This is a genomic window from Holdemanella hominis (assembly GCF_014306155.1).
In the GTDB taxonomy this organism is placed as follows: domain Bacteria; phylum Bacillota_I; class Bacilli_A; order Erysipelotrichales; family Erysipelotrichaceae; genus Holdemanella; species Holdemanella hominis.
This window is the reverse complement of record NZ_JACRWH010000014.1, coordinates 1-42,409: the sequence shown is the minus strand read 5'-3', so window position 1 is coordinate 42,409 and position 42,409 is coordinate 1. Positions and strand designations below refer to the sequence as shown.

40 protein-coding genes, 2 tRNA genes, 3 pseudogenes, 1 riboswitch and 1 other annotated feature are annotated in these 42,409 nt (G+C 35.4%); of the genes and pseudogenes, 38 read left to right on the top strand and 7 right to left on the bottom strand.

Annotation, left to right across the window (positions count from 1 at the left end):
• From H8911_RS05270 to H8911_RS05210, 13 genes and pseudogenes are all read left to right on the top strand, one after another.
• Positions 1-456, top strand: a pseudogene (locus H8911_RS05270) (hypothetical protein); the annotation flags it as partial.
• 51 nt (positions 457-507) lie between these two features.
• Positions 508-1,708: pseudogene (locus H8911_RS12920) on the top strand (iron-containing alcohol dehydrogenase).
• A 43-nt stretch (positions 1,709-1,751) separates the two neighbouring features.
• The gene (locus H8911_RS05260; protein ID WP_186998915.1) at positions 1,752-3,098 is read left to right on the top strand and encodes an aldehyde dehydrogenase; all 1,347 of its coding nucleotides are present in this window, start codon (positions 1,752-1,754) and stop codon (positions 3,096-3,098) included.
• 16 nt (positions 3,099-3,114) lie between these two features.
• Positions 3,115-3,600 (top strand): hypothetical protein, encoded by a 486-nt coding sequence (locus H8911_RS05255; protein WP_117925530.1) that lies wholly within the window; start codon positions 3,115-3,117, stop codon positions 3,598-3,600.
• Positions 3,601-3,611: 11 nt separating this feature from the next.
• Positions 3,612-3,881 carry an ACT domain-containing protein gene (locus tag H8911_RS05250; RefSeq protein ID WP_117925531.1) on the top strand — a complete coding sequence of 90 codons (270 nt, stop codon included), beginning with the start codon at positions 3,612-3,614 and terminating at the stop codon, positions 3,879-3,881.
• A 12-nt stretch (positions 3,882-3,893) separates the two neighbouring features.
• Positions 3,894-5,249, top strand: coding sequence for a PFL family protein (locus tag H8911_RS05245; protein ID WP_117925532.1), 1,356 nt, complete (start codon positions 3,894-3,896; stop codon positions 5,247-5,249).
• Between the two features lie 165 nt (positions 5,250-5,414).
• A pseudogene (locus H8911_RS05240) lies at positions 5,415-6,086 on the top strand (amino acid ABC transporter ATP-binding protein); the annotation flags it as partial.
• The gene (locus H8911_RS05235; protein ID WP_186998914.1) at positions 6,083-7,174 is read left to right on the top strand and encodes an aminotransferase class I/II-fold pyridoxal phosphate-dependent enzyme; all 1,092 of its coding nucleotides are present in this window, start codon (positions 6,083-6,085) and stop codon (positions 7,172-7,174) included. The pseudogene H8911_RS05240 and the gene H8911_RS05235, both read left to right, overlap by 4 nt.
• Before the next feature lie 29 nt (positions 7,175-7,203).
• On the top strand, positions 7,204-7,716 hold the full coding sequence (locus H8911_RS05230; protein WP_186998913.1) for a DUF1307 domain-containing protein: 513 nt from the start codon (positions 7,204-7,206) through the stop codon (positions 7,714-7,716).
• A gap of 42 nt (positions 7,717-7,758) precedes the next feature.
• Complete coding sequence (locus tag H8911_RS05225) at positions 7,759-8,379, top strand: metallophosphoesterase (RefSeq protein WP_186998912.1); 621 nt, start codon at positions 7,759-7,761, stop codon at positions 8,377-8,379.
• A gap of 32 nt (positions 8,380-8,411) precedes the next feature.
• Complete coding sequence (locus tag H8911_RS05220) at positions 8,412-9,134, top strand: GntR family transcriptional regulator (protein WP_186998911.1); 723 nt, start codon at positions 8,412-8,414, stop codon at positions 9,132-9,134.
• A complete protein-coding gene (locus H8911_RS05215; RefSeq protein ID WP_186998910.1) occupies positions 9,131-9,970 on the top strand; it encodes an ROK family protein in 840 nt (279 codons plus the stop codon). Before H8911_RS05220 ends, H8911_RS05215 begins: the two co-directional genes overlap by 4 nt.
• Before the next feature lie 36 nt (positions 9,971-10,006).
• A complete protein-coding gene (locus H8911_RS05210; protein ID WP_186998909.1) occupies positions 10,007-11,371 on the top strand; it encodes an MATE family efflux transporter in 1,365 nt (454 codons plus the stop codon).
• Positions 11,372-11,441: 70 nt separating this feature from the next.
• Here H8911_RS05210 and H8911_RS05205 read toward each other — a convergent pair.
• A tRNA-Glu gene (locus H8911_RS05205) sits at positions 11,442-11,517 on the bottom strand.
• A gap of 541 nt (positions 11,518-12,058) precedes the next feature.
• Here H8911_RS05205 and H8911_RS05200 point away from each other — a divergent pair.
• From H8911_RS05200 to H8911_RS05190, 3 genes are all read left to right on the top strand, one after another.
• Entirely contained in the window at positions 12,059-13,321 is a 1,263-nt protein-coding gene (locus H8911_RS05200) for a substrate-binding domain-containing protein (protein WP_186998908.1), read from the top strand.
• Positions 13,322-13,417: 96 nt separating this feature from the next.
• The gene (locus H8911_RS05195) at positions 13,418-14,926 is read left to right on the top strand and encodes a sugar ABC transporter ATP-binding protein (RefSeq protein ID WP_186998907.1); all 1,509 of its coding nucleotides are present in this window, start codon (positions 13,418-13,420) and stop codon (positions 14,924-14,926) included.
• An 11-nt stretch (positions 14,927-14,937) separates the two neighbouring features.
• Entirely contained in the window at positions 14,938-16,596 is a 1,659-nt protein-coding gene (locus H8911_RS05190) for an ABC transporter permease subunit (protein ID WP_117925541.1), read from the top strand.
• A 15-nt stretch (positions 16,597-16,611) separates the two neighbouring features.
• Here H8911_RS05190 and pfkB read toward each other — a convergent pair whose 3' ends face one another.
• Positions 16,612-17,523 (bottom strand): 1-phosphofructokinase, encoded by a 912-nt coding sequence (gene pfkB / locus H8911_RS05185; protein WP_186998906.1) that lies wholly within the window; start codon positions 17,521-17,523, stop codon positions 16,612-16,614.
• 158 nt (positions 17,524-17,681) lie between these two features.
• Here pfkB and H8911_RS05180 point away from each other — a divergent pair, with 158 nt between their 5' ends.
• From H8911_RS05180 to H8911_RS05170, 3 genes are read left to right on the top strand one after another with little or no spacing between them, the layout of a single operon-like run.
• A complete protein-coding gene (locus H8911_RS05180) occupies positions 17,682-18,944 on the top strand; it encodes a zinc-binding dehydrogenase (protein ID WP_186998905.1) in 1,263 nt (420 codons plus the stop codon).
• A 58-nt stretch (positions 18,945-19,002) separates the two neighbouring features.
• Positions 19,003-19,764 carry a DeoR/GlpR family DNA-binding transcription regulator gene (locus H8911_RS05175; protein ID WP_186998904.1) on the top strand — a complete coding sequence of 254 codons (762 nt, stop codon included), beginning with the start codon at positions 19,003-19,005 and terminating at the stop codon, positions 19,762-19,764.
• Positions 19,765-19,787: 23 nt separating this feature from the next.
• Entirely contained in the window at positions 19,788-21,641 is a 1,854-nt protein-coding gene (locus H8911_RS05170; protein ID WP_186998903.1) for a PTS mannitol transporter subunit IICBA, read from the top strand.
• Between the two features lie 19 nt (positions 21,642-21,660).
• Here the strand turns inward: H8911_RS05170 and H8911_RS05165 are convergent, their stop codons facing one another.
• From H8911_RS05165 to H8911_RS05155, 3 genes are all read right to left on the bottom strand, one after another.
• Positions 21,661-22,197 (bottom strand): LOG family protein, encoded by a 537-nt coding sequence (locus tag H8911_RS05165; RefSeq protein ID WP_186998902.1) that lies wholly within the window; start codon positions 22,195-22,197, stop codon positions 21,661-21,663.
• A gap of 65 nt (positions 22,198-22,262) precedes the next feature.
• Entirely contained in the window at positions 22,263-23,627 is a 1,365-nt protein-coding gene (locus H8911_RS05160) for a sodium-dependent transporter (protein ID WP_186998901.1), read from the bottom strand.
• A 140-nt stretch (positions 23,628-23,767) separates the two neighbouring features.
• Positions 23,768-23,843, bottom strand: a tRNA-Glu gene (locus H8911_RS05155).
• A gap of 148 nt (positions 23,844-23,991) precedes the next feature.
• Between H8911_RS05155 and H8911_RS05150 the strand changes: the two genes are divergently transcribed.
• The 8 genes from H8911_RS05150 (at position 23,992) to H8911_RS05115 (ending at position 32,387) form a co-directional block, all read left to right on the top strand.
• Complete coding sequence (locus H8911_RS05150; RefSeq protein WP_186998900.1) at positions 23,992-24,816, top strand: DegV family protein; 825 nt, start codon at positions 23,992-23,994, stop codon at positions 24,814-24,816.
• 69 nt (positions 24,817-24,885) lie between these two features.
• The gene (locus tag H8911_RS05145; RefSeq protein WP_186998899.1) at positions 24,886-25,800 is read left to right on the top strand and encodes a nucleotidyltransferase family protein; all 915 of its coding nucleotides are present in this window, start codon (positions 24,886-24,888) and stop codon (positions 25,798-25,800) included.
• Complete coding sequence (locus H8911_RS05140; RefSeq protein ID WP_500784406.1) at positions 25,791-26,501, top strand: transposase; 711 nt, start codon at positions 25,791-25,793, stop codon at positions 26,499-26,501. The genes H8911_RS05145 and H8911_RS05140 overlap by 10 nt, the downstream gene beginning before the upstream one ends.
• A 340-nt stretch (positions 26,502-26,841) precedes the next feature.
• A riboswitch (purine riboswitch) is annotated at positions 26,842-26,943 on the top strand.
• Between the two features lie 57 nt (positions 26,944-27,000).
• Complete coding sequence (locus H8911_RS05135; RefSeq protein ID WP_186998897.1) at positions 27,001-28,308, top strand: uracil-xanthine permease family protein; 1,308 nt, start codon at positions 27,001-27,003, stop codon at positions 28,306-28,308.
• A 77-nt stretch (positions 28,309-28,385) separates the two neighbouring features.
• Positions 28,386-29,135, top strand: a complete 750-nt coding sequence (locus H8911_RS05130; RefSeq protein WP_186998896.1) for an FAD binding domain-containing protein — start codon at positions 28,386-28,388, stop codon at positions 29,133-29,135.
• Complete coding sequence (locus H8911_RS05125) at positions 29,125-29,586, top strand: (2Fe-2S)-binding protein (RefSeq protein ID WP_186998895.1); 462 nt, start codon at positions 29,125-29,127, stop codon at positions 29,584-29,586. The genes H8911_RS05130 and H8911_RS05125 overlap by 11 nt, the downstream gene beginning before the upstream one ends.
• Entirely contained in the window at positions 29,579-31,855 is a 2,277-nt protein-coding gene (locus H8911_RS05120) for a xanthine dehydrogenase family protein molybdopterin-binding subunit (protein WP_186998894.1), read from the top strand. The genes H8911_RS05125 and H8911_RS05120 overlap by 8 nt, the downstream gene beginning before the upstream one ends.
• The gene (locus H8911_RS05115; protein ID WP_117926317.1) at positions 31,848-32,387 is read left to right on the top strand and encodes a nucleotidyltransferase family protein; all 540 of its coding nucleotides are present in this window, start codon (positions 31,848-31,850) and stop codon (positions 32,385-32,387) included. The genes H8911_RS05120 and H8911_RS05115 overlap by 8 nt, the downstream gene beginning before the upstream one ends.
• Here the strand turns inward: H8911_RS05115 and H8911_RS05110 are convergent.
• The gene (locus tag H8911_RS05110; protein WP_117926319.1) at positions 32,384-33,196 is read right to left on the bottom strand and encodes a choline kinase family protein; all 813 of its coding nucleotides are present in this window, start codon (positions 33,194-33,196) and stop codon (positions 32,384-32,386) included. The genes H8911_RS05115 and H8911_RS05110 overlap by 4 nt on opposite strands.
• Before the next feature lie 309 nt (positions 33,197-33,505).
• Here H8911_RS05110 and H8911_RS05105 point away from each other — a divergent pair, with 309 nt between their 5' ends.
• The 7 genes from H8911_RS05105 to rplL all read left to right on the top strand — a co-directional run bounded on the left by H8911_RS05105 (position 33,506) and on the right by rplL (position 36,725).
• Complete coding sequence (locus tag H8911_RS05105) at positions 33,506-33,721, top strand: MerR family DNA-binding protein (protein WP_186998893.1); 216 nt, start codon at positions 33,506-33,508, stop codon at positions 33,719-33,721.
• 2 nt (positions 33,722-33,723) lie between these two features.
• Positions 33,724-34,122, top strand: coding sequence for a hypothetical protein (locus H8911_RS05100; RefSeq protein WP_186998892.1), 399 nt, complete (start codon positions 33,724-33,726; stop codon positions 34,120-34,122).
• A complete protein-coding gene (locus tag H8911_RS05095) occupies positions 34,109-34,402 on the top strand; it encodes a hypothetical protein (protein WP_186998891.1) in 294 nt (97 codons plus the stop codon). The genes H8911_RS05100 and H8911_RS05095 overlap by 14 nt, the downstream gene beginning before the upstream one ends.
• An 86-nt stretch (positions 34,403-34,488) precedes the next feature.
• On the top strand, positions 34,489-34,908 hold the full coding sequence (gene rplK, locus H8911_RS05090; RefSeq protein WP_003866292.1) for a 50S ribosomal protein L11: 420 nt from the start codon (positions 34,489-34,491) through the stop codon (positions 34,906-34,908).
• A gap of 14 nt (positions 34,909-34,922) precedes the next feature.
• A complete protein-coding gene (gene rplA, locus H8911_RS05085; RefSeq protein WP_117926323.1) occupies positions 34,923-35,609 on the top strand; it encodes a 50S ribosomal protein L1 in 687 nt (228 codons plus the stop codon).
• 30 nt (positions 35,610-35,639) lie between these two features.
• Positions 35,640-35,759 (top strand) — a sequence feature (ribosomal protein L10 leader region).
• A 32-nt stretch (positions 35,760-35,791) separates the two neighbouring features.
• On the top strand, positions 35,792-36,331 hold the full coding sequence (rplJ, locus tag H8911_RS05080) for a 50S ribosomal protein L10 (RefSeq protein ID WP_117573312.1): 540 nt from the start codon (positions 35,792-35,794) through the stop codon (positions 36,329-36,331).
• A 22-nt stretch (positions 36,332-36,353) separates the two neighbouring features.
• Entirely contained in the window at positions 36,354-36,725 is a 372-nt protein-coding gene (gene rplL, locus H8911_RS05075) for a 50S ribosomal protein L7/L12 (RefSeq protein WP_186998890.1), read from the top strand.
• Between the two features lie 142 nt (positions 36,726-36,867).
• Here the strand turns inward: rplL and H8911_RS05070 are convergent, their stop codons facing one another.
• Positions 36,868-37,671, bottom strand: coding sequence for an HAD family hydrolase (locus H8911_RS05070; protein WP_186998889.1), 804 nt, complete (start codon positions 37,669-37,671; stop codon positions 36,868-36,870).
• Between the two features lie 222 nt (positions 37,672-37,893).
• Here H8911_RS05070 and rpsL point away from each other — a divergent pair, with 222 nt between their 5' ends.
• The 4 genes from rpsL to tuf all read left to right on the top strand — a co-directional run bounded on the left by rpsL (position 37,894) and on the right by tuf (position 42,175).
• The gene (rpsL, locus tag H8911_RS05065) at positions 37,894-38,307 is read left to right on the top strand and encodes a 30S ribosomal protein S12 (protein ID WP_117573318.1); all 414 of its coding nucleotides are present in this window, start codon (positions 37,894-37,896) and stop codon (positions 38,305-38,307) included.
• 25 nt (positions 38,308-38,332) lie between these two features.
• The gene (rpsG, locus tag H8911_RS05060) at positions 38,333-38,803 is read left to right on the top strand and encodes a 30S ribosomal protein S7 (RefSeq protein ID WP_003866299.1); all 471 of its coding nucleotides are present in this window, start codon (positions 38,333-38,335) and stop codon (positions 38,801-38,803) included.
• 18 nt (positions 38,804-38,821) lie between these two features.
• Positions 38,822-40,918: an elongation factor G gene (gene fusA, locus H8911_RS05055; RefSeq protein ID WP_117926329.1), complete on the top strand. Its 2,097-nt coding sequence runs from the start codon at positions 38,822-38,824 to the stop codon at positions 40,916-40,918.
• A gap of 72 nt (positions 40,919-40,990) precedes the next feature.
• Complete coding sequence (tuf, locus tag H8911_RS05050; RefSeq protein WP_003866301.1) at positions 40,991-42,175, top strand: elongation factor Tu; 1,185 nt, start codon at positions 40,991-40,993, stop codon at positions 42,173-42,175.
• Positions 42,176-42,409: the final 234 nt, after the last annotated feature.

The following is a 42,409-nucleotide window of genomic DNA, read 5'->3' as shown; positions in this document are numbered from 1 at the left end:
ATTGAAATCACAGGAAATACTTCATATAATTTTAATGAAGAAGATGTGTATAATCTATTCTATATATGTCGAAGTATTTATGATCAGTCTATTTATGAAGGAACGAGTAATCATTTTGGGCTTGTGAAAAGCAGTGTGTTAAAAGTCGTCAAGACATTAACGGATGTAGAATGGTTGGATTTAGAAGAATTAGAGGAAAAGGAGGAGATTGAAATGTGTGAAGCTGAAAAGAGATGGCTGGAAGTAAAGTCAAAGGAATGGGAAGCTGAAGGGATAAGAAAAGGAATCGAACAAGGAATCGAACGAGGTATTGAACAAGGAATCGAACAAGGCAGTGAGAAAAAAGAACTTGAAATGTATCAAACAATGGTAGACAAAGGATTCAGTATTTCAAGTATCGCATCCATCTTCTCAGTAAGTGAAGAGTCGATTGAAAGGCTGTTGATGAAAGCATAAAGGTATGGACATGAACGTGTCCATATTTTTTATAGTTGAAAAAGTGAACAAATGAATATAAAGTATACAAAGTTAACTAAATGGTGGCGCTTTGCGTATACATTCAAGAAAATATATTGTCGAATTTTTCAGAGTTGTTTTAAACTAGTGATTCCTATTTTACCTTATCGAACTCCTGAAATATTAAAGAGTACATCTTTAATTTCTTATATTTGCATGGATAATCATATATCTAAAGTGATGGTTATTACTGATTTTACTGTGCATCAATTAGGGATATTAAATCGTATGTGTGAACACTTAGATCATCATTCTATTTCATATGTCATTTATGATAAGACGGTCGCAAATCCTACAAGTGATAATGTAGAGGAAGCAAAAAACTTATATTTATCTTCTAATTGTCAAGCTTTAATTGGTTTTGGTGGAGGATCCAGTATGGATTGTGCTAAGGCCGTTGGTGCTAGACTTGCTCGTCCTAAGAAACCACTATCAAAGATGGAGGGAATTTTAAAGATATGGAAGAAACTTCCATTGTTGATTTGTGTACTTGCCATAGCTAGAACAGGAAGTGAAACAACTTTTGCGGCTGTCATTGTAGATTCAAAAACACGTCATAAATATGCGATCAATGATTTTAATTTGATTCCTGATTATGCCGTTTTAGATCCAAAACCCACTTTATCCTTGCCTCCATTTATTACGGCATGTACTGGTATGGATGCTTTAACCCATGCGATTGAGGCTTATATTGGTGATTCGACTACAAAGAAGACGCGTGCATATGCGTTAAAGGCTACAAAACTAATTTTTGAGAATATATAAGGTGTATGAAGACGGAAATGATTTAGAAGCTAGAAGCAATATGCTCGATGCTGCCTACTATGCTGGGCATGCCTTTACAGTATCCTATGTAGGATATGTGCATGCGATTGCTCATCCATTAGGTGGAAAATATAATATTGCGCATGGACTAGCTAACGCAACATTACTTGATGTTGTATTGAAAGAATATGGAGAAAGTGTGTATAAGAAGCTCTATGAAATGGCTCTGTATTGTGGCATCTGTAATGCGAATGATTCCTATAAGGTTGGGGCTGAGCGTTTTATTGAACAAATCACTTTAATGAAAAAGTATTTTGGCATCTCATCTACATTTAGTGAATTAAAAAATCGGATATACACAAATTGGCTATTTACGCAGATCATGAAGCCAATCCATTATATCCAGTTCCAGTTTTATGGGGTGTAAAAGAGTTAGAAAAAGTGTATGATTTTGTAGTGGAGGATTAAGTATGGATCCAATCGTTTTAAAACAAAGAGAATTTTATAAGCAACATAAAACTCTAGATATTAATTTTAGAATAAATGCCTTAAAAACTTTAAAAAAGGCGATTTTAGCTTATGAAGACAGAATTAATGAAGCTATTAAAATGGATGTCGGAAAATCAAATTTTGAAACTTATATGTGCGAAGTTGGGTTAGCTTTAAGCGAATTGACTTATATGGTAAAACACATTCGTAAGTTTGCTAAAGAAAGGAATGTATATACACCATTGTCTCAATTTTTGTCGCGTAGTTTTGAAAAGCCGAGTCCTTATGGTGTGGTGTTAATTATTAGTCCTTGGAATTATCCTTTTTTACTTTCTATTGACCCCTTGATTGATGCACTTGCAGCTGGAAATACGGTGGTATTAAAACCTAGTGAATTTAGTCCATACACATCACAAGTAATCAAAGATATGATTGAAGAATATTTCGATCCAGAATATGTGGCTTGTGTACTTGGAGATAGTGAAGTGAGTTCTAAATTATTGGATTCAAAATTTGACTATATTTTCTATACAGGATCAAAACGTGTAGGAAAAATTGTGATGAATAAGGCGAGTCAATATTTAACGCCAGTCACTCTAGAATTGGGAGGGAAAAGTCCTTGTATCGTAGATAAAGATGCAGATATTAAATTGGCGGCACGAAGAATTGTGTTTGGAAAATATTTGAATTGTGGACAAACCTGTGTAGCTCCAGATTATATGTTGGTACACGAATCTATAAAAGACCAGTTTATCGAATGCGTGATATTTGAAATTAAGCGTCAATATGCGAGCTTAGATGATTATGGTCATATTATTAATGAAAAGCACTATAAGAGGATTTTAGGGTTGATTGATATGGATAAGGTTGTCTATGGTGGAAAACATCATAATCTACAAATTGAACCAACGGTATTGGATCGTGTGGATTTTTCAGATCCTATTATGCAGGAAGAGATATTTGGTCCTGTTATGCCAATATTGACATATTCAAATTTAGATGTTGTTATAAATAAAATCAATTCTATGCCTAGCCCACTAGCTTTATATATTTTCACAAATAATAAAGAAGTATCTAAGAAAGTAACGAGTGAAGTATCCTTTGGCGGTGGCTGTATCAACGATGTTGTGATTCATTTAGCTACTAGTAATATGGGCTTTGGTGGTGTTGGCGAAAGTGGGATGGGTTCATACCATGGAAAGCGTGGTTTTGATACGTTTAGTCATACAAAGAGTATTGTGGATAAAAAAAGAATCATTGATTTACCTATGCGTTATCAGCCTTATACAAAATTGAATGAGAAATTGATTCGCTTTTTCTTAAGATAATCTTTATAATGGTGGTATGAATAAAAAAGAAAAATTTGCGTATGACATCGATTTTGGTGCCATTATGGACTATGTAGAAAACCGTTTTATGCTAGTAATAAAAGATGAAGATTGGACACAGGAGGAAATTGATATGTTGAATAGTGGTATTGATCTTCATTTTTGTTACACAAACGATATTGCCGTATTTGTGCTTGAAGGTGGCGATATTGATTCCAGTGATTTTTATTTCAATGTTCAAGAGTGTGATTGGAAAGAGCATTTGTTTAAAAGTGATTGTCTAGATGTAGAAATTGTATTGGTTGATAAGGCAAATGACATTTGTTTCAAGAAGTCACATACTTTGACAAAAGAACAAAGCCAAAGTATTAAGGATTGTCTAAATCAACAAAATGAGGTATCCTTTATGCCAAGTGAATATGATGTGAATGTGCAAGGAATCCAGAGTGCATATGAACCATATGAGCTTATACGCTTTGAAAAATGCGAAATCAAATTTTAAGGAGAAAGATGATGAAGGCTGTTATTAGTGTAATTGGAAAAGACAAAGTAGGAATCTTGGCTATGATTGCCAATGAATGCGCAAACTACAATCTAAATGTATTGGATGTAACTCAAACAATCGTAGATTCTATGTTCACTATGACTATGATGGTTGCGATTGATGAAATGAGCATTCCATTAAATGAATTTGCGGAGAAAATGGAAAACTTAGGAAAAGAAAAGAATCTAGTCATTCGTTGTATGCATCAGGATATTTTCAATTCTATGCACAAAATTTAATGAGGTATTCCTATGCAAACAAATGAAATTTTAGAAACAATAAAGATGATTGACGAAGAATATTTGGATATTCGTACGATTACAATGGGTATTAGTTTACTGGATTGTATGGATCCAGACATTCATGTGTCATGTCAAAAAGTAGAAGAAAAGATTTGCCACTTAGCCAAAGACTTAGTAAAAGTTGGAAACGATTTTAGTAAGATTTATGGTATTCCTGTTGTAAATAAACGAATTAGTGTAACCCCAATTGCGATGTTAGTGGCTTGTTCAGGGGGAAATCCAGTTGAATACGCATTAACTTTAGAGCGTTGTGCTCAAAAATTAGGGGTTGATTTTATTGGTGGATATTCTGCACTGGTACAAAAAGGATATGCAGCAGGGGATAATGAATTGATTGAATCTATTCCTGAAGCCTTGGCAAAGACGCAGCATGTGTGTGCTAGTGTCAATGTAGGTAGTACAAAAGCAGGTATCAATATGGATGCCGTTGCGCAGATGGGGCGTATTGTGAAGCGTTGTGCTGAATATACAAAGGATGACAATTGTTTAGGAGCAGCTAAACTTGTTGTATTCTGTAATGCGCCTGAAGACAATCCATTTATGGCTGGTGCCTTCCATGGTGTAGGTGAAGCCGATTGTGTAATTAATGTTGGTGTATCTGGCCCTGGTGTTGTACGTGCTGTATTAAGTAAAGCCGATAAATCATTGCGTATGGATCAGATTGCAGATTTAATTAAGCGCACAGCCTTTAAGATTACGCGTATGGGGCAGTTGGTTGGAACTGTTGCGAGTGAAAAACTGGGTGTTCCATTTGGGATCGTGGACTTGTCTTTAGCTCCAACTCCAGCTATTGGTGATAGTGTTGCCTATATTCTAGAGGAAATGGGATTAGAAACTTGTGGTGCTTATGGAACAACGGCTTGTTTAGCCATGTTGAATGATGCTGTTAAAAAAGGCGGCGTTATGGCAACGAGTAATGTTGGTGGATTATCTGGTGCTTTTATTCCTGTAAGTGAAGATGCAGGTATGATTCATGCGGCAAGAACAGGTGCATTAAAATTAGAAAAATTAGAAGCTATGACGGCAGTATGTAGTGTTGGATTGGATATGATCGTAATTCCAGGAGAAACAAGTGCAAGTGTTATTTCAGGAATTATTGCAGATGAAGCTGCAATCGGTATGGTTAATACAAAGACGACAGCCGTACGTGTGATTCCTGCGATTGGAAAAGATGTTGGTGAAGAACTAGACTTTGGTGGTTTATTAGGAGCAGGTCCTGTCATGCCAATTTCTCAGATTTCAAATGATGTCATGATCAATCGTGGAGGAAGAATTCCTGCGCCATTACAAGCATTAAAGAACTAATCGTTTAGGGAGCTTTTTGCTTCCTTTTTATATTGCGTTTTATATGGTTAGATTATAGAGTATGTATGATTTAAAAAAGCTTTAATTAAAATGCTAATTTAATATTCAGTTATATTTTAGAGAGAAAAAATGGAATGACGTCGAAGAATGTTATGAAAAAATGGGAGCATAGAAGTCAATAAAGGGGATATTATCTCGTTGATTGGTCCGAGTGGTTCAGGGAAAAGTACGTTGTTACGTTGTATTCATGGCTTGGAACATGTGGATACAGGTAAAATTTATATGGATAACGAATGGATGAATCCGGATGATGAAAAGAAATTTCGTGCACAAAGAAATCGTATGGGATTTGTATTCTAGCATTTTAATTTGTTTCCAAATATGTCGGTTTTACAAAATTGTAAGTTAGCACAGGTAGAAGTTTTAAATAAAACGGATGAAGAAGCTGAAAAAACAGCTTTAGAGTATTTGGATAAAGTTGGATTATTAGAAAAGAAAGATGCATATCCTAATAACTTGTCTGGTGGTCAAAAACAGCGTGTAGCGATTGCCAGAGCCTTATGTATGAATCCAGATATTATGTTGTTTGATGAACCTACGAGTGCATTAGATCCAGAAATGATCAAGGAAGTGCTTGAAGTAATGAAGGATCTAGGTAAGCAAGGTATGACAATGGTTGTGGTTACACATGAAATGGGATTTGCGAGAAAGGTAGGCACTCGAGTTGTTTTCTTGGATCAAGGTGAAATTGTAGAAGAGAATACGAGTGAAAAGTTTTTTGAAAATCCTCAGTCTGAACGTGCAAAGGATTTCTTGAGTAAGGTATTCTACGAATGAGATTGCCTGATTTTAAAGTCGAACAATGGATGAATGATTATGAAAATGATGCCATCTACAATATGACGGATACATGTGTTAAATCTCTTACGTTACAGGAATTGTTGGATTTGGAAGACTTTGATTTTTCAAATCTAATATTAGATTATGGTCAAGTCACTGGGGATATTGAATTGAAAAAGGAAATCCTATCTTTATATGAGCATGGAACAATTGACAATATCACAACAGCACAAGGTTGCTTGCAGGCAAATGAATTGGTGATGAACACTTTATTAGAAAAAGGAGATGAAGTCATTAGTGTGGTTCCTGGATATCAGCAGTTTGTGGATGTTCCAAAATCACTTGGGTGTAAAGTGCATTTGGTTGAACTGGACGAATGGGATTGGCAGGTTAGTGTGGAAAAGTTTAGAGGTGTTTTAAATTCATCAACGAAAATGATTATTTTAAATAATCCCTCGAATCCAACGGGGACAGAATATTCTAATGAGTTTCTAAATACATTGATTGAATTGTGTAAACCCTATAATAAATATATTCTTTGTGATGAAGTATATCGTGGCTTAAATGAGGAAGTCTCGATTAGTGATATATATGAAAATGGAATTTCAACATCAAGTTTAAGTAAAATGTTTTCACTGGCTGGATTACGTCTTGGATGGATCAAAGCCAATGAGTATGTGATTCATCAAATCAATATAAGAAGAGATTATTCAATGATTTCTACAGGTCCTTTAGTGGACAAATTGGGATGGATTGCCCTTAAGCATAAGGATGAATTGATTTTAAGGGCTAAAAATATTATTTCAACAAATAAAAATATCGTTCATGAATGGCTTAAAGATAATCCTTCGTTTGAATGTGTATTACCAAGTGGTGGTACGGTTTGTTTTTTGAAGTATTATTTTGATTTAAAAAGTGAGACGTTTGCAAAATTATTATTGGCAGAAAAAGGCGTTTTCTTTGTGCCGGGATCGTGTTTTGATAAAGAATATTATTTTCGTTTAGGCTTGGCTCAAGATAGTAAATTATTTAAGGCTGGCTTGAATGAACTTTCGAACTTTGTGGATGAACATTTGATTTCATGATAAAATGATTTGCGTAAGGGGGAATACTTATGCGAGTTCAATATTTGTTGTGTGCATGTTTATTGCTCTGTGGCTGTACAAAAGTGAGTGATCTTACGCATCAAAAGAGTAAATCAACTGAAAAGGCGCCGGTAACAGTAAAAAAGACAAATAAAGTAAAGGTAATTGATTGTAAGAATGATTCTTCGCAACAAGTTACTTTTGAAGCTAAGGGGGATAAGATTCAAAAGATGACACAGAAGTTTGCGATGAGCTTTTCAGATTTAGGTATAACAGAAGATATGAATTCTGAACAGATTCAATCTAAGATCAATTCTTCATTGGATGATAAATATAATTCGATTGAAGGCGTTCATGTATCTACTGAATTAAAAGAACAGCAGGTTGAAGTGACGTTGGAAATGAATTTTAAAACAGCAAATATAGATACGCTGATTGAAAGTGGCTTATTAGATAAGGGTGAAGCTCAATCGGATTATGTAAGTTTGAAAAAGACGCAAAGTGCTTATAAACAAGAAGGATTTGCGTGTATGATAAAATAGCGGGTCTTCCGCTATTTTCTATTTGAAAGGATGAGTTAAAAGATGCGTTATTATATTGCGGATACACATTTTTTTCATCGTTCGTTGAATGAAAAGATGGATCAAAGAGGTTTCGAAGACATCGAGCAAATGAATGAATATATGATTGATCAATGGAACAGTAAAGTTCGAAAGAATGATGAAGTTGTTGTTTTGGGAGATTTTTCATGGGGAAACGCAAGTCAAACAACAGAGATTTTGGATGAATTAAAGGGAAAAATTTATTTGATTCGTGGAAATCATGATCGTTTCTTGGATGATAAAAACTTTGATGCTTCGCAATTTGTTTGGATCAAAGATTATGCGGAATTAAATGAGAATAAACGAAAAGTAGTTTTATCTCATTATCCAATTGCGTGCTATAACGGACAATATCGAAGAGATGAGGATGGAAACCCAAAAACATTTATGTTGCATGGGCATATTCATGCGACGCAAGATCAGCAATTTTTAGATGCTTATCAAGAGTATATTCATCAACAAAAACACCCAAGAATTAGTGATGGCCAATTAGAGGGTGTGCCTTGCCAACTTATTAATTGTTTTTGCATGTATAGCGATTATGTGCCAATGACATTAGATGAATGGATTGAAATTGACAAGCAAAGAAGAAATATCCTATAATTGTTATAACAAATATATAAGGAGATCAAATTATGCATAAGTTGGATACAACGTCGGGTCATCTTCCTTACTATAAACAAATAAAGGAGTTCTACAAAAAAGATATCCAAGATGGAGTCTTGGCTATAGGAGATCGCGTTGACAGTGAAATGGAAATTCAAGAGATGTACGATGTTTCAAGAATTACAGCAAGACAAGCTATTCTTGAATTAGAACAGGAAGGTATGGTAAAGCGTGGACGTGGCAAGGGTACGTTTGTGACATATAGACCTAAAATCAAAGAGGAGTTGTCGCATATCCGTAGTTTTACAGATGAAATGACAGCTTTAGGAAGAACGCCGGGAACTAAGTCTTTTCACATCACAAAAGAAATTCCGGATGAAGCTACAAGAGAATTGTTTGGCTTGGACGAAGAAATGATGTATTGCGTTCGAAGAGTTCGTACCGCAGATGATGTGTTATTGGTGTATTTTGTGTCTTATTTTCCTTTAAGTTTGAATATACCTTTGAATATGGAAGAACAAACACAGTCTATTTATGAAGTGATTGGTGCACCGACAAGAATAGATGAAGAGTTTTCTGCGATTAATCCGAGTGAAGAAATCTGTTTAGCTCTGAAGATACGTAAGGAACAGCCTGTTTTAGCTCGTAAGCGTGTTTCTTATGATAAAAAGAAGAAAAAGATAGAGTATACAATGTGTTACTATCGTGGCGATTTATATAGTTACACAATTTCAACATCGCAAAAATTATGATTTTAACGATCGACATTGGTGGTACCAATATTAAATATGGATTATGCGATGCGTCAGGGAATATCCAACAAAAAGGGGGATATCCTACTTTAGATACGGCAGATAAAATCGTTCAATCCATTTGTGAATTACCATTTGAATATACTGGAATTGCGATCAGTATGCCTGGAATCTTGAATGAAGATCATTCAAAGGCGTTTATTACGGGTAAACTGACTTTTCTATCGAACTACCCTTTAAAGGAGCGGTTGGAAGAAATTAAAGGTTGTAAAGTGACAATTGAAAATGATGGTCGTTGTGCAACGTGGGCTGAACTTGGATTTGGAAATTTGATACATTCAAAGAATGCTTTGGTTGTGGTTCTAGGTACATATATTGGGATGGGTATAGTGATTGATCATAAGGTATATGAAGGTTCACATTTATTGGCAGGTGAATATTCAGATGCGCATATGGATACAGAAAAAACTTTTAAGAATACCATGGCTACATGCTTTGGAAAAGATGGTCTTGAAAGAGCGACGGGTTTAACGGGTAAAGAACTTTTTGAACATTTAGATGATGAAAGAGTATATGCAGGTTTTAACAAATATTGCCAAAATTTGGCTTGGATGTTAAACAATCTTCAGTTGCTGTTAGATGTGGATACAATTTTGATTGGTGGAGGTATATCGGCACAGCCTAAACTGATTGCGTGTATCAAAGAAAATATGATGGGTTTGACACAATGGTTTCCAACTTTAGAGGAACCTGTTATCAAAGCTTGTAAATTTAACAATGATGCTAATTTATTAGGTGCATTGTGTTACTACAAAAATAATACCGAGAATCATTAAGCGTTCTCGGTATTTCTTACTTAGAGGGGGAAGGGCATGAAATCGTTAATTGGTGATATGAAGTTTTATCGAATGGTTTTGATTGTATGTATTCCGATTGTTATACAGAATGGTTTTACCAATCTTGCCAGTTTATTAGACAACGTTATGATTGGACAATTAGGAACGCTATCTATGAGTGGTGTATCTATTTCAAATCAGTTATTTCAAGTGTTTAATGTGAGTGTTTTTGGTGCAATGTCAGGTGCTGGAATATTCTTGGCACAATTTTATGGACGTGGAAACAGGGATGGTGTACACAATTGTTTCCGAATTAAAATGTTGCTTGGCATTTTGATTTCAATATTGGCCATATGCATTTTTAAAGTGTTGGGTCCTTCATTGATTTCATTATATCTAAATGATGATCCGACAGATAGTTTGACAACTTTGAACTTTGGTAAGCAGTATATGGATGTTATGCTGATTGGACTCATTCCTTTTGCGATTACACAAGTATATTCTTCTTCATTAAGAGAAACGGGAAATACAGTTTTACCAATGAAGGCTAGTGTTATAGCGGTTATTGTGAACTTTTGCATTAACTATATCTTGATTTTTGGTCACTTTGGGTTTCCTAAACTAGGAGTTATTGGTGCGGCCATTGGTACGGTTATTTCAAGAGTTGTAGAGATGGGGATAAATGTAGCGGCAGGCTATAATAACAAATATTTAAGGGATGCGATGCGTTTAGATAAGATATCGGGTGATATATTTAAGAATGTTGTTAAAAGAGGAATTCCACTATTGTGTAATGAAATATTGTGGTCGATATCCATAGCGCTTATTTCTCAATGTTATTCAACAAGAGGACTTGAGGCTGTGGCGGCCATCAATATTACAACAACAGTAACCAATTTTTTTATGATTATTTGTTATGCAATGGGAAATTCGATTTCAATCATTGTAGGTCAAAGACTGGGTGCTGGTGAAATTGAATATGCCAAAGACTATGATTTGAAGATGGTATTTATGAATTTTATGATGTGTTTATGTATTGGTGTGGCATTGTTTGGATGTTCATCCTTTATTCCTCAAATCTATAATACGTCTATAGAAGTAAAGTTATTAGCAACATCTTTATTAAGAGTTTCAGCTTGTATGCTTCCAATTATTTCTTTATATTACAGTAGCTACTTTACAATGCGTGCAGGAGGAAAAACATTGCTTACCTTCTTCTTCGATAGTGGATATACATTCATGTTTACGTTTATGGTTGCACTATGTTTAACTCGTTTTACGAATTTACCTATATTCAATGTGTACTTATTGGTGCAATGTGTGGATATTCCTAAGGCAGTATTAGGAATCACATTAGTCAAAAAGGGGATTTGGATACATAATATTGTCAATGAACTTTAGCCTTCTTGTTGGAAGGCTTTTTCATTTAAAAAGCAAAAAAAAGAAGTCCTTTCGGACTTTATTTTAACAATGGTGACGCGTACGGGATTCGAACCCGTGAATGCATGCGTGAAAGGCATGTGAGTTAACCGTTTCTCCAACGCGCCATGTATATTAAACTTGTCTTTCCTGACAAGTGCTAGTTAATAATACTATAAGATTTTATATATTGCAAGCAAAAAAATTAATTTTTTTGTTTATTTTTTTGACGGTTTATATTTATTTGTCGTAGGTAAAGAAAATAATGCATTTAATGTATCATATTGTATATGATAAAGTCTAGGGATTTAGTAGGAATATAGGTTATGTTTAATGTTAAATATATGTAAAAAATAGTGTGGTTAAATTAAATTTGGTTATAAATAAATTTTAAAAAAAAACGATTGAAAGCGCTTGCAGATATGTGTTATGATACAGAAGTAAAAAGACGCATCCCATTGATTAGGATATAAAGCGGACATTAAAAGTGTATAACAGATAATATAAATTGATTTCACGACAAATGGCTTTGTTTCGAGTATAATTTATAAATTCATTTTGAAACACCCAGCTGCAAATCATATTATATGTATGTCTCTATATAGAAATTATGTGAAGTATCCTTTTGGGAATTGTGTCTTAGAGTAAAAATCTATACAGGAGGATAATATGAACAAAAGATTTTTAACAATTGCTGCAGCTTTATCTATGGGTGTTGCATTAACTGCTTGTAGCAGTGGAGGAGGAGATGAAGGAAAAACTGGTGGTTCTAGTGTTGCGAATGCTGACAAACCTTTAGTATGGTATAACCGTCAACCTTCCAACAGTTCAACTGGTGAATTAGACATGGATGCATTAAACTTCAACAAAGATACTTATTATGTTGGTTTCGATGCAAATCAAGGTGCTGAACTTCAAGGACAAATGATTAAAGAATATATCGAAAAGAATATCGATACATTAGATCGTAACGGAGATGGCGTTATCGGTTACGTATTAGCTATTGGTGATGTTGGTCACAATGACTCTATTGCTCGTACAAGAGGTGTTCGTAAGGCATTAGGAACTGGTGTTGAAAAAGATGGTGAAATCGTAAGTGATCCAGCTGGTATTAATAATGATGGTAAATCTAAGAGTGTTCAAGATGGCTCGTTAGAAATTAATGGAAAAACTTATACAGTAAGAGAACTTGCTTCTCAAGAAATGAAAAACTCTTCAGGTGCTACTTGGGATGCGGCTACTGCTGGTAACACAATCGGTACATGGACTGCTTCATTCGGTGATGAAGTTGACGTTGTAGCTTCTAACAATGATGGTATGGGTATGTCAATGTTCAATGCTTGGTCAAAAGAAAACAAAGTTCCTACATTCGGATACGATGCTAACTCAGATGCAGTTGCTGCAATCGCTGAAGGATATGGTGGAACAATTTCTCAACATGCTGACGTTCAAGCTTATTTAACATTAAGAGTATTACGTAATGCATTAGATGGTGTTGATATCGATACAGGTATCGGTACAGAAGATGATGCTGGAAACGTATTAAGTTCAGATGTATTTACATACAATAAGGATCAACGTTCTTACTATGCATTAAACGTTGCTGTTACTGCTGACAACTATAAAGATTTCTTAGATTCAACAGTTACTTATGCTCCAGTTTCTAACCAATTAGATGAAAAAGATCACGCTAAGAAGAGTGTTTGGTTAAATATCTACAACGCATCTGATAACTTCTTAAGTTCAACTTACCAACCATTATTAGAAAAATATGATGACTTATTGAATTTAGATGTTGAATACATTGGTGGAGATGGACAAACTGAATCTAACATCACAAACCGTTTAGGAAATCCAGACAAATATGATGCATTCGCAATTAACATGGTTAAGACTGACAATGCAGCTTCTTACACAGGAATCCTTAAATAAATAATTCAAAAATAACATAGGGATTAAAATTATTAGGGAGAAATTATTTCTCCCTAATATTATTTAGATAGTAGTAAACAAAATAGGAGAGATTTTATGGCAGATAAGAATGAAGAACTAGTCTTATCTATACGCGGAATGAGTAAGTCCTTTGGACGTAACCGTGTTTTGGATCATATTGATTTAGATTTAAAACCAGGTACAGTTATGGGACTTATGGGAGAAAATGGTGCTGGTAAATCAACAATGATGAAATGTCTATTCGGGACATATCAAAAAGATGAAGGTACAATTTTCTTGGAAGGAAAAGAGATTAACTTTTCTGGACCAAAAGAAGCACTTGAAAATGGTATTGCCATGGTACACCAGGAATTGAATCAATGTCTTGAAAGAAATGTTAAAGATAACCTATTCTTGGGACGTTATCCTACAAATGCTTTTGGCGTAGTAGATGAAGATCGAATGAAAAAGAAATCATCTGAGCTTTTTAGAAAGCTTGGTATGACAGTGAATTTAGATACACCAATGCGTAATATGTCTGTTTCGCAAAGACAGATGTGTGAAATTGCCAGAGCAATTTCATATAATTCAAAGGTTATCGTACTTGATGAGCCTACATCTTCTTTGATGACACAAGAAGTTAATAAATTGTTTGATATGATGCGTATGTTGAAAAAACAAGGTATTTCGCTAATTTATATTTCTCATAAAATGGATGAAATTTTTGAAATTTGCGATGAAGTATCAGTTCTAAGAGATGGAAAAATGGTTATGACAAAACCTACTTCAGAAACCAACATGAATGAGTTGATTGCAGCCATGGTAGGTCGTTCATTGGATAACCGATTCCCACCTGTTGATAATGCTCCTGGAGAACCAATGTTATCTATTCAACATGTATCAACAAAATATGAGCCATACTTAAAAGATATTACATTTGACGTTAAAAAAGGTGAGATTTTCGGTCTATATGGTTTGGTAGGAGCTGGACGTACAGAGTTGTTAGAAACGATTTTCGGTATCCGTACTAGAGCCTCAGGTCGTGTTTATTTTGACAATAAATTAATGAACTTTAATAGTGCTAAAGAAGCAATTGAACATGGTTTTGCCCTGATTACTGAAGAGCGTAAAGCAAATGGATTGTTCTTAAAGTGTGATTTAACATTCAATACAACGATTGCGAATTTACCTTCTTATATGAGCAAGGTAGCACTTTCTGATAATAAGATGATTCAAGCTACGAATAAAGAAATCAAAACCATGAGAACTAAGTGTATGGGACCAAATGATGCGATTACAAGTCTATCTGGTGGTAACCAACAAAAAGTTATCTTCGGTAAATGGTTAGAGAGATCACCAAACGTATTCATGATGGATGAACCTACACGTGGTATTGACGTAGGTGCTAAATATGAAATTTACGAATTGATCATCAAAATGGCTAAACAAGGAAAAACTATTATTGTAGTTTCAAGTGAAATGCCAGAAATCTTAGGTATTACAAATCGTATTGGCGTTATGTCAAATGGACGCTTAGCCGGAATTGTAAATACAAAAGATACTAACCAGGAAGAGTTGTTAAGACTCAGTGCAAAATACCTATAAAGGAGATAATTATGACAAATACAGTTACAAATATTCTTAGTCATGATGAAGAGCTTGCACTACGTAAACCTATTGAGGATTATGTAGGAAAGATCCAAGCTGAAATTGATGAACTAAGAGAAGAAGGAACAAATAAAGTATTGGAATATTCTGAAGAAATCGAGGTTCTAAAGAGAGATAAAATTTATACTAAAAGCGAAAAAGAAGCTCGTATTTCAGAATTAAATGGTAAATTACAAAAAGCCAAAGAAATCGAGGCTAAAAACAAACAGCCAATCAATGATAAAATTGCAGTAGCTGAAAAATATTTAAAGGATCACTATCAAACAGATTACTACAACAAAGTTGTTGAAAGTAATAAGTATGAGGTTCAAAAAGCTAAGGCAGACTATGATAAAAAATTAAAAGAATTAGAAAAAGAACACAAAGATATTTTATCAGGTCTTAGTGATAAAGAAGAAATTAAAGAAGAGAACTTTATTTATAAGAACCGTTTATTCGATGCAAAACTTGAATATACTAAAAATATGCAAGAGGCAAAAGATCGTAAACATGATGCGTTTACATTTGAATATCACTTAATTGACTTATTGAAGATGTCAAATTTCTCGTTTGCAGAAAAACAAGCTCAAAAAATTGAAAACTACAAGTACTCATTTAATACTCGTGATTTTTTATTGAAAAATGGTTTGTATATTGCGATTATTTTAGTATTCATTTTCTTATGTATCATTACACCAATTAAGAAGAATGGTTTACAACTTTTTACTGTTAATAACATTTTAAGTATTATGCAACAAGCATCTCCAAGAATGTTCTTGGCATTAGGTGTATCTGGTTTAATTATGTTAGCTGGTACTGACTTGTCTGTTGGACGTATGGTTGGTATGGGTATGACAGCTGCAACAATTATTATGCACAATGGGCCTAACACGGGTTCAGTATTCGGTCATGTATTTGACTTCTCAACTATGCCGGTTGGCGGAAGAATTCTTTTAGCATTAGTTGTTTGTGTTGTGTTATGTACAATGTTTACAACGATTGCCGGTTTCTTTGCGGCTAAATTTAAAATGCACCCATTCATTTCCACAATGGCTAATATGTTAGTTATCTTTGGTTTGGTAACTTATTCAACAAAAGGTGTGTCTTTTGGTGGTATTGATCAATCTATCCCAGGAAAGATTATTCCTAAAGTCGGTGGCTTCCCAACGATTATTTTGTGGGCAGTAGCTGCAGTTGTGATTGTTTGGTTCATTTGGAATAAAACAAAATTTGGTAAAAACTTATATGCCGTAGGTGGAAACCCAGAAGCTGCTTCTGTATCTGGTATTTCAGTGTTTAAGGTTACTCTTGGTGCCTTTATGTTGGCAGGAATCTTATACGGATTTGGTTCTTGGTTAGAGTGTATTCGTATGATTGGTTCTGGTTCAGCTGCGTATGGACAAGGATGGGAAATGGATGCAATCGCTGCCTGTGTAGTAGGTGGTGTATCATTTACTGGTGGTATCGGTAAAATTTCTGGTGTAGTAGTTGGTGTATTGATCTTTACTGCATTAACTTATTCATTGACAATTCTTGGTATCGATACTAACTTACAGTTCGTATTCTCAGGAATTATCATTCTTATCGCCGTAACTCTTGACTGCTTGAAATACGTACGTAAAAACTAATTAATTAAAAAACTCTTAGTTTTCGCTAAGAGTTTTCTTTATGTTTTCTACATCTTCTTTTGTGGCAAGACCTACTTGGAAGGCACTTGCACTACCACAACACAAACCATTGATGAATGCTTTATCATAGTCGGTTGTTTCTAAATATCCTGCAAGGAAACCTGCAACCATCGAATCACCAGCACCAACAGAATTCACTACCTCTCCTTTTGGCGCTTTACTTTGAATCACTTCATTATTATCACTTACAAGCACTGCACCTTGTCCTGCCATAGAAATCAATACGTTTTGAGCACCCATTTCCTGTAGCTTTTTGGCGTAAGGAATGACTTCATCTCGAGTGTTTAATTCGACATTAAAGATTTCACCTAATTCATGATTGTTGGGCTTTATTAAGAAAGGTTTATATTTTAATACTTTTAATAATAGGTTGTTTGTCGCATCGACAACAACTTTTATTTTCTTTTTCTGAACACGTTCCATGATTTGTTCATACATTGTATCTGGTAAAGTACTTGGAATGCTTCCTGAAATGACGAGAATATCTTTTTCTGTTAGATCATCTAATTGATTGAATAATTCTTGAATGTCTTCTGGCTGAATATCAGGCCCCATACCATTGATTTCTGTTTCTTCATCTGATTTCATTTTTACGTTGATTCTAGATAATCCTTTCTTTACATGAATGAAATCTGTTTTAGCTCCATAACTCTCTAATCGATGTTCAATTTCTTCCCCTGTAAAACCTGCCATAAAACCTAGAGCTGTACTTTCGTGTCCAAGATTGGATAGGACAATTGAAACGTTAATGCCTTTTCCTCCGGGAAGGATTTCTTCTAATTTTGTTTTATTAATGATACCAGGCTTAAAATGATCGACTTGAATAACGTAGTCTAATGAGGGGTTAAAAGTAATTGTATAAATCATAATGATCTCCTTTTCTTTATCTAATTATAGGATACTCCTTTTATTGTTGTTTCGCAAGTTAAATGTTTTCGAAATAACAGTTGACAATTAAAATAATTCGGTTATTATGTAGGTGTAGCTTTTGAAACAACAATTTACATAGAGAGGAGACTTTTAAAATGAAAGCAAAGGCAGTGCGATTACATGGAGCTAATGATTTAAGATTAGACGAATTTGAATTACCAGAAATTAAGGAAGATGAGATTTTAGTAAAGGTTGTCTCAGACAGTGTTTGTATGTCAACTTACAAATGTGCCATCTTAGGAGTGAATCATAAACGTGTTCATGAAGATGTTGCGGATCATCCAGCTATTATGGGACATGAAATGGCAGGTGATATTGTTAAGGTGGGTGCTAAGCATCAAGACAAATTTAAACCGGGAATGAAGTTTACTTTACAACCAGCATTAAACTATAAAGGAACAATGTGGTCACCTGGTTATTCTTATGAATTTTTTGGTGGAGATACAACTTACTGCATTATTCCAGCTGAAGTAATGGAGCTAGGATGCTTACTTGAATATAAAGGTAAAGCGTATTATGAAGCTAGTTTAGCTGAACCAATGTCATGTTCGATTGGAGCGTTTAATGCAGCTTATCATACACAGATGGGTGTGTATAAACATGAAATGGGAATTAAGAAAGATGGAAAACTTGCGATTCTTGCAGGAGCAGGCCCTATGGGACTGGGCGCATTAACATATGCGTTGCATAGAGATATTCGCCCTAAAATGGTAGTGGTTGCGGACGTAAATCAAGAAAGATTAGATCGAGCAGCTCACTTATTCCCGGTTGAAGAAGCGGCAGCTGATGGAATTGAATTGCATTTCGTGAATACAGGAAAGATGGAAGATCCAGCAGCCGGCTTAAAAGAAATTACAGGTGGAACTGGTTTTGATGATGTATTCTGTTATGCACCGGTTGAAGCGGTTGTGGAATTGTCAAGCGCTGTATTAGGCCGTGATGGATGTTTAAATTTCTTTGCGGGACCTACGGACAAACAGTTTAGTGCAAGAATGAATTTTTACGATGTTCACTATAATTCGACACATGTAATGGGAACTACAGGTGGAAATACAGATGATATGATTGAATCTTTACGCTTAACAGCAGAAAATCGTATTGATCCAGCTGTTATGGTTACGCATATTGGTGGTTTGAATGCAGCGGCTGAAACAACATTAAATTTGCCTAAGATTCCAGGCGGAAAGAAGTTGATTTATACGCATTTAAATATGCCATTGGTTGCATTAACAGATTTAAGAGAAATGGGAGAAAAAGATGATCGATATACTGCGTTGGCAGATATCGTAGATGCTCATAAGGGATTGTGGTGTCCTGAAGCAGAAGAATATTTATTGGCTCATTTTGAACAAGAATAGATTTTATTAAACCGAGAATCTTGTGTATACTAAATACAGTAAATACAGGAGGTATTGTATGGAAGTAATGGATCAAAGAAGAAACGAAATTGTAGAGTTTGTGAATGAAAACCAAACGGTAACTTTTACACAATTAAAAGAAAAATTTCCTTCTGTGTCTGAAATGACATTGCGTACTGATTTAAAATATTTAGATCAAGTTAAAAGAATTGTTCGAATTCATGGGGGAGCCAAATCTATGGATGTGGTTTCTGGAAATGATGATGTATTAAAACTTCGTTACGGACGGAATGCAAACGAAAAGAAAGAGATAGCGCAAAAGGCATTATCATTTGTAGAACCAGCTAAGACAATTTTTGTAGATTCAGGTAGTACGACTACATTGTTGGCACATGTTTTAAATAATCAAAATAATATTTTTTATACAAGTGGCTTAACGTGTGCTATAGAGATGGCAAAACTTTCTAAATCGAAAGTGTTTGTGACAGGTGGAAATCTAAATATGCGCAGTTTTAGTGTCAACGGAATGGATGGACTTCGCTGCTTAGAGAAGGTCAACTTTGATGTTGCGTTTATTGGTGTAACTCGTTATGCGAAAGATACGGGGTTTACGTGTGAATCTTTAGAGGATTGTGAGTTAAAGCGAAAGGCAATTGAAAGATCTAAAAAAGTGATTGTGTTAATGGATTCTAGCAAAGTGGAAAGAAAGGGTACATATACAATTTGTGATTTAGATCAAGTGGATGTATTGATCAGTGATTCGTTACTTTCAGATAGTTTTAAACAAGAATGTGAAAAACGAGGACTATCTGTATATTAAAGAAGTCCTAAGAAAGGACAATTATGAAAACAACTCTTCAAAAGCTTGGTAAAAGCTTATCTGCGATGGTTATGCCTAATATTGGTGCTTTTATCGCTTGGGGATTTATAACAGCTTTATTTATTGCGGACGGATGGTTACCAAATGAACAATTGGCATCGATTCAACCATATATGTTGAATTATTTATTACCAGTATTAATTGCGGCAACCGGAGGAAGAATGGTTGGCGGTGATCGTGGACTTGTGGTGGGGTCGATTGCGATTATTGGATGTATTGCCGGTGTTGGTGGAACCCAAGGACAACCTATGTTGATGGCAGCTATGGTTATGGGACCATTTTCTGGCTGGGTAATTAAAAGATTTGATCAAATGACGGATGGACATATGCCTGCTGGCTTTGAAATGTTGATCAATAATTTCTCTGTCGGTATTTTAGGTATGTTGATTGCGATATTAGGATACTATATTATTGGCCCTTTTATGACAGGTATTTTGACGGTGTTAACATATGGAGTTGATATACTTGTAAATAAGGGATTGATTCCTTTGGTAGCAATCTTTATTGAACCGGCTAAGGTTTTATTCTTAAACAATGCGATCAACCATGGAATATTTACACCAATTGGAGCTGAACAAGCTGCACAAACAGGCAAATCCATAATGTATATGTTGGAGGCTAATCCAGGTCCTGGTTTAGGTGTACTATTGGCTTATTGGTTATTTGCGAAAGACAAAGCAACGAAAGATTCTGCGCCTGGAGCTATTATTATCCATTTCTTAGGTGGAATTCATGAAATTTATTTTCCATATATTTTGATGAATCCAGTTGTGATCGTTGCTCCAATTTTAGGGAATATTTGTGCAATTGCCTTTTACTCTATTTTCAATATTGGATTGAAAGGTCCATCGAGTCCAGGTTCAATTATTGCCTTCTTGTCTATGGCAGAAAAAGGCTCTGTGTTCATGACAGCATTAGGTGTTTTGATTGCGGCTGGCGTATCATTCTTGGTGGCAAGCCCAATTGTTAAGCTCGCTGGGGAAAAGAATTTGGATGAAGCTAGTAAAAAGATGCAGTCTATGAAAGCAGAAAGTAAAGGAAGAAGTGAAGCTTTATTAGATGTTTCTTTGGTTCGTAAGATCGTATTCGCGTGTGATGCAGGTATGGGATCTAGTGCAATGGGAGCTACTAAATTTAGAAACCGTTTAAAAGGTGTGCGACCAGACTTAACTGTAATTAATACTTCTGTGGATAATATTCCAGTGGATTGTGATGTTGCGGTCGTACAAGAAACTTTGGTAGAGCGTGCAAAAAAATCTGCACCTTTTGCGAAAATAGTTACAATATCAAACTTCTTGGCAGATCCAGCTTTAGATAATTTGTTCTTCCAGTTGTCGACTGGAGATTCGATTATGACAGAAGCAGTTAAGGAAGAGGACGAAATAAAACCGGTTCAAGAAGATGTTATTCAATTGGATGGAATTAAATTAAACCTTCCTTCTGTATCAAAAGAAGAAGCGATTACAGAGGCTGGTAAGTTGTTAAGAGAATTAGGCTATGTGGATGGCGCTTATATACCGGCTATGTTAGAACGTGAAGAATTAGTAACTACATATATTGGTATGGGATTGGCTATTCCTCATGGCACTACACATGGTGATGATGTGATTCATAAAACAGGTATCGTATTGCTTCAATATCCGGATGGAATTCAGTTTGGGGATGAAAAAGCACAGCTTGTTATTGGTATTGCAGGTAAGGGTGGAGAACATATGGAAGTGTTATCTAAAATATGTTTGGCCCTTGAAGATGAGACCGTACTCAATAAAATGAAGACAACGAATGATAAAGAGTGGATATTAAAACAATTATCATAATAAAGAAGGACGAGAAAATTTACTCGTCCTTTAATTTGCTTGCGATTTCATCGATTGAATCTAAGAAATAGATGTTTTGTTGCTGCTTTGGTGTGGATAATTCACAATCAATCATGTGCTGTAGGAATGCTTTTAAATGATCGTAATATCCATTCACATTATAGAAAATGCATGGGCATTCAAGTTGGTATAGTGAAAGTTTTGATAAGATTTCACTGACTTCTTCTAATGTTCCAGTTGCGCCTGGAAAGGCAATGAAAGCATCGCCAAGTTCAATCATTCTTGTTCTTCGATCGGCAATATCTTTTTCAATGTACAGCTCGGTAAGATTATCCATGTGGACACCTTCATCCACAAACATTTGTGCTTCTACACCAATTACTTTGCCACCCGCATTTAATGTGCTATTGGCTAGTTCTCCCATTAATCCGGTTTTAGATCCACCGAACACTAATGTATGATTGTTTTTGGCAATCCATGTTCCTAATTCTATTATTTTTGTTTTAAAGTCTGGATCATTTCCATAGGCTGATCCTAAATATACTGTAATGTTCATAAACTACCTCCTACAATTAGTTTACATTAAAATTGTACACAAAAAAAGCTTAGCACAAGCTAAGCTTACATGGAAATAAATCCAAATGCGTTCGCAATTGAACTTAATAAAATAATGAATGCGAAAATAGGACATAAGTATTGAATCATGAAATTGAATATTTTCTTACGTTTGAATGAATTTCCATCTTTTGTGATTTCTGCTTCGACTTTTTCTAATCCAACAACTCTTGAAACAAAGATACAAATCGCAATGGCAGCGATTGGCATCATGACTGAGTTTGTCAAGAAATCAAAGAAGTCTAAAAATTGCATTCCGATGATTGTTACATTTGACAATGGACCATAACCTAAACATGATAGTGTTCCTAACCCAATCATAATAATGCCTAAAATAATTGTAGATTTTTTTCTAGACCAATGTAATTCATCTTGGAATGTGGATACAGCACTTTCGGTTAGCGCAATAGAGCTTGTGATAGCTGCGAATAACACCAACAAGAAGAAAATGATACCGATACCTGTACCTAGTCCCATACTTGCGAATACTTTAGGGATTGTGATGAACATCAAGGATGGGCCAGCTTTTAATGTTTCCATATCTCCACCTGAAAAAGAAAATACAGCTGGAATAATCATCAATCCTGCCATAATCGCAATGGCTGTATCGAAAATTTCTACGTTTTCTGTTGAACCTTCAATGGAAACATCTTTTTTCATATAAGAACCAAATGTGATTAAAATACCCATCGCAATGGATAACGAATAGAACATTTGTCCCATAGCACTTACTACGGTCATCCATGAAAAATTATCAAAATTTGGAATTAAGAAATATTTAACACCTTCAAAAGCGCCAGGTCGACTGATTGAATATCCTGCAATGATTACAGATAGTACGACAAGAACTGGCATCATAAATTTGGATACTCTTTCAATTCCGTTTTGAACTCCTGCATAAATGATGGCGAGTGTAAAGAAAGTAAAGAGTATAAAACATATTTCTGTAGATACTCCGTTTGAAATGAAGTTTGGAAAATATGTATCTGTGGCAAGTAATTTTGCATCACCTTTTAAATATTCGAATAAGTACTTGATGACCCAACCTCCGATTACAGAATAATAGGGTACGATCAAGATGGGAATAATGGCATTGATCCATCCGGAAAATGATGCAAACTTTGTCTTTGCGAAAGTATGAAAAGCTCCCACTGGACTTTTCTTTGTCATTCTACCTAATGTCGTTTCGGCTATGATCATTGTATAACCAAAAGTTAAGGCCAGAACAATGTAAATAAGTAGGAAGATTCCTCCTCCGTATTTTGCGGCTAAATAAGGAAACCGCCAAATGTTACCAAGGCCAACACTGGCTCCAGCGGCAGACAAGACAAATCCTAATTTGCCAGAAAATGTACTACGTTTATTGTGCATAATATAAACACCCTTTCTCAATGATTTAGATTATATCATCTATGAAAGGGTTTACGCAAATTTGTGAAAAAATAATGTTAAGTTTTCTGAAAAATGTATTTTGAATAAAAAAAGAAGTCCTTTCGGACTTTGTTTTAAAATGGTGACGCGTACGGGATTCGAACCCGTGAATGCATGCGTGAAAGGCATGTGAGTTAACCGTTTCTCCAACGCGCCATGTATATGAGACTCGTCTTTCTTGACAAGTGCTCACTTATATTACTACATGATTTTAATTAATGCAAGTATTTTTTTAAAAAATTTGACAGATTGTTTTAATAGTATATAATGTGAACAGTTAATTAAGTTAACTAAGGAGAAAAATATGATTCGATTATTAGTAGATTCAGCGAGTGATTATACGCAAGAAGAGATTAGAAATAAAAATTTATATTTTGTGCCATTACAAATTCAGATTGAAGGAAAGAATTATTTGGATGGTGTTGATATTGATAAGGAAACGTTTTATGAGAAGATGATGAATTCAAAAGAATTTTTTAAAACATCACAACCATCACCACAAGAATTTTTAGATATCTTCGAAGAAGTGAAGAAGAAACAAGAGACATTGATTTATTTATCTTTATCGAGTAAGCTAAGTGGAACATATCAGAGTGCTTGTCTGGCAAAAGACATGGTGGATTATGAAAATATCTATATTGTAGATACATTAACTGCGGTTGCTGGAATTCGCTTACTATGTGAAGTGGCGATAAACTGGATTGATGAAAATAGAAGTGTTGAAAATATTGTATCTGGCTTAGAAGAATTAAAAGAACATGTGCATATTTATGCGGGTTTAGATACATTGGAATATTTGGCTAAGGGTGGAAGAATTTCTAAGACAGCAGCGGCTATTGGAACTTTAGCAAGTATTAAACCAATTATTTGTGTAGACCATGGAGAAGTTGTGGTTGCCGGTAAGACACGTGGTGTAAATAAGGCAACGAGTGTTGTATGTGAAAAGATGCAGTCAGATATTGTTGATACATTGTATCCAGTTTATACATTGTATTCATATGGTTTAGAGAATGTTGAAAAATTAGAATCAAAACTGGATTTAGATGTGAATCGTGTTCGTATTGGTTCAACAATTGGAGTTCATATTGGACCAAATGCATTTGGTGTTTGTTTCGTATCTAAACTATAGTTAACTTGTGAAGGTGTATGCATTTTAGTATAATGGATATACGGATTGACAAGGAGAGTTTTTGATAATATGAAAACAACATTAATTATTATGGCGGCTGGAATTGGTTCTCGTTTTGGTGGTGGAATCAAACAGTTAGCTAAAATGGGGCCAAATGGTGAAATCATTATGGATTACTCAATTTATGATGCCAAAGAGGCTGGCTTTGATAAAGTCGTGTTTATTATTCGTAAGGATATTGAAGAGGAATTTAAAGAAGTGATTGGAAATCGTATCCAAAATTATATGGATGTAGAATATGTATTCCAAGATATTAATGATTTACCAGAAGGATTTACTTGTCCTGAAGGACGTACAAAACCTTGGGGAACAGGGCAGGCTGTACTATGTGCGAAAAGTGTTGTAGATACACCATATGTGATTATTAATGCGGATGATTATTATGGAAAAGAAGCATTTGTGAAGTTACATGATTTCCTGGTTGAACATGCGAAAATGGGAAAAGAATTTGACATGGGCATGGCTGGATTCATTTTAAAGAACACTTTAAGTGAGAATGGAACTGTAACTCGTGGTGTATGTAAAGTGGATGATAATAATTTATTAAAAGAAGTTTATGAAACAACTGGAATCAAGGCTGAAGGGGATAAAATCGTATGTGATAATCCGGAAGTAGAGGCTTGGGCAAAACCAGAAAGTAATGTTTCTATGAATATGTGGGCTGGGTATCCAGATTTCTTAGACTATTTAGAAAAGGATTTTAGTACGTTCTTATCAAATATTTCAGATAATCCGATGAAGAAGGAATATTTGCTTCCAAATATTGTGGCTGAATTATTGAGAGAAAATCGTATCAATGTGAAGGTACTTGAAACGCATGATAAATGGTTTGGTGTAACATATGCTGAAGATAAGGAATATGTACAAAATGCCTTTAAACAATTGATTGAAGATGGTGTATATCCTGAAAAATTATGGAAATAGGACGATTTGTCCTATTTCAGACTGTTGACAAAGTGACTGTCGACAGTCTTTTTAAAATGCTTATCATAAATATCGTGTTTGGAATCAATTCTATGCGCAAGACATGTCAGGAGATCGAAGTCAATTTGGTATATCGCTGGTTTCTTGGATTAAGTATTGATGAGAAGATTCCAAACTTTTCTACATGGTCTCAGAACTATATTCGCAGATATAAAGACTCAATTATATTTGAAGAGATATTTATGGAAATATTAGAACAGGCCGTTGATTATGGCTTTGTCGATTTCACAACGGTATTTGGAGACAGTACGCATCAGAAGGCAAATGCCAATAAAAGAAAAAGTGTCAAAAAAGAAGTAGAGATCCTCAAAAAGAAATACGAAGATGATCTGTTGGTTGAAATCAACGAGGATAGAGAACGTATAGGTAAAGAGGCCTTTGATTCAATGGTATATACAGAATATGTACAGGATGAAGAATACGACCGTTATCTATGTCCAAATGATAAGATCCTTATGTATACAACTACTACAAGAAATGGATACAGACAATATAAATCTGATCCAAAAGACTGCAAGGATTGTCCTCTTAGAAACAAATGTACAAAGAGTAAGAACATGACAAAAGTTATCGAACGACACCTATGGGAAGAGTTTAGAGAATATGCCGATGAGATCCGTCATACTATGGAATGGAAATAAATTTATCCACAGAGAAAAGAAACCATTGAACGAGTATTTGCGGACTGTAAAGAAAACAATGGACAACGTTTCACAAGGTTAAAAGGCTTGTAGAAAAACCAACAGAATGCTTGGTTGATTTTTGCGTGCCATAATCTGGAGAAAATGTTCCTTTGGAGAGGAAAATATAGAAGAAAGCCATCAAAAAATTCAATATATCCTTCAAAATATACAAAAAAAGACAATTTTATTTCGAAAATTGCCTATATACAATAAAAAGCCTATTTCCTTACGAAAAGGTATAGGCTTTTGTCAACAATCTGAAATAGGACGATTTGTCCTATTTTTTTTGTTTAATTAATGATATAATCCTAACGTGTTTCGTATATATCGACTAATACGGTGTCGATGTTTCTACCCCTAAACCGTAAATTCAGGGACTATGAATCAACCTACTTTTTTATTGTGTCGCGTTGATTCTCGTTTTTGTACGAGACTTTTTTATTTTCGGAGGAAAAGAATGAGAAAAGAAGATGTGAAAAAAGGTTCGATATATGAACTTGATGGTGTTGTACCTTTAAAAGAGGCATTGCCTTTAGGAATCCAACACGTATTGGCGATGTTTCTTGGAAATATCAGTCCATTATTGATTATTGCAGGAATGCTTGGATTATCACCGGATTTAAAATCTGCATTGATTCAAAATGCGATGTTTATTGCAGGAGCTGTTACTTTAGTTCAGTTATATCCAGTGTGGAAAGTGGGAGCTAAACTTCCAATCGTTATGGGTACTAGTTCAGGATTTATTGGAACTGCCAAAGCAATGGGTGCTCTATATGGTTATGGTGCATTGATGGGAGCAAGTTTAATTGGTGGTTTATTTGAGATGGTGTTAGGTTTCTTCATCAAACCATTAAGAAAATTATTCCCACCAGTTGTTACTAGCTTAGTTATCATTTCCATTGGTTTATCATTACTTCCTGTTGGTATCAATTATTTTGGTGGAGGTAGTGGTGCTGTTGATTTTGGGGATCCTAAACATTTATTGGTTGGTTCATTTGTTATTTTGGTAATTATTATCGCCAAACAAATTAAAGGTTTTGTGAATAATGCTTCGATTTTGATCGGTATTATTGCCGGATATATCTTGGCCATTGTGTTAGGAATGGTTGATTTTACGCAAGTTCAAACCGCTTCTTGGATTGCACTTCCAACTTTTATGCCAGTGAAGATGGAATTTAATTTGGAAGTAATTATTGCGATGGGAATTATGTTTATTGCGACAACAGTTGAAACAGTCGGAGATGTTTCTGGTATCACAAATGGTGGTTTAGATCGTGAAGCAACTTCTGAAGAATTACAAGGCGGCGTTTTGGCAGATGGTTTAGGTTCTGTTGTTGCCTCATTGTTTGGAGTTTTGCCAAATACTTCATTCTCTCAAAATGTTGGTTTGGTTTCAGTGACTAAAGTTGTTAACCGTTTTACAATTATGACAGGAGCTATCTTCTTGATTCTTTGCGGTTTCTGCCCAAAATTAAGTGCTTTATTTGCGGTTATGCCTCAATCTGTACTTGGTGGAGCTGCCGTTATTATGTTTGCGAGTATTTTGGTAAGTGGTATTCAATCATTGATGCGTGTTGAATTCAATGAAAGAAACACTTTGATTATTGCCTTGGCAATCGGTCTTGGAATTGGTATTGGACAAGTACCTACAGTTCTAGCACAATTACCAAGTTGGGTTGGAAATATTTTTGCACAAAACGGAATTATTATGACGTTTGTGATCGCAACCGTATTAAATTTAATTTTGCCTGGTAAAAAAGACTAACAAATCGGTGTTAAACATTGTGTTTAACACTTTCTTTTTGTGTTAAAATTTTAGTAAAGAAAGAGAGCGTATCCATTATGTTAAGAATAATGAATTATGCATCGCCAGAATCTTTAGATGAGGCGTATGCGCTACTAACGAAAAATAAAAAGAATATGATTCTAGGCGGTATGATCTGGTTGAAGATGGAAGACATTCAGATTCCGACCGCTATTGATTTAAGCAAATTAGGCTTGGATCAAATTGAAGAAGATGATGCAGAATTCAAAATTGGTGCTATGGTAACTTTGCGGCAATTAGAAACGCATCAAGCTTTCAATGAGGCAACTTGTTATGTATTTAGAGATGCTGTAAAAGATATTGTCGGTGTACAATTAAGAAACTTGGCAACAGTTGGAGGAAGTATATATTCGCGTTTTAGTTTTAGTGATGTCATCTGTAGCTTATTATGTTTAGAGTGTGATGTACAAACACATAAACATGGGCGTATTTCACTTGAAGAATTTGTGAGTCTTCCATATGAAAAGGATATTGTGGAATATATTTATGTGAAGAAGACAAATTTGCTGAGTGCCTTTGTTTCTGTAAGAAGGAGTGCTACGGATTTAAGTGTTTTAAATGCATCTTGTACAAAGTGTGCAGACCACTACCGATTCTGTTTTGGTGCAAGACCAGCCATTGCGAAAGTTTATAATTGTGATTTAGATCATATTGATTTAGATGTATATTGTGCAGACAATATGCGCGGAAGCAAGGAATATAGAAAAAAACTTGTTGAGGGATTAACTCAGAAGTTATTGAGAAAGGTAGAGTCTTATGTTGGTTAAAATTAAAGTGAATGGAAAATTGATTCAGGATGATGTACAGCCACAAACTTTATTGCTTGACTGGCTAAGAGACCGTGGTTGTTACAGTGTAAAAAGAGGGTGTGATACCGCAAACTGTGGATTATGTACAGTGTTAAGAGATGGAACGCCAATTCTTTCTTGTAGTACATTGACAGTTCGATGCGATGGTCGTGAAATTACGACGCTTGAAGGACTTCAAAAAGAAGCGGGTGAATTCGGTATGTTTATGGCTAAACAAGGCGCTGAACAATGTGGTTTCTGTTCGCCAGGATTTATTATGAATGTTTTGGCAATGGAAAAAGAATTAGTGAATCCAAGTGATGATGAAATTCGTGCTTATTTAGCCGGAAATTTATGCCGTTGTTCTGGATATATGTCGCAGATGCGTGCAATCAAGGCGTATTTAAGTCGAGGTGAAAATCATGAATAGTGTAGGAAAAGGTGTCATCAAAAAGGATGCGATGGCTTTAGTTACAGGGCAACCTGTATATTGTGATGATTTAGCACCTAAGGATTGTTTGATTATTAAGCTTTTAAGAAGTCCACATGCATACGCAAAAATTAGAAGTATTGATACTTCCATTGCGAAAAGAATTCCTGGAATTGAAGCAGTGTATACGTATGAGGATGTTCCAACGTCTCGTTTTACTCTTGCAGGACAATCTTATCCTGAACCAAGTCCATATGATCGTAGAATCTTAGAAAATGTAGTTCGTTATGTAGGTGATGAAGTCGCAATCGTTGCGGGAACTAACGAGGATTGTGTAGATCGTGCTTTGAAAGCTATCAAAGTAGATTATGAAGTATTAGAACCGTTGTTAAATTTTGAAAAGTCTATTGATAATGCAATTGTGGTTCATGAGGAAGATGATTATAAGTGTCTTTGTGAGATTGGTAATGACGTAAAGCGTAATATTGTCAGCAGCGGAGAAAGTGTTGTTGGTGATGTGGATGCAGTATTAAAGGATTGTGAAGTGGTCTTAGAAAGAGATTATCATACAAAGGCCAATGCCCAGGCAATGATGGAAACTATGCGTTCATATTGTTACATTGATACATATGGTCGTTTAAATTGTGTAAGTTCTACACAGATTCCTTTTCATGTTCGAAGAATTTTAAGTAATGCTTTAGAAATTCCAAAGTCAAAAATCAATGTGGTCAAGCCAAGAATTGGTGGAGGATTTGGGGCTAAACAAACGGCTTGTTGTGAAATCTTCACGGCATTTGTCACATGGAAACTTAAAAAGCCAAGTAAGATTGTTTATACTCGTGAAGAAACTTTTGCGGCTAGTAACTCAAGACATGAAATGAAGATGCATGTTCGCATTGGTGCTACAAAAGATGGTACGATTGAAGCTATAGATTTATATACATTATCAAATCAAGGAGCTTATGGAGAGCATGGTCCAACTACAATTGGTTTGGCAGGACATAAATCTTTGCCTTTATATAACCATGTTAAAGCCAGTCGTTTTACATATGATGTAGTTTATACAAATACAATGCGAGCAGGTGCCTATAGAGGATATGGGGCTACACAGGGACAGTTTGCGGTTGAATCCATTATTAATGAATTGGCTGATGAATTGAATATGGATCCTTGTGAAATCCGTTTTAAAAATATGACACGTGAAAATGAAGTGTTATCGCAATATTATAATGAAGAATTGAATGCGTGTGCGTTGGATCGTTGTTTAGAAAAAGCGATGGAAATGATTGACTACAAGAATAAACCTTTAAGACGTGATATGGGTGATTTTGTTCGTGGCTTAGGTGTTTCTTTATCTATGCAAGGTAGTGGTATTTCGGGTCTTGATGTAGGTTCTGTTGAAATTAAACTGCAGGATGATGGTTTCTATACATTAAGTATCGGTGCTACAGATATGGGTACAGGATGCGATACGATTCTTGCTCAAATGGTTGCGGAATGTATGGATTGTGATGTAGATCAAGTTGTCACTAGTTCATTGGATACAGATCATGCACCATATGATACGGGTTCTTATGCATCAAGTACAACGTATGTAACGGGTATGGCTGTAGTAAAGGCTTGTGAAAAGTTAAGAAATTCTATTTTAGAAGCGGCAGCCGGATTCTTTGATGTGGATAAAGAAGATATTGAATTTGATGGTAAGAAAATCTATACATTAGATCATACGCATGAAATGAGTTTGGCTGATTTTGCGGATACATGTTTCAATGGTGGTATCGCCAAAGCGTTGATTGCCAGTGACTCCCACATGTCACCTACAAGTCCACCTCCATTTATGGTTGGTATTGCCGAAGTAGATGTAGATAAGTTAACGGGTGAAATCAAGGTTCATGATTATGTTTCTGTAGTTGATTGTGGTACAGTTATCAATCCAAATCTTGCCAGAGTACAAGCTGAAGGTGGTATTGTACAAGGTATTGGTATGGCTTTGAGTGAGGATATCACATACTCAAATGAGGGTAAGATGCGTAATCGTAACTTCTTGCAGTATAAGTTGCCAACAAGAGTGGATGTTCCAAGCGTTCGCGTTGAATTTGAAAGCAGTTATGAAGACAATGGTCCATTTGGTGCTAAATCCATTGGTGAAGTTGTTATTAATACACCAACTAGTGCAATTGCTAGTGCTATAAAACATGCGACGGGAGTGCAGGTTCGTACTTTGCCTATTACTGCTGAAAAAGTGTTATTAGGAAAAGAAGATGAATAATATTTCTTTGATTATCTTAGCGTCTGGTTTTTCCAGACGCTTTGTTTCAAATAAACTTTTGTACGAATTTCATGGTAAGAAACTTATTGAATATGCTTTTGATAAGGCAAGTGCTTTTTTAGATGTGATAGTAGTCACACAATATGAAAAGATAAAAGAAATGGCTGAGTCATTAGGATATCATGTTGTTATGAATGATCATCCTGAATATGGGCAAGGGCATTCTATCGCGTTAGGTGTGGGCGCTTGTCAAAATAATGCATGCATACTGATGGTTGCGGATATGCCATATTTAAAATTCGATACGTTAAAGGAAATGGTTTCAATTCAAGATGGAAAACATATCGTGATTTGTGAGTATAATGGCATTTTATGTAATCCTATGTTGCTCCCAAAAATGTATTATGATAGGGCAAAACAATTGTGTAATGATAAAGGGGCAAAACAAATCATTGGTGATGATACGTATTTGACGGTTTCTTTATCGGAAGAAGAATTTATGGATATAGATGAAAAAACAGAGACTATTTAGCCTCTGTAATGTTTTTCTTTGTCTTTTGCGATGTCAAAATAGATTTGTTCGCCTCTTTGTTCATAAAGCATATTTGCCCAATATCCCCAAAGGATGTCTTCCATTCTTTCAAATGCTTGCACTTGAACATCAATCATTGGGTCGATGTCTCCATCAAAATAGGCTTGATAGAATTGGTCTCTTTGATCAATATAATGGATGTTGTTTTCTGAAAAGAAGCTGGCGATATCAAAGCGATAATCGTTTTTTGCGGCATATTCATAGTCAATCAAATAGTCTTTTGTATCACTGTAAAGAATATTTCCTTGCACAAAGTCGTTATGGCATAGTGTGTTTGGTTTATATTCTTTTTTTAATGCTTCTAAAAAGTTTTCTTCATTTGGAAAAGATACGATACATTCTTTGATTTGAGATTTATAGAATTCAATCTTTCCAAAAGGGTTGAAAATAAACAAAGGAGCTTTTTTAGTATGAAGAGATTTCATTAAATTTGCACATCTTGCGAATTTGTCTTTGTCTTTACATTCATCAAATGTTTCTACATCTTCAATATAAGTTGTTACTTTGATACCTGATTTTTCATCGAATAAAATAACAGGTACATCTAAATCAGAAACAAGTGGCAAAATCTCCTTTTCGTGTTCATGCTGCAAACCAAGAGATTCATGATTCTTCTTTGGTACGCGTACCATATATTTATTGTCGTTGATTGTTAATAAATAGTTGTGGTTACTAATGCCTTTATCTGTTTTTTCGAGTGTGTAGTTTGTTGCGTTAAATTTTTCTTCTATCCATGTATTTAAGTTCATGTGGATATATTAACATTATTATTCTTTAAACTCAATGCGGTCGGTGTATCGCTTTTTTTTGATTCGCGAAATTTACAAGCTCTTTTATGGCAAAAAAGTTTGGAAGAAGGAACGAAGAAATAACTTTTTTGGCTTGCGTTGTTCTAAGAACAAGGCTGTAAATTGAAAAAGGAGTATTGTGCAATGAAGTATAAGGTGAAGTGAATCGAAGAACATATGGGAATCACAAGAAATATGATTCGTAGATATGAAAAGAAGGGAGTGATTTCAAAGAATGAAGAAGGGTTGAGATAATTATGGGATATAAGAATGTTGGCGAGTTTAGGGTTTAGTTTGGATGAAGTTAAAGAAATTTTGAGTGAGGAAAATTTAAAGGAACTGAGCCAAAGAAAGTTGGGCGAGTTGGATAAGAAATGTGAGGATTTACAAAGCGAAAAAAATTTATTGAATATAGTTCAGATAATTGGAGAGTTACCTTGTTGTTTAGAAGATGTAATAGATGAGTTTGGAAAGAAGAGTGAATAATAATGAAAAAGTTAGTGTGTTTAGGATTGTGTTTGATTCTTAGAGGTTGTACAAGTACACCTGTTGACAAAAATGATGCAGAACGAAAAGTGAATGTAATTGAGGTATCTGCTTCTACGATAGATGAAATAGAGGAAATGGCAATCAAGGATGTTGAGGCCACAAAGACAAAGTTAGAGAGTGAAAGGGATGCTTTGAGTGAAAAAATAACGGATTTTGATGTATATACGAAAAAAGTAGATAAGGTAAAATCGTATTATGATGATGCTTTAAAACAGACAGAGTTGTTGTCCATTCGATTGAGGAAATATGCTTATAAGTATGCTGAATTGATTATGAATGAGGATGTATCATATAAAGTGAAATACAAAGATTTGAGCGGAATCTATGAATATATATGAAGATGCGGGTAAGGATATGTATGATATCTATTATGATGGAATTATTAAAGATGCATATGATACGGAAGATTACGATGTGTGGAGTGATGCAAGTTCGGATATTTATGAATTCCAATCGGATTTGAGAAGTGAAGTATATGATCATGATGATGAAAGAGTGCAGAAGAAGATGGATAAGTTTAAAAAATCAATTCTTCGTATGAAGGAGGATGTGAATGATGAGAAAGAATTAATGATTTTCTCTAATTTTTTTAAAATGGTCTTGCATCACAGATTATAGTGGTGTATAGTAAAAAGGCATGCGTGGGAGAATGCGTAACTGTTCGTATTACCACAGCATAGGACAAAATATAGGAGGAACGTCTTATGAGCAAGAAAAAAGTTACAAAAGTTTGTAAGTTGCAGTTCCAAGCTGGTGGAGCTAAACCAGGTCCAGCATTAGCAAGTGCTGGTATCAACATGCCTCAGTTCTGTACAGCTTTCAATGATGCAACAAAAGATCGTAAAGGTGATATTGTTCCGGTTGTCATTACTGCTTATGAAGATAAGAGTTTTGATTTCGTATTGAAAACAACACCTGCTGCTAACTTGTTGAAAAAAGCAGCAAACGTACAAAAAGCAAGTGGAGATCAAAAAGTAGTTGCTGGTACAATTACAGTTGACCAATTAAAAGAAATTGCTGAGTACAAAATGCCAGACTTGAATGCCAATGATGTAGAAGCTGCAATGCGTATTGTTGCTGGTACTGCACGTAACATGGGTATCAAGGTTGAAGGATTTGAATAGGAGGAACATCAATAATGGCAAAAGTAAGTAAGAGATATGCTGAAGCAGCTAAATTGGTTGATCGTTCAAAAACTTATTCAATTGAAGAAGCTGTTAAATTAGCTAAAGAAACTAGTAAAACAAAATTCGACGCAAGTGTTGAAGTAAGTTTCCGTTTAAACGTAGACCCTCGTCACGCTGATCAACAAATTCGTGGGGCAATGGTATTACCTAATGGAACTGGTAAAACACAACGCGTTTGTGTAGTTGCACAAGGTGAAAAAGAAAAAGAAGCTCAGGCTGCTGGTGCTGATTTCGTTGGTGGTGCAGATATTATCGAAAAAATCTCTAAAGGTTGGTTCGATTTTGACGTATTAGTAGCTACTCCAGATATGATGGGTCAATTAGGACGTTTAGGACGTGTTTTAGGTCCTAAAGGATTAATGCCAAACCCTAAGACTGGTACAGTAACAATGGATGTTGCTAAGGCTATTGATGAAATTAAAAAAGGTAAAGTTACTTACCGTGTAGACAAAGAAGGAAACATCAACTTAGCTATCGGTAAAACAAGTTTTACTGATGAAGCTTTAGTTGAAAACTTCAATGCAATCTTCAACACAATTGCTAAGGCTCGTCCTGCAACTGTAAAAGGTGCATACATGAAAAACTTAGTTGTTTCAACAACAATGGGTCCTGGAATCCACGTTGAAATCGTTAAGTAATTGACAAATCTAGTAAAATAAATTAAACTACAGATTGTTATCAATATTCCAAAGACAGTAACGGCGTATGCTTAATAATGTTACCGAGGGTATGATGCATTGACTTTGCACAATTAGCCCGTCTTTGATGCGGGCTTTTCTTTTGAATATTGTTACAATAGATGAAAGAAGAGGTGGATCGAATGAACAAAGACATCCTTGCACAAAAGGAAGCTGATGTTATCGCCTTATCTGAAAAAATGGAAGCTGCTAGTAGTGTTGTATTAGTAGAATACCGTGGATTATCAGTAAAGGAAGTAACAGAACTTCGTCGTGCTTTGCGTGAAGAAGACGTTGAATTCAAAGTTTACCGTAACGCAATTGCTCGTCGTGCAGCTGAAAAATTAGGTCACGAAGATTTCGCAAAAACTTTAGTTGGACCTAACGCATTGGCATTTGGTAAAGATCCAGTTGCTCCTGCTCGTGTATTAGCTAAATTTGCTAAAAAACATGAAGCATTGGTATTAAAAACTGGTATCGTGGATGGAGCTATGGTAGATGAAGCTACTATCCAAAAATTGTCTGCATTACCTAATAAAGAAGGTATGTTGGCTAAATTCGCATCTTGCTTAAATGCTCCAGTTATCAAATTTGCTATGACTGTTAAAGCATTGGCAGAAGCTAAAGAAAACGGATCTGTAAAAACAGAAGAAGCACCAGCTACTGAAGAAGCTGCTGCGTAATTAATTATAGGAGGAAAATAAAATGGCTAAATTAACTCAAGAAGAAATTCTTTCTTATTTAGAAGAAGCAACAATTTTAGAATTAAACGACTTAGTAAGTGCAATCGAAGAAAAATTTGGTGTAGTAGCTGCTGCTGCTGTTGCTGCTCCAGCTGCTGCTGCTGCTGAAGAAGCTGCAGGACCTAGCGAAGTAACTGTTACATTGGCTGATGTTGGTGCAACAAAAGTTGCTGTAATCAAAGCCGTACGTGAAATCACTGGTTTAGGATTAGTTGATGCTAAGAAATTAGTAGATGGTGTTCCAGCTGCTATTAAAGAAAATGTATCTCCAGAAGAAGCAGAATCAATTAAAGAAAAATTAGTTGCTGCTGGAGCTACTGTAGAAATTAAGTAATTTAAGCTTAATTTGTTATTAAAGCCTTTGTCTTTAGATAAAGGCTTTTTTTCTTTTTGTTTAATGAGTATGTACTTAAATGATGCTATTATGATACTAAAAAAGACATCATTCTAATTACGATAATGCCTTTTATATATGTTTATTCGTCTTTTAATATTTTTGTGACTGCATTATAGATTCCGTTATCGTATGTAGATGTTGTGGTAAAATTAGCATAGCTTTTTACAAAGTCACTCGCATTTCCCATCGCAACACCAATATCTGCTTTTTTTAACATATGGATATCATTTGTGCTATCTCCAAAACAGATGGTATCTTTCCATGAGAATCCTGTTTTTTCAAGAATCATTTCAATGCCTTTTGATTTATCATTATCAGCATTGAAGATATCGAAGCAGAATCCATCGGTTTTAACGTTAATTAAATCGTTTCTTAGGTTTGGATGAGCTTCCATAAATTGGTCAACTAATTTTTTATCTTTAGTAAGAACTACGGCATTAAAGGCTTTGTGTCTTAAATGATAGGACTGACTAGGGTCGTAGAATAGTGAATCTAGTACGTTGCAGTATTTACAAAAGTAATACATTGGGTAAAAGTTGTTGTAAATGTATGTGGCATCTCCAAAGTGAAACATTAGACCTGTTTCATGTTTTTTGCTGAAATTGACTAAGTCATTCACATTATCTTGTAAGATTGGATAGCTTCCGATTTCTTGAAAATCTTTGTCTAGAATGTAGCTTCCGTTAATCAATACATAATAATCAAATTGAACGCGTTGTAATATAAGTTTCATTTGATTTAAGGGACGGCCAGTTGCCGCACAGACAATATATCCTTTATCTTTTAGTGTCTGTATAGCGTCTAATGTGCTTTCTTGAATAACGTCATTTTCGGTTTGGTAAAGTGTTCCGTCCATGTCGAAAAATACAATTTTGTGTTTCATAAACATACCTCTATTCTTGTCTATATTATACTTTAATGAATGGAGAATGCGTAAAAAATTTTTATAAAAAATCAACAAAAAAGAATTGACAAATCATGCCGAATACTGTATCTTACTATTGCATGCGAAAATAGGTTCTGAAAAGAGCCTATATTTAATGGATGGGCAAGACCCACCCGGCTTCGTTTGCTTGGAAATTGAAAATTTTGAAAGGAGGATCTTATGCCTACAATCAACCAGTTGATTCGTAAAGGTCGTAAGGCCAGTCAAAACGTTTCAAAGTCTCCAGCTTTGAACCGTGGTTACAACTCATTGCAGTCTAAACCAACAAACCAATCAAGTCCACAAAAACGTGGAGTTTGTACTCGTGTTGGTACTATGACACCTAAGAAACCAAACTCAGCACTTCGTAAATATGCGCGTGTTCGTTTAAGTAATGGTATGGAAGTTACAGCTTACATTCCAGGTATCGGACACAACTTACAGGAACACAGTGTTGTATTGATTCGTGGTGGACGTGTTAAAGACTTACCAGGTGTTCGTTACCACATCGTTCGTGGAACTTTGGACTGTGCTGGTGTAAATGACCGTAAACAATCTCGTTCATTATACGGAACAAAAAGACCTAAGAAATAGATCAATCGTGAAAGGAGGAAATTAGATGCCTAGAAAAGGACACATTGCGAAACGTGACGTACTAGTCGACCCAATTTATAACTCTAAGTTGGTTACTCGTTTGATCAACAAAATCATGATTGATGGTAAAAAAGGGGTTGCACAAACAATTTTGTACAACGCGTTTGAAATCGTAGAAGTAAAAACAGGAAAAGCACCAATGGAGGTTTTCGAACAAGCTTTAGAAAACGTTATGCCTCAATTGGAATTGAAAGTTAGACGTGTAGGTGGAGCCAACTACCAAGTACCAGTTGAAGTAAGCGACGAACGTCGTTTGACTTTAGGACTTCGTTGGATCGTAAACTACGCACGTTTACGTAACGAAAAAACAATGGAACAGAGATTAGCAGCTGAAATTATCGATGCTTCTAATGGAACTGGTGCCAGTGTTAAAAAACGTGAAGACACTCACAAAATGGCAGAAGCTAACAAGGCTTATGCTCACTACCGTTGGTAAGAGAAGGAGTAAAGAAATATGGCTAGAGAATATGCTTTACACGAAACTCGTAACATCGGTATCATGGCTCACATCGATGCCGGAAAAACAACAACAACAGAACGTATTCTTTACTACTCTGGTGTAAACCACAAGATTGGTGAAACACACGATGGAGCTAGTACAATGGACTGGATGGAGCAAGAACAAGAACGTGGTATCACTATCACTTCTGCTGCTACAACAGCTCACTGGAAAAAGACAGACGGAACTGGTAAAGAATGCCGTATCAATATCATCGATACACCAGGCCACGTAGACTTTACAGTAGAAGTTGAACGTAGTTTACGTGTATTAGATGGTGCCGTAACAGTATTAGATGCCAAAGCAGGTGTAGAACCTCAGACTGAAACAGTTTGGCGTCAAGCTACTGAATATAACGTTCCACGTATTGTATTCTGTAACAAAATGGATGCTACAGGTGCTGACTTCTTAATGTCATGCAATACAATCATCGATCGTTTAGGAGCTAAATCTTGTCCAATTCAGTTACCAATTGGTGCTGAATCAGACTTCGAAGCTATCATTGATATTATCAAGAGAAAAGCTTATAGCTTCAGTGGAGATTTCGGTCGTGTAATTACTGAAATCCCAGTTCCAGAAGATATGGTAGATCTTATGGAAGAATACCGTGCTAAATTATTAGATTATTTAGCAGATTATGATGAAGATTTCATGATGCAAGTATTAGAAGGTGAAGAACCTTCAATCGAAGAAATCAAACGTGTATTACGTATTGCTGTATGTAATGGTGACTTTTTCCCAGTATTATGTGGATCTGCATATAAGAACAAAGGTGTTCAATTAGTATTGGATGCAGTAGTAGATTACTTACCAAGTCCATTAGATGTACCTTCAATTAAGGGTACTACATTAGATGGAGAACCAGATGTTCGTCACCCTGGTGATGATCAACCATTCTCAGCATTAGCATTTAAAATCGCTACAGACCCATTCGTTGGAAAATTATCTTTCTTCCGTGTTTATTCAGGTACTGCTACAGCAGGAAGCTATGTATTAAACTCAACTAAAGATAAAAAAGAACGTTTCGGACGTATCGTTCAGATGCACGCCAATGCACGTAAAGAAATCACTGAAGTTTATTCAGGTGATATCGCTGCTGCTGTTGGCTTAAAGGTTACTACAACAGGTGATACATTGTGTGATGAAGATCATCCAATCATCCTTGAATCTATGGAATTCCCTGAACCAGTAATCGAATTGTCTTTGGAACCAAAAACTAAAGCTGACCAAGACAAAATGGGATTGGCTCTTGCAAAACTTGCAGAAGAAGACCCTACTTTCAAAACATATACAAACGAAGAAACAGGACAAACAATCATTGCCGGTGTAGGTGAACTTCACTTGGATATCATTGTTGACCGTTTACGTCGTGAATTTAAAGTTGAAGCAAATGTTGGACAACCACAAGTTGCTTACCGTGAAACAATTCGTCAGGCTGCTGATTGTGAAGGAAAATATATCCGTCAGTCAGGTGGTCGTGGACAATATGGTCACGTATGGATCAAATTCGAACCAAACGAAGGGAAAGGATTTGAATTCGTTGATGCTATCGTTGGAGGTAGCGTACCTAGAGAATATATCAAACCAACTCAAGAAGGTTTGGAAGCAGCATTGGAAAATGGTATGATTGCAGGTTACCCAGTAATCGATATCAAAGCTACATTATTTGATGGATCATACCACGATGTCGACTCTAGTGAAATGGCTTATAAGATTGCCGCTAGTATGGCATTGAAAGAAGCAGGAAAGAAATGTAAACCTGCTATTCTAGAACCAATTATGTTCGTAGAAGTAACTGCACCAAGTGAATACTTAGGTAGCGTTATGGGTGACGTTTCAAGTCGTCGTGGACAAATCACTGAACAGGAAGAACGTGGAAATGCAGTAATCGTTCGTGCACATGTTCCATTATCAGAAATGTTCGGATATGTTACAGACTTACGTAGCTTTACTCAGGGACGTGGAAACTACTCTATGAAGTTCGACCACTACTCAGAAGTTCCAAAGAGTATTGCAGAAAAAATTATTAAAGAGAATTCAAACGAAAACTAGTTGATTTTCGTTTGGTTCTGAAATACAATATTTATTGTATGAAATATGTTAGCATTTAGGAGGAAATTATAAATGGCTAAGGAAAAATTTGACAGAAGTAAAACTCACGTTAATATTGGTACTATCGGTCACGTTGACCACGGTAAAACAACATTAACAGCAGCTATTACAACAGTATTAGCTAAAAAAGGTATGGCTAAAGCTGAAGCTTATGACCAAATCGATGGTGCTCCAGAAGAAAAAGAACGTGGAATCACTATCAACACTGCACACGTTGAATACCAAACAGAAAAACGTCACTATGCACACGTTGACTGTCCAGGCCACGCCGATTATGTAAAAAACATGATCACTGGTGCTGCTCAGATGGATGGAGCAATCTTAGTAGTTGCTGCATCTGATGGACCTATGCCTCAAACACGTGAACACATCTTGTTAGCACGTCAGGTAGGTGTTAAATATATCGTTGTTTACTTAAACAAATGTGATATGGTTGACGATGAAGAATTAATTGACTTAGTAGAAATGGAAGTTCGTGAATTATTAAACGAATACGGATTCGACGGAGACGAAACTCCAGTTATCCGTGGTTCTGCATTACAAGCTCTTCAAGGAGATGCTAAATACGAAGAATCAATCTACGAATTGATGGATGCTGTTGATACTTGGATTCCAGATCCAGCTCGTGAAATGGATAAACCATTCTTGATGGCAATCGAAGACGTTATGACAATTTCTGGTCGTGGTACAGTAGCTACAGGACGTGTTGAACGTGGTCAAGCTCACTTAAACGACGAAGTTGAAATCGTTGGTATCAAAGATACTCAAAAAACAGTATTAACTGGTTTGGAAATGTTCCACAAACAATTAGACGTTGCTGAAGCAGGTGACAACATTGGTGCATTGTTACGTGGTATTGCACGTGACCAAATCCAACGTGGACAAGTATTAGCTAAACCTGGAAGTGTACACCCTCACACTAAATTTAAAGCACAAGTTTATGTTTTAACTAAAGAAGAAGGTGGACGTCACACTCCATTCGTTTCTAACTACCGTCCTCAATTCTACTTCCGTACAACTGACGTTACAGGTGTAATCACATTGCCAGAAGGAACTGATATGGTAATGCCTGGTGACAACGTTGTTATGAACGTTGAATTGATCGCTCCAATCGCTATCGAAACTGGTACTAAGTTCTCTATCCGTGAAGGTGGACACACTGTAGGTGCTGGTAACGTTACTGAAATTGACGCTTAATTAAACTTATTAAAATTAAAGACTGATACATTTGTATCGGTCTTTTTTATATATTAAGATTTTGGTTTCGGAACAGGGAAATGCGGTATGTGAAAAACTGTCGAATTGTCACAATTTGTTGATTATGAGGAACGACAAAAAGGACTATCGTAATAGCCAACATTTTGCATTTGCCTTTTAGTTGCTGAATTATTTTTTTACAATCATCTTATGATCACATTCAGGGCAGTGCAT

Bases quoted from the DNA above. Each gene is read 5' to 3' on its own strand.
- rplJ (WP_117573312.1), top strand. From the start codon at position 35,792: ATGAACAAAGACATCCTTGCACAAAAGGAAGCTGATGTTATCGCCTTA.
- H8911_RS05230 (WP_186998913.1), top strand. From the start codon at position 7,204: ATGCGAGTTCAATATTTGTTGTGTGCATGTTTATTGCTCTGTGGCTGT.
- H8911_RS05145 (WP_186998899.1), top strand. From the start codon at position 24,886: ATGAAAACAACATTAATTATTATGGCGGCTGGAATTGGTTCTCGTTTT.
- H8911_RS05200 (WP_186998908.1), top strand. From the start codon at position 12,059: ATGAACAAAAGATTTTTAACAATTGCTGCAGCTTTATCTATGGGTGTT.
- H8911_RS05235 (WP_186998914.1), top strand. From the start codon at position 6,083: ATGAGATTGCCTGATTTTAAAGTCGAACAATGGATGAATGATTATGAA.
- H8911_RS05135 (WP_186998897.1), top strand. From the start codon at position 27,001: ATGAGAAAAGAAGATGTGAAAAAAGGTTCGATATATGAACTTGATGGT.
- H8911_RS05130 (WP_186998896.1), top strand. From the start codon at position 28,386: ATGTTAAGAATAATGAATTATGCATCGCCAGAATCTTTAGATGAGGCG.
- H8911_RS05115 (WP_117926317.1), top strand. From the start codon at position 31,848: ATGAATAATATTTCTTTGATTATCTTAGCGTCTGGTTTTTCCAGACGC.
- rpsG (WP_003866299.1), top strand. From the start codon at position 38,333: ATGCCTAGAAAAGGACACATTGCGAAACGTGACGTACTAGTCGACCCA.
- H8911_RS05210 (WP_186998909.1), top strand. From the start codon at position 10,007: ATGAAATCGTTAATTGGTGATATGAAGTTTTATCGAATGGTTTTGATT.
- rplA (WP_117926323.1), top strand. From the start codon at position 34,923: ATGGCAAAAGTAAGTAAGAGATATGCTGAAGCAGCTAAATTGGTTGAT.
- H8911_RS05215 (WP_186998910.1), top strand. From the start codon at position 9,131: ATGATTTTAACGATCGACATTGGTGGTACCAATATTAAATATGGATTA.
- H8911_RS05165 (WP_186998902.1), bottom strand. From the start codon at position 22,197: ATGAACATTACAGTATATTTAGGATCAGCCTATGGAAATGATCCAGAC.
- H8911_RS05175 (WP_186998904.1), top strand. From the start codon at position 19,003: ATGGAAGTAATGGATCAAAGAAGAAACGAAATTGTAGAGTTTGTGAAT.
- fusA (WP_117926329.1), top strand. From the start codon at position 38,822: ATGGCTAGAGAATATGCTTTACACGAAACTCGTAACATCGGTATCATG.
- H8911_RS05095 (WP_186998891.1), top strand. From the start codon at position 34,109: ATGAATATATATGAAGATGCGGGTAAGGATATGTATGATATCTATTAT.
- H8911_RS05180 (WP_186998905.1), top strand. From the start codon at position 17,682: ATGAAAGCAAAGGCAGTGCGATTACATGGAGCTAATGATTTAAGATTA.
- H8911_RS05225 (WP_186998912.1), top strand. From the start codon at position 7,759: ATGCGTTATTATATTGCGGATACACATTTTTTTCATCGTTCGTTGAAT.
- H8911_RS05245 (WP_117925532.1), top strand. From the start codon at position 3,894: ATGCAAACAAATGAAATTTTAGAAACAATAAAGATGATTGACGAAGAA.
- H8911_RS05220 (WP_186998911.1), top strand. From the start codon at position 8,412: ATGCATAAGTTGGATACAACGTCGGGTCATCTTCCTTACTATAAACAA.
- H8911_RS05110 (WP_117926319.1), bottom strand. From the start codon at position 33,196: ATGAACTTAAATACATGGATAGAAGAAAAATTTAACGCAACAAACTAC.
- rplK (WP_003866292.1), top strand. From the start codon at position 34,489: ATGAGCAAGAAAAAAGTTACAAAAGTTTGTAAGTTGCAGTTCCAAGCT.
- H8911_RS05260 (WP_186998915.1), top strand. From the start codon at position 1,752: ATGGATCCAATCGTTTTAAAACAAAGAGAATTTTATAAGCAACATAAA.
- H8911_RS05120 (WP_186998894.1), top strand. From the start codon at position 29,579: ATGAATAGTGTAGGAAAAGGTGTCATCAAAAAGGATGCGATGGCTTTA.
- H8911_RS05255 (WP_117925530.1), top strand. From the start codon at position 3,115: ATGAATAAAAAAGAAAAATTTGCGTATGACATCGATTTTGGTGCCATT.
- H8911_RS05190 (WP_117925541.1), top strand. From the start codon at position 14,938: ATGACAAATACAGTTACAAATATTCTTAGTCATGATGAAGAGCTTGCA.
- H8911_RS05100 (WP_186998892.1), top strand. From the start codon at position 33,724: ATGAAAAAGTTAGTGTGTTTAGGATTGTGTTTGATTCTTAGAGGTTGT.
- H8911_RS05125 (WP_186998895.1), top strand. From the start codon at position 29,125: ATGTTGGTTAAAATTAAAGTGAATGGAAAATTGATTCAGGATGATGTA.
- H8911_RS05070 (WP_186998889.1), bottom strand. From the start codon at position 37,671: ATGAAACACAAAATTGTATTTTTCGACATGGACGGAACACTTTACCAA.
- H8911_RS05140 (WP_500784406.1), top strand. From the start codon at position 25,791: ATGGAAATAGGACGATTTGTCCTATTTCAGACTGTTGACAAAGTGACT.
- tuf (WP_003866301.1), top strand. From the start codon at position 40,991: ATGGCTAAGGAAAAATTTGACAGAAGTAAAACTCACGTTAATATTGGT.
- H8911_RS05105 (WP_186998893.1), top strand. From the start codon at position 33,506: ATGTTGGCGAGTTTAGGGTTTAGTTTGGATGAAGTTAAAGAAATTTTG.
- H8911_RS05150 (WP_186998900.1), top strand. From the start codon at position 23,992: ATGATTCGATTATTAGTAGATTCAGCGAGTGATTATACGCAAGAAGAG.
- H8911_RS05160 (WP_186998901.1), bottom strand. From the start codon at position 23,627: ATGCACAATAAACGTAGTACATTTTCTGGCAAATTAGGATTTGTCTTG.
- H8911_RS05195 (WP_186998907.1), top strand. From the start codon at position 13,418: ATGGCAGATAAGAATGAAGAACTAGTCTTATCTATACGCGGAATGAGT.
- pfkB (WP_186998906.1), bottom strand. From the start codon at position 17,523: ATGATTTATACAATTACTTTTAACCCCTCATTAGACTACGTTATTCAA.
- H8911_RS05250 (WP_117925531.1), top strand. From the start codon at position 3,612: ATGAAGGCTGTTATTAGTGTAATTGGAAAAGACAAAGTAGGAATCTTG.
- rplL (WP_186998890.1), top strand. From the start codon at position 36,354: ATGGCTAAATTAACTCAAGAAGAAATTCTTTCTTATTTAGAAGAAGCA.
- rpsL (WP_117573318.1), top strand. From the start codon at position 37,894: ATGCCTACAATCAACCAGTTGATTCGTAAAGGTCGTAAGGCCAGTCAA.
- H8911_RS05170 (WP_186998903.1), top strand. From the start codon at position 19,788: ATGAAAACAACTCTTCAAAAGCTTGGTAAAAGCTTATCTGCGATGGTT.